The organism is Pantoea sp. Taur, assembly GCF_009830025.1.
Lineage (GTDB): Bacteria > Pseudomonadota > Gammaproteobacteria > Enterobacterales > Enterobacteriaceae > Pantoea > Pantoea communis.
In genome coordinates this window covers 56,504-111,339 of sequence record NZ_SZZZ01000003.1, presented here as the reverse complement: position 1 = coordinate 111,339, position 54,836 = coordinate 56,504, and the positions used below count along the sequence as shown (strand labels likewise).

General features: G+C 51.8%; 63 protein-coding genes and 2 pseudogenes (2 of these 65 running past the window's edge). 35 read left to right on the top strand and 30 right to left on the bottom strand.

The window, feature by feature from the left end; all coding sequences use genetic code 11:
- Together gstA and FD744_RS05145 are read left to right on the top strand one after the other, a co-directional pair.
- Positions 1–446: the 3' portion of a glutathione transferase GstA gene (gene gstA / locus FD744_RS05150; RefSeq protein WP_160867550.1), read on the top strand. 154 nt of this gene lie to the left of the window's left edge; the window shows 446 of its 600 coding nt (coding positions 155–600); the start codon falls outside the window, past its left edge; it ends in the stop codon at positions 444–446.
- Between the two features lie 93 nt (positions 447–539).
- Positions 540–1,442, top strand: coding sequence for an alpha/beta hydrolase (locus FD744_RS05145; RefSeq protein ID WP_160867549.1), 903 nt, complete (start codon positions 540–542; stop codon positions 1,440–1,442).
- On the opposite strand, the gene FD744_RS05140 is transcribed toward FD744_RS05145, so the two are convergent.
- From FD744_RS05140 to FD744_RS05130, 3 genes are read right to left on the bottom strand one after another with little or no spacing between them, the layout of a single operon-like run.
- Entirely contained in the window at positions 1,431–2,138 is a 708-nt protein-coding gene (locus FD744_RS05140; protein WP_160867548.1) for a cysteine hydrolase family protein, read from the bottom strand. The genes FD744_RS05145 and FD744_RS05140 overlap by 12 nt on opposite strands.
- Positions 2,131–3,441, bottom strand: a complete 1,311-nt coding sequence (locus tag FD744_RS05135; protein ID WP_160867547.1) for a cytosine permease — start codon at positions 3,439–3,441, stop codon at positions 2,131–2,133. Before FD744_RS05135 ends, FD744_RS05140 begins: the two co-directional genes overlap by 8 nt.
- Positions 3,434–4,882 (bottom strand): amidase, encoded by a 1,449-nt coding sequence (locus FD744_RS05130; RefSeq protein ID WP_160867546.1) that lies wholly within the window; start codon positions 4,880–4,882, stop codon positions 3,434–3,436. The genes FD744_RS05135 and FD744_RS05130 overlap by 8 nt, the downstream gene beginning before the upstream one ends.
- A 438-nt stretch (positions 4,883–5,320) precedes the next feature.
- Here FD744_RS05130 and FD744_RS05125 point away from each other — a divergent pair, with 438 nt between their 5' ends.
- Positions 5,321–6,157 (top strand): undecaprenyl-diphosphate phosphatase, encoded by an 837-nt coding sequence (locus FD744_RS05125; RefSeq protein ID WP_373424360.1) that lies wholly within the window; start codon positions 5,321–5,323, stop codon positions 6,155–6,157.
- A gap of 85 nt (positions 6,158–6,242) precedes the next feature.
- Here FD744_RS05125 and leuE read toward each other — a convergent pair whose 3' ends face one another.
- Positions 6,243–6,881, bottom strand: coding sequence for a leucine efflux protein LeuE (leuE, locus tag FD744_RS05120; RefSeq protein ID WP_058961387.1), 639 nt, complete (start codon positions 6,879–6,881; stop codon positions 6,243–6,245).
- 219 nt (positions 6,882–7,100) lie between these two features.
- Between leuE and FD744_RS05115 the strand changes: the two are divergent.
- Positions 7,101–8,171, top strand: a pseudogene (locus FD744_RS05115) (ABC transporter substrate-binding protein).
- Positions 8,140–8,853: a molybdate ABC transporter substrate-binding protein gene (gene modA, locus FD744_RS05110; protein ID WP_160867544.1), complete on the top strand. Its 714-nt coding sequence runs from the start codon at positions 8,140–8,142 to the stop codon at positions 8,851–8,853. The pseudogene FD744_RS05115 and the gene modA overlap by 32 nt, the downstream one beginning before the upstream one ends.
- 17 nt (positions 8,854–8,870) lie before the next feature.
- Here modA and FD744_RS05105 read toward each other — a convergent pair whose 3' ends face one another.
- Positions 8,871–10,208 (bottom strand): DUF4105 domain-containing protein, encoded by a 1,338-nt coding sequence (locus tag FD744_RS05105; protein ID WP_160867543.1) that lies wholly within the window; start codon positions 10,206–10,208, stop codon positions 8,871–8,873.
- Positions 10,209–10,522: 314 nt separating this feature from the next.
- The gene (locus tag FD744_RS05100; protein ID WP_160867542.1) at positions 10,523–11,410 is read right to left on the bottom strand and encodes a LysR substrate-binding domain-containing protein; all 888 of its coding nucleotides are present in this window, start codon (positions 11,408–11,410) and stop codon (positions 10,523–10,525) included.
- A 91-nt stretch (positions 11,411–11,501) separates the two neighbouring features.
- Here FD744_RS05100 and FD744_RS05095 point away from each other — a divergent pair, with 91 nt between their 5' ends.
- Positions 11,502–12,476, top strand: a complete 975-nt coding sequence (locus FD744_RS05095) for an AEC family transporter (RefSeq protein WP_160867541.1) — start codon at positions 11,502–11,504, stop codon at positions 12,474–12,476.
- Between the two features lie 193 nt (positions 12,477–12,669).
- Here FD744_RS05095 and FD744_RS05090 read toward each other — a convergent pair whose 3' ends face one another.
- Together FD744_RS05090 and FD744_RS05085 are read right to left on the bottom strand one after the other, a co-directional pair.
- Positions 12,670–13,353, bottom strand: a complete 684-nt coding sequence (locus FD744_RS05090; RefSeq protein ID WP_160867540.1) for an O-methyltransferase — start codon at positions 13,351–13,353, stop codon at positions 12,670–12,672.
- A 68-nt stretch (positions 13,354–13,421) separates the two neighbouring features.
- A complete protein-coding gene (locus FD744_RS05085; protein WP_160867539.1) occupies positions 13,422–14,300 on the bottom strand; it encodes a LysR family transcriptional regulator in 879 nt (292 codons plus the stop codon).
- Between the two features lie 120 nt (positions 14,301–14,420).
- Here FD744_RS05085 and FD744_RS05080 point away from each other — a divergent pair, with 120 nt between their 5' ends.
- Entirely contained in the window at positions 14,421–15,272 is an 852-nt protein-coding gene (locus FD744_RS05080; RefSeq protein ID WP_160867538.1) for a Vmh family MBL fold metallo-hydrolase, read from the top strand.
- A 47-nt stretch (positions 15,273–15,319) separates the two neighbouring features.
- Here FD744_RS05080 and FD744_RS05075 read toward each other — a convergent pair whose 3' ends face one another.
- Positions 15,320–16,639 (bottom strand): FAD-binding oxidoreductase, encoded by a 1,320-nt coding sequence (locus tag FD744_RS05075; protein ID WP_160867537.1) that lies wholly within the window; start codon positions 16,637–16,639, stop codon positions 15,320–15,322.
- 355 nt (positions 16,640–16,994) lie between these two features.
- On the bottom strand, positions 16,995–17,516 hold the full coding sequence (locus FD744_RS05070) for a MarR family winged helix-turn-helix transcriptional regulator (protein WP_160867536.1): 522 nt from the start codon (positions 17,514–17,516) through the stop codon (positions 16,995–16,997).
- A 68-nt stretch (positions 17,517–17,584) separates the two neighbouring features.
- On the opposite strand from FD744_RS05070, the gene FD744_RS05065 reads away from it, so the two are divergent.
- Complete coding sequence (locus FD744_RS05065) at positions 17,585–18,457, top strand: EamA family transporter (protein ID WP_160867535.1); 873 nt, start codon at positions 17,585–17,587, stop codon at positions 18,455–18,457.
- A gap of 100 nt (positions 18,458–18,557) precedes the next feature.
- The gene (locus tag FD744_RS05060) at positions 18,558–19,178 is read left to right on the top strand and encodes a TetR/AcrR family transcriptional regulator (RefSeq protein WP_160867534.1); all 621 of its coding nucleotides are present in this window, start codon (positions 18,558–18,560) and stop codon (positions 19,176–19,178) included.
- Here the strand turns inward: FD744_RS05060 and FD744_RS05055 are convergent.
- Positions 19,166–19,387 carry a hypothetical protein gene (locus FD744_RS05055; protein ID WP_160867533.1) on the bottom strand — a complete coding sequence of 74 codons (222 nt, stop codon included), beginning with the start codon at positions 19,385–19,387 and terminating at the stop codon, positions 19,166–19,168. The two genes, FD744_RS05060 and FD744_RS05055, sit on opposite strands and share 13 nt — an antisense overlap.
- 172 nt (positions 19,388–19,559) lie before the next feature.
- On the opposite strand from FD744_RS05055, the gene FD744_RS05050 reads away from it, so the two are divergent.
- The gene (locus FD744_RS05050; protein ID WP_160867532.1) at positions 19,560–20,231 is read left to right on the top strand and encodes a DUF3313 domain-containing protein; all 672 of its coding nucleotides are present in this window, start codon (positions 19,560–19,562) and stop codon (positions 20,229–20,231) included.
- Positions 20,232–20,294: 63 nt separating this feature from the next.
- On the opposite strand, the gene yajD is transcribed toward FD744_RS05050, so the two are convergent.
- Positions 20,295–20,642: an HNH nuclease YajD gene (gene yajD, locus FD744_RS05045; protein ID WP_034824111.1), complete on the bottom strand. Its 348-nt coding sequence runs from the start codon at positions 20,640–20,642 to the stop codon at positions 20,295–20,297.
- Positions 20,643–21,023: 381 nt separating this feature from the next.
- Here yajD and FD744_RS05040 point away from each other — a divergent pair, with 381 nt between their 5' ends.
- The 4 genes from FD744_RS05040 (at position 21,024) to FD744_RS05025 (ending at position 22,828) form a co-directional block, all read left to right on the top strand.
- Positions 21,024–21,449: a GNAT family N-acetyltransferase gene (locus tag FD744_RS05040; RefSeq protein WP_160867531.1), complete on the top strand. Its 426-nt coding sequence runs from the start codon at positions 21,024–21,026 to the stop codon at positions 21,447–21,449.
- A gap of 64 nt (positions 21,450–21,513) precedes the next feature.
- Entirely contained in the window at positions 21,514–21,783 is a 270-nt protein-coding gene (locus FD744_RS05035) for a hypothetical protein (RefSeq protein WP_160867530.1), read from the top strand.
- Between the two features lie 60 nt (positions 21,784–21,843).
- Positions 21,844–22,194, top strand: coding sequence for a DUF1304 domain-containing protein (locus FD744_RS05030; protein ID WP_160867529.1), 351 nt, complete (start codon positions 21,844–21,846; stop codon positions 22,192–22,194).
- Between the two features lie 94 nt (positions 22,195–22,288).
- Positions 22,289–22,828: a DUF2058 domain-containing protein gene (locus FD744_RS05025; RefSeq protein WP_160867528.1), complete on the top strand. Its 540-nt coding sequence runs from the start codon at positions 22,289–22,291 to the stop codon at positions 22,826–22,828.
- Between the two features lie 15 nt (positions 22,829–22,843).
- On the opposite strand, the gene FD744_RS05020 is transcribed toward FD744_RS05025, so the two are convergent.
- Positions 22,844–23,542, bottom strand: a complete 699-nt coding sequence (locus FD744_RS05020) for an RluA family pseudouridine synthase (protein WP_160867527.1) — start codon at positions 23,540–23,542, stop codon at positions 22,844–22,846.
- A gap of 202 nt (positions 23,543–23,744) precedes the next feature.
- Between FD744_RS05020 and FD744_RS05015 the strand changes: the two genes are divergently transcribed.
- Together FD744_RS05015 and FD744_RS05010 are read left to right on the top strand one after the other, a co-directional pair.
- Entirely contained in the window at positions 23,745–24,227 is a 483-nt protein-coding gene (locus FD744_RS05015; RefSeq protein WP_064511353.1) for a cold-shock protein, read from the top strand.
- A gap of 13 nt (positions 24,228–24,240) precedes the next feature.
- Positions 24,241–24,486 (top strand): DUF2543 family protein, encoded by a 246-nt coding sequence (locus FD744_RS05010; protein WP_160867526.1) that lies wholly within the window; start codon positions 24,241–24,243, stop codon positions 24,484–24,486.
- Between the two features lie 81 nt (positions 24,487–24,567).
- Here the strand turns inward: FD744_RS05010 and FD744_RS05005 are convergent, their stop codons facing one another.
- The 3 genes from FD744_RS05005 to FD744_RS04995 form a co-directional block, all read right to left on the bottom strand.
- Positions 24,568–25,290, bottom strand: a complete 723-nt coding sequence (locus FD744_RS05005; RefSeq protein WP_182057531.1) for a GntR family transcriptional regulator — start codon at positions 25,288–25,290, stop codon at positions 24,568–24,570.
- Positions 25,291–25,493: 203 nt separating this feature from the next.
- Positions 25,494–26,990: an aldehyde dehydrogenase gene (locus FD744_RS05000; RefSeq protein ID WP_160867525.1), complete on the bottom strand. Its 1,497-nt coding sequence runs from the start codon at positions 26,988–26,990 to the stop codon at positions 25,494–25,496.
- 9 nt (positions 26,991–26,999) lie between these two features.
- Positions 27,000–27,899 carry a dihydrodipicolinate synthase family protein gene (locus FD744_RS04995; RefSeq protein ID WP_160867794.1) on the bottom strand — a complete coding sequence of 300 codons (900 nt, stop codon included), beginning with the start codon at positions 27,897–27,899 and terminating at the stop codon, positions 27,000–27,002.
- 383 nt (positions 27,900–28,282) lie between these two features.
- Here FD744_RS04995 and yddG point away from each other — a divergent pair, with 383 nt between their 5' ends.
- The gene (yddG, locus tag FD744_RS04990; RefSeq protein WP_160834227.1) at positions 28,283–29,197 is read left to right on the top strand and encodes an aromatic amino acid DMT transporter YddG; all 915 of its coding nucleotides are present in this window, start codon (positions 28,283–28,285) and stop codon (positions 29,195–29,197) included.
- A gap of 294 nt (positions 29,198–29,491) precedes the next feature.
- Positions 29,492–30,868, top strand: coding sequence for an MFS transporter (locus tag FD744_RS04985; protein ID WP_160867524.1), 1,377 nt, complete (start codon positions 29,492–29,494; stop codon positions 30,866–30,868).
- A gap of 22 nt (positions 30,869–30,890) precedes the next feature.
- On the opposite strand, the gene FD744_RS04980 is transcribed toward FD744_RS04985, so the two are convergent.
- Both FD744_RS04980 and FD744_RS04975 read right to left on the bottom strand, forming a co-directional pair.
- Positions 30,891–31,919: a GlxA family transcriptional regulator gene (locus tag FD744_RS04980; protein ID WP_160867523.1), complete on the bottom strand. Its 1,029-nt coding sequence runs from the start codon at positions 31,917–31,919 to the stop codon at positions 30,891–30,893.
- A 1-nt stretch (position 31,920) separates the two neighbouring features.
- Complete coding sequence (locus FD744_RS04975; RefSeq protein ID WP_255478943.1) at positions 31,921–32,268, bottom strand: MarR family winged helix-turn-helix transcriptional regulator; 348 nt, start codon at positions 32,266–32,268, stop codon at positions 31,921–31,923.
- A 203-nt stretch (positions 32,269–32,471) separates the two neighbouring features.
- Between FD744_RS04975 and FD744_RS04970 the strand changes: the two genes are divergently transcribed.
- Both FD744_RS04970 and FD744_RS04965 read left to right on the top strand, forming a co-directional pair.
- On the top strand, positions 32,472–33,044 hold the full coding sequence (locus FD744_RS04970) for a non-oxidative hydroxyarylic acid decarboxylases subunit B (protein WP_160867521.1): 573 nt from the start codon (positions 32,472–32,474) through the stop codon (positions 33,042–33,044).
- A 10-nt stretch (positions 33,045–33,054) separates the two neighbouring features.
- Entirely contained in the window at positions 33,055–34,515 is a 1,461-nt protein-coding gene (locus tag FD744_RS04965; protein ID WP_160867520.1) for a UbiD family decarboxylase, read from the top strand.
- Between the two features lie 179 nt (positions 34,516–34,694).
- Here the strand turns inward: FD744_RS04965 and FD744_RS04960 are convergent, their stop codons facing one another.
- On the bottom strand, positions 34,695–35,648 hold the full coding sequence (locus FD744_RS04960) for a GlxA family transcriptional regulator (protein WP_160867519.1): 954 nt from the start codon (positions 35,646–35,648) through the stop codon (positions 34,695–34,697).
- A gap of 114 nt (positions 35,649–35,762) precedes the next feature.
- On the opposite strand from FD744_RS04960, the gene FD744_RS04955 reads away from it, so the two are divergent.
- From FD744_RS04955 to FD744_RS04940, 4 genes are all read left to right on the top strand, one after another.
- Positions 35,763–36,404, top strand: coding sequence for an HD domain-containing protein (locus FD744_RS04955; protein ID WP_160867518.1), 642 nt, complete (start codon positions 35,763–35,765; stop codon positions 36,402–36,404).
- 107 nt (positions 36,405–36,511) lie between these two features.
- A complete protein-coding gene (locus FD744_RS04950) occupies positions 36,512–36,829 on the top strand; it encodes an antibiotic biosynthesis monooxygenase (RefSeq protein WP_160834233.1) in 318 nt (105 codons plus the stop codon).
- The gene (locus FD744_RS04945; RefSeq protein ID WP_160867517.1) at positions 36,822–37,217 is read left to right on the top strand and encodes an amino acid-binding protein; all 396 of its coding nucleotides are present in this window, start codon (positions 36,822–36,824) and stop codon (positions 37,215–37,217) included. Before FD744_RS04950 ends, FD744_RS04945 begins: the two co-directional genes overlap by 8 nt.
- Positions 37,193–37,906 carry a helix-turn-helix transcriptional regulator gene (locus FD744_RS04940; protein WP_237449338.1) on the top strand — a complete coding sequence of 238 codons (714 nt, stop codon included), beginning with the start codon at positions 37,193–37,195 and terminating at the stop codon, positions 37,904–37,906. Before FD744_RS04945 ends, FD744_RS04940 begins: the two co-directional genes overlap by 25 nt.
- 225 nt (positions 37,907–38,131) lie before the next feature.
- On the opposite strand, the gene FD744_RS04935 is transcribed toward FD744_RS04940, so the two are convergent.
- The gene (locus FD744_RS04935) at positions 38,132–38,674 is read right to left on the bottom strand and encodes a DUF924 family protein (protein ID WP_160867516.1); all 543 of its coding nucleotides are present in this window, start codon (positions 38,672–38,674) and stop codon (positions 38,132–38,134) included.
- A 116-nt stretch (positions 38,675–38,790) separates the two neighbouring features.
- Between FD744_RS04935 and FD744_RS04930 the strand changes: the two genes are divergently transcribed.
- Positions 38,791–39,252, top strand: coding sequence for a YlaC family protein (locus FD744_RS04930; protein ID WP_160834236.1), 462 nt, complete (start codon positions 38,791–38,793; stop codon positions 39,250–39,252).
- Between the two features lie 39 nt (positions 39,253–39,291).
- Here FD744_RS04930 and FD744_RS04925 read toward each other — a convergent pair whose 3' ends face one another.
- From FD744_RS04925 to FD744_RS04915, 3 genes are all read right to left on the bottom strand, one after another.
- Positions 39,292–40,488, bottom strand: a complete 1,197-nt coding sequence (locus tag FD744_RS04925) for a cupin domain-containing protein (protein ID WP_160867792.1) — start codon at positions 40,486–40,488, stop codon at positions 39,292–39,294.
- Between the two features lie 460 nt (positions 40,489–40,948).
- A complete protein-coding gene (locus tag FD744_RS04920) occupies positions 40,949–42,145 on the bottom strand; it encodes an FAD-dependent oxidoreductase (RefSeq protein WP_160867515.1) in 1,197 nt (398 codons plus the stop codon).
- Between the two features lie 123 nt (positions 42,146–42,268).
- Positions 42,269–43,303 carry an aldehyde reductase gene (locus FD744_RS04915; RefSeq protein WP_160867514.1) on the bottom strand — a complete coding sequence of 345 codons (1,035 nt, stop codon included), beginning with the start codon at positions 43,301–43,303 and terminating at the stop codon, positions 42,269–42,271.
- Between the two features lie 97 nt (positions 43,304–43,400).
- Here FD744_RS04915 and FD744_RS04910 point away from each other — a divergent pair, with 97 nt between their 5' ends.
- Positions 43,401–44,324, top strand: a complete 924-nt coding sequence (locus tag FD744_RS04910) for an AraC family transcriptional regulator (RefSeq protein WP_237449337.1) — start codon at positions 43,401–43,403, stop codon at positions 44,322–44,324.
- Positions 44,325–44,426: 102 nt separating this feature from the next.
- Here the strand turns inward: FD744_RS04910 and FD744_RS04905 are convergent, their stop codons facing one another.
- Positions 44,427–44,933, bottom strand: coding sequence for a GNAT family N-acetyltransferase (locus FD744_RS04905; RefSeq protein WP_160867512.1), 507 nt, complete (start codon positions 44,931–44,933; stop codon positions 44,427–44,429).
- Between the two features lie 55 nt (positions 44,934–44,988).
- Between FD744_RS04905 and FD744_RS04900 the strand changes: the two genes are divergently transcribed.
- Entirely contained in the window at positions 44,989–45,570 is a 582-nt protein-coding gene (locus FD744_RS04900; RefSeq protein ID WP_058960949.1) for an XRE family transcriptional regulator, read from the top strand.
- Between the two features lie 3 nt (positions 45,571–45,573).
- On the opposite strand, the gene FD744_RS04895 is transcribed toward FD744_RS04900, so the two are convergent.
- Positions 45,574–46,512, bottom strand: coding sequence for an AraC family transcriptional regulator N-terminal domain-containing protein (locus FD744_RS04895; RefSeq protein WP_373424359.1), 939 nt, complete (start codon positions 46,510–46,512; stop codon positions 45,574–45,576).
- A 108-nt stretch (positions 46,513–46,620) separates the two neighbouring features.
- Here FD744_RS04895 and FD744_RS04890 point away from each other — a divergent pair, with 108 nt between their 5' ends.
- The 5 genes and pseudogenes from FD744_RS04890 (at position 46,621) to FD744_RS04870 (ending at position 50,094) form a co-directional block, all read left to right on the top strand.
- Positions 46,621–47,457: an oxidoreductase gene (locus FD744_RS04890; protein WP_160867510.1), complete on the top strand. Its 837-nt coding sequence runs from the start codon at positions 46,621–46,623 to the stop codon at positions 47,455–47,457.
- Between the two features lie 400 nt (positions 47,458–47,857).
- A pseudogene (locus tag FD744_RS04885) lies at positions 47,858–48,866 on the top strand (hypothetical protein).
- The gene (locus FD744_RS04880; protein ID WP_160867509.1) at positions 48,856–49,245 is read left to right on the top strand and encodes a hypothetical protein; all 390 of its coding nucleotides are present in this window, start codon (positions 48,856–48,858) and stop codon (positions 49,243–49,245) included. Before FD744_RS04885 ends, FD744_RS04880 begins: the two are co-directional and overlap by 11 nt.
- A 188-nt stretch (positions 49,246–49,433) precedes the next feature.
- Positions 49,434–49,679, top strand: coding sequence for a regulatory protein YcgZ (gene ycgZ, locus FD744_RS04875; RefSeq protein ID WP_058960954.1), 246 nt, complete (start codon positions 49,434–49,436; stop codon positions 49,677–49,679).
- A gap of 124 nt (positions 49,680–49,803) precedes the next feature.
- Positions 49,804–50,094 carry a hypothetical protein gene (locus FD744_RS04870; protein WP_058960955.1) on the top strand — a complete coding sequence of 97 codons (291 nt, stop codon included), beginning with the start codon at positions 49,804–49,806 and terminating at the stop codon, positions 50,092–50,094.
- Between the two features lie 94 nt (positions 50,095–50,188).
- Here the strand turns inward: FD744_RS04870 and FD744_RS04865 are convergent, their stop codons facing one another.
- The 3 genes from FD744_RS04865 to FD744_RS04855 form a co-directional block, all read right to left on the bottom strand.
- Entirely contained in the window at positions 50,189–50,476 is a 288-nt protein-coding gene (locus FD744_RS04865) for a chorismate mutase (protein ID WP_160867508.1), read from the bottom strand.
- 24 nt (positions 50,477–50,500) lie between these two features.
- On the bottom strand, positions 50,501–51,079 hold the full coding sequence (locus FD744_RS04860; protein ID WP_373424369.1) for a LysE family translocator: 579 nt from the start codon (positions 51,077–51,079) through the stop codon (positions 50,501–50,503).
- Positions 51,080–51,192: 113 nt separating this feature from the next.
- Entirely contained in the window at positions 51,193–51,957 is a 765-nt protein-coding gene (locus FD744_RS04855) for an AraC family transcriptional regulator (protein WP_160867506.1), read from the bottom strand.
- A 333-nt stretch (positions 51,958–52,290) separates the two neighbouring features.
- Between FD744_RS04855 and FD744_RS04850 the strand changes: the two genes are divergently transcribed.
- Positions 52,291–52,827, top strand: a complete 537-nt coding sequence (locus tag FD744_RS04850; protein ID WP_160867505.1) for a cysteine hydrolase family protein — start codon at positions 52,291–52,293, stop codon at positions 52,825–52,827.
- 172 nt (positions 52,828–52,999) lie between these two features.
- Here FD744_RS04850 and FD744_RS04845 read toward each other — a convergent pair whose 3' ends face one another.
- Both FD744_RS04845 and FD744_RS04840 read right to left on the bottom strand, forming a co-directional pair.
- Positions 53,000–53,350 carry a DUF3147 family protein gene (locus FD744_RS04845; RefSeq protein ID WP_034824206.1) on the bottom strand — a complete coding sequence of 117 codons (351 nt, stop codon included), beginning with the start codon at positions 53,348–53,350 and terminating at the stop codon, positions 53,000–53,002.
- A 9-nt stretch (positions 53,351–53,359) separates the two neighbouring features.
- Positions 53,360–53,635, bottom strand: a complete 276-nt coding sequence (locus FD744_RS04840) for a metal/formaldehyde-sensitive transcriptional repressor (RefSeq protein ID WP_034824208.1) — start codon at positions 53,633–53,635, stop codon at positions 53,360–53,362.
- A 115-nt stretch (positions 53,636–53,750) separates the two neighbouring features.
- Between FD744_RS04840 and FD744_RS04835 the strand changes: the two genes are divergently transcribed.
- Together FD744_RS04835 and FD744_RS04830 are read left to right on the top strand one after the other, a co-directional pair.
- A complete protein-coding gene (locus FD744_RS04835) occupies positions 53,751–54,734 on the top strand; it encodes a nickel/cobalt efflux protein RcnA (protein ID WP_160867504.1) in 984 nt (327 codons plus the stop codon).
- A gap of 12 nt (positions 54,735–54,746) precedes the next feature.
- A protein-coding gene (locus FD744_RS04830) for a DUF1289 domain-containing protein (RefSeq protein ID WP_034829866.1) crosses the window boundary here: on the top strand, positions 54,747–54,836 show its 5' portion. The gene runs 87 nt beyond the window's last position; the window shows 90 of its 177 coding nt (coding positions 1–90); its start codon is at positions 54,747–54,749; the stop codon falls past the right edge of the window.

Sequence of the window (54,836 nt, the reverse complement as noted above, 5' to 3'; positions counted from 1 at the left end):
TCGCTGCGCTGGAGATGGATGAGGGTTCGATCCTGACGGAAGGCCCGGCGATTTTGTTATACCTCGCCAGTTTACAACCCTCCGCACCGCTATGCGTGGCGCCCGGCGGAATGGATTACATCAGGCTGCTGGAGTGGCTCAATTTTCTTGCCACTGAACTGCATGCGGGTATGGCGCCGCTGTTTAATCGCGCATTACCCCAGCAGGTACGTGAGGGATTTGAACAGCGCCTTTTCCAACGTTTTGCATATTTAGAACATGCGTTAAGGCCTGGGCTGTTTTTGCAGGGCGAAACGATCGGTTTGGCCGATATTTATCTGTACGTTCTCTGTGGATGGTGCAAATTTTTCGCGATTGATTTAACACAATGGCCGACCCTGCAAGCGCATTTTCAGCGTATTCATGCGCGACCAGCCGTGCAAGCGGCCCTTTTGGCGGAGCAATAATTGATGCGTTTCTACATATAATCCAACATCTTCTTCATACTCTCTGCCGATTCTTCTGATTCAATACCTTTTTGCATTCAGTCTGGATCGGCCATGCTCCGTCGCCACTTTCTTACCGGTTTACTGCTCTCCCCCTTTGCTGCGCGCAGCGGCTTTAGCCTGGCCGCTTCCGCGGCAAAACCCGCACAGGTATTGCCCTTGTGGCCAAAACAACCGCCTGGTGGCGGTGGACCTTTAGGGGCGATGACGTTTAGTGCCAAAGGTGCGCAGCGGAATATTGCCATGCCGACGCTCACCGTCTTCAAGCCTGTTCAGCCGAAGGGACGCGCCGTACTGATTGCGGCTGGCGGCGGCTATACGCGTATCGAAATGGGCAAAGAAGCCTGGCCCGCTGCCGCGTGGCTGGCGGCTCAAGGCTACACAGCGTATGTGCTGAGTTATCGCCTGCCGCAGGAAGGCTGGAAAGATGGCGCGTTAGTGTCACTTCAGGATGCACAGCGCGCACTGCGTATCGTGCGCCACCGTGAGAACAATGTCAGCGTATTGGGCTTTTCGGCTGGCGGGCACCTGCTGGGAATGGCGGCGAACCGCGCGGATTTTCACGCTTATCAGGCCAGTGATGCAATGGACAATCTCCCCGCAACGGCCGATCGTGCCGCGCTGATCTATCCCATCATTACGCTTGAGCCACCTTATGAGCACACCTCCACGCATAAAGTGTTGGTCGGGAAAGACGCATCACTCAGCGCGGATACCGCCTGGTCGGTTCAATCCTATGTTAATCCGCAATCACCGCCGTTTTTCCTGGTGCAGGCCGAAGACGATCCTGTTTCCGATCCACACAACACCTTGATCATGGCTGCCGCGTGCAAGCAGCAGCATGTGCCGGTTGAGATGCATCGCTATCCCATCGGGGGGCATGGTTTTGGATTGGGTAAGCCCGGCACACAAACGATTGAGTGGCCGGGACATTATCTGCAATGGTTAAACGCTTAACGCGGCGGAAGGTTGAGCCAGGCCCGCCAGCAACGTCTCCGAACTGGCCACCGCACCAAAAATACCGCCCTGCATGTGAATCATGCTCAGTGCCGCTTCGTGGTGTTTTAGCTCAGTCGCGGCGCAGCAGTCGGACAGCACCATGCACTCAAATCCGCGATCGTTGGCTTCGCGCAGCGTGGTATGCACACAGACATCGGTGGTGATCCCCGAGATAATCAGATTGCGGATCCCCTGACTGCGCAGGATCAGTTCAAGATCGGTGGCATAAAAAGAGCCTTTGCCTGGCTTATCAATGATGGTTTCACCCGCCAGAGGCGTCAGCTCCGGGATGATTTCCCAGCCCGGCTCACCGCGCACCAGAATGCGACCACAGGGACCGGGCGCACCGATTTCCGCCTGCATCCGCTTTGAACGCCAGCGTTTATTGGCCGGCAAATCACTCAGGTCAGGACGATGGCCTTCACGCGTATGGATGATCGGGAAGCCTAACTCCCGCATGCGTGCCAGCACGCGCTGCAAAGGCGCTATCGGAGCGCGGGTAAGTGCGATGTCATACCCCATGCTATCGACGTAGCCGCCCTTGCCACAAAAATCGGTCTGCATATCGATAATGATCAGTGCGGTATCCGCAGGCGTACACCCCCCATCAAAGGGCCAGGGATAAGGTGTTGAATCAATGGTGAATTCAGGCATTTTTCTGCTCCATCAGGCTCGCTGCGTTTTCACGTTTCAGTTTGACAATCAAAGTGTAACTGGCAGCAGCCGTCACCAGGCCAATCACCGCTTCACCAAACTGCGGGAATTCAATGTGGGCAATCACCGCACACAAGCTGCCAATCGCCCAGGCGGCAAAAGCGCTACCGCGCAGACGACGGGTTTTGCGCTGCTCGCTGATTTTTGCCATGAAGATCAGGTCAACGATCATGACCGCACCAAACGGCGGTACCACGATGCCGAGCAAACTCAGCCACTCGAGGAAGTAAGACCAGACGCCCGCCAGTGCCAGTGCCCCGCCGATGGCGCCGAGAATCAACGTCCAGACACGCATCTTGCTGCTGAACAGATGGCTGAAGCCAACGGCGCCGTTGTACAAACAATGGGTGCAAACAGAGCCGAGGTTAATGAAAACAAACAGGAAAGCGATGATGGAGAGTAACGTGCCATGGTTCATCAGCATTGGCAGGAAATTACCGCCATTATTGACCGGATCAACCGCCGCGCCCACCGCTACAATCACCACACCGAACAGATATGAGATGACGTTCGCCATAGGAAAGGCGGAAAACGCCGCGATAACCGCTGATTTGCCGTCTTTCGACCAGCGGGTAAAATCCGCGGTCATGGTGCCCGAATCGGCGAATCCTGCCACCACCATTGTCACCGCCGTTCCCATGCTCATGGCGCCGACTGCACCAGTACTGCCTTTGAACTGAGTGATGGTGCTGAAATCGTGATCCTGCCCAATCAACCACAGTGCGACCAAACCGAGCACCACAAACAACGGTGCGGCAATCATGCCCAGAATCGACAACGCACGTACGCCGAGGAAGGTGACGCCGGTATACAGCACCATGGCGATAGCGGTCACCGCGAGTGCGTTCCAGCCAAAGGTTTGGTTAATGACTGTACCGGTTAAACCCGTTTGAAACGCATACCAGCCAATCACGACGGTCGAGAGAAAACCGGAAACGAGGATATAGCCTTTAGTGCCAAAGGTACGCTTTGCCTGCAGGGCGAAGTTCATCCCGGTGTTACCTGCAAACCAACTCAGTGCGCCAACATAAGCGAACAGCACCAGATTGCCGAGCAGGATGGCAATCAGCGCGGGCCAGAAACCCAAATGCCAGGTAATAATGCCACCAAACAACGCGTTGGTAAGGATCATCGGGAAACCGAACCAGACAGCTGATACCGACCGCGTCGAGTGACGGTGACTTAAAGGAACCGGCTCGTGTTCAAATTCCTGCTCCAGCGCAGGGGAGGATTTGTTACTCATGGGCAACTCCGATTAAGTCAGGATAAAGGTGATTCCACGGTTGGATGCGCTCGAAAGCGGCACTTGCCGCCAGCACCAGGCCATCGTCCAGATGACGACCCACGATTTGCAGACCAATCGGCAAGCCACTGGCGGTGAAGCCCGCAGGGATTGAGGCCGCCGGTTGGCCAGTGAAATTGAAGGGATAACAGAACGACAACCAATGGTCGCTGCGCACCATGCGCCCATCGATGATTTCCGGTCCCTGCATATTGAGCGGGAACGGCGGTACTGCCAGCGTTGGCGTCAACAGCAAGTCGTAACGCTGCATAAATCGCCACAGCTGATTGCAGATCTTCTTGCGTGCGGTATTGGCGTCGGTAAAGTTTTCAGCGCGCCATTCGCGTTGCAGCATGGCGCTCAGATGAGGTGACATGCGTGAGCCCAGTTCGCTTTGCATCTGACGCATGCCTGTGAGATCGCTTTCAAACGCCACCAGCGCGGCAAAGGTGGCGCCTTCATCGGCAATATCTGGATCAACCTCTTCTAATTCTGCTCCCAGTTCACTGGCGAAATGTCGAGCGGTATTAGTGACAACGTCACGCACCTCTTTATCGACGGCGACATAGCCAAAATCGGCACTAAACGCAATGCGCAGCCCGTTTAAGGGTTTTTCCAGAGAGGAAATCCAGTTCACGTCGCTGCAGGGAATGGAGTGACGATCGCGCATATCCGGGCCTGCCATCACTGACATCATCAGTGCGCTGTCACGCACCGTGCGTGTCATGGGGCCAATATGCTCCAGTGATTCCCAGCTAGAGACGCCGGGAAAGCGTTCATCGCGGCAGCCGGGCCATAACGGCACCCGCCCCATCGAGGCCTTGAATCCATAAACGCCGCAGTGCGCCGCTGGAATACGTACCGATCCGCCGCCGTCACTGCCTAATGCCATCGGGCAAAGGCGAGCGGCGAGCGCCGCGCCGGATCCGGCACTGGAACCGCCGGGCGTTTTGCTCAAATCCCAGGGATTGCGCGGTGAAGGAAACAGCGGATTGTGCCCAACGCCGCTATAACCAAACTCGGGCGCAGTGGTTTTCCCCAGCAGCACAGCATCAGCAGCCAGCAGGCGCTCGACCGTGATGTCGTCATCTTCAGGAATGAAATCGGCATAGGCTGCCGAACCGGAGGTGGTTTTCACACCCGCCGTGCAAATGAGATCCTTTACCGCCAATGGCACACCCGCAAAAGCCCCCAGCGCTTCACCGCGTGCACGCTTCGCATCCACCACTGATGCCTGCTGTAACGCCAATTCGGGTGATGCCGTACAAAAAGCCCGAATCAGTGGTTCGCGTTTTTCCATACGATCCAACGCGGCTTGCGTTAATTCGCGGGCAGACACCTCGCCATTGCGGATCAACGCTGCCAATGTAGTAGCATCCTCATCCAGTAAAGCCTCAAACATGATTCATCTCCCGATTTGGTCACTTAACGGGATTAATGCAGTTTGCGTGCCACAAGGCGTTAAAAAATGGCTGCCTGGCGGTAATCCCTGAAGGGATACGGGCTTGGATACAAGATCGAATACTTATGTTTCGTTTTAATGCATTCGGTTTAACCGGAAGCACAAAAATAGCGCAGCGATGCGCCATTTTGGTCATCACCGATGCAGGCTGCTTTCAGCGTTGCTAAATGTCACTGGCTGGATAAAACATCATCGGAAAATACAGCGCCACGTCATGCAGTTGTAACCTGCGTATTATTCGATTTTTAATTCAGTAAACATTTCATAAACGATATCACGAATAGGATAATACTTATCACGGCTAAAATGAGAAATGTGTCAGGGTGTGCGAGGTTAAGTCAGGTCTCATTTCCCATTATTTTATCTGAGGGCGAACGGGTGAATTATTTCGATGTATCCATTCTGGCCGTAATACAGGGGCTGGCAGAGTTACTGCCGGTTTCCAGCTCTGCACACGTCATTATGACGGAGAAACTCCTGGGGCTGGACCCTGCGGCCCCCGATATGACACTGTTGCTGGTGATGCTGCATACCGGCACGATGTTCGCGGTGATTGTTTACTTCTGGAATAACTGGCGGGAGACCTATTTCAGTTCGGGCCGTGCATTTAAGAAGAATGTATTTTTAATTATTCTCGCCACCGCAGTGACCGGCGTAGTAGGTTTGACGCTGATGAAGCTGATTAAATATTTCTTCGCCGCAAACGCCGACACGTTTGAAATAGAGTCGTTGTTTAGTAATAGTAAAATAATCGCCAGTGGTCTCGCTGCCGCAGGCTTATTAATTATCCTCTCTTCACGCCTGAAAGAAAAAGATCGCGGCGAACTTTCGCCCTTAAGCGCTGCAGGTATCGGTTTCGTTCAGGGTTTATGCCTGCCATTTCGCGGTTTTTCTCGTTCTGGCGCCACGATTTCTACCGGTCTTTCATTGGGTGTGGCCCGTAAACGTGCGGAAGAATTTAGTTTTGCGTTAGCCGTGGTGCTGACACCGGCGGTGATCGTTAAAGAGGGCCTGCGTGCTTTCAGTTCAGGTTCTGCTGGTACGGTCGCAGTGAGCAGCGGCGTGCTTCTGCCCAGCCTGGTGGGCATGATACTGAGTTTTGTCGCCGGACTTCTGGCGCTACGCTGGCTTTCCCGCTGGCTGGAGCATGATCGCTGGCATCTGTTCGGTGGCTATTGCTTGTGCGCTGCGGCACTGATTGGTTGGTTGGGCTGAGATATCATGGCTGTCTAAATGCTACCTGAAAAGGGAAACAGCAGGTATTCCTGCTGTTTCCTGGATATTAGCGCTGGGGATAAAATTAACTTTGTGCACTCATTAAGCGCACAGCAAAACCAAAGAACAACATGCCCGTGAGCATATTCCCCAGTTTTACCAGACGAGTGCGGTTTTTCAGAAAGCGAACCATCACGTTGCCCGCCATCAGCAAAATCAGGTAATAGCTCAGGCTGATCAGTTGAATCATCGAGCCCAGCACTGCAAAGGCAGGCGCAGTGTGAGTGACTGCTGGATCAATAAACTGGATGAAAAAGGAGACGTAGAACAGAATGGCTTTCGGGTTGGTCACGCCCAGCAGCAGTGCGCGCAGGAAATAATTTTCTATTTTAACGGCTTCAGCGGGCTGGTTACCTTCGCGCTTGCGCAATGCACCCAGAATGATTTTTACGCCTAAGTAGAGCAGGAACATCGCGCCCAGATACTTCACCACCATAAAAATGTGCGGACTGGTGCGAATCAGCGTCGCAACACCGGCCCAGGCAAGGAAGATCAGAATCAGATCACCCATCATCACCCCTGCTATCGCCTTAGACGCCGCTTTAGCACCGCGGCTCATCCCTGTACGCAGCACGTATAAACTGTTTGGGCCGGGCAGCAGAATAATCACCAGCGCACCCGCCAGAAACGTCCAGACATTAATAATTCCTACATCGTGCAACATAACAACCACTACTCCACCGCCATGCAGGTTGATTCGCCCGATGGCTTTTGTTTTGATTTGACAGGTGAAAATTGACAGCGGATCGCGCTGCAATTGGGCCGATATAGTAGCAGATGACGCTGTGCCATGTCGTCCGACGACTGCGTATCACTGAAAGAGTCATAGGCGCCTGCCAATTAGCGCTATATAATCCATTGCATTACGCTGCAGGGATAACTCATGAACACAACGCTTAACCGCCTGATTCTGGCGGGCTTACTCACCTTCACCTCTTTGAACACCTTCGCCAGCCGTGTGGTGACCGACCAAATTGGTCGTCAGGTGACGATCCCCGATCAGGTCGATCGCGTGGTGGTGCTACAGCACCAAACGCTGAACCTGCTGGTGCAACTCAACGCGACCGATAAGATCGTCGGCATCCTCGCGAACTGGAAGCAACAGTTGGGTGATGGCTACGCGCAGCTGGTGCCTGAACTGACACAGAAAGCCATGCTGGGCGATCTTACCCATGTGGATTTAGAAAAATTGGTGGCGCTGCATCCGCAGGTGGTTTTTGTCACTAACTACGCGCCAAAAGAGATGATTGACCAGATTTCGGCGCTGGGCATTCCGGTATTGGCTATTTCCTTACGCCATGACGATGCAGGGGAACAAGGCAAGATTAACCCCAGCATGCAAAATGAGAATCAAGCTTACGATCTCGGCATCAAAGAAGGGATTACCTTGATTGGTGAGGTGGTGAATAAGCAGCAACAGGCCAAAGAGCTGATTGCCGCGGCGTTTGCCGGACGTAAACTGGTGAGCGATCGTCTGCAAGGTTTAACTGAGCAACAGCGTGTTCGTGCTTACATGGCCAATCCGGACCTCACCACTTATGGTTCTGGCAAATACACCGGTTTGATGATGTCGCACGCGGGTGCCTACAACGTTGCGGCATCAACCGTTCAGGGTTTCAAGCAAGTCAGCATGGAGCAAGTTGTGGCATGGAATCCTCAGGTGATTTTTGTCTAGGATCGCTATCCTCAAGTGGTGGATGAGATCCAACAAGATCCACGCTGGCGCACCATTGACGCGGTGAAGCATCATCAGGTCTGGCTGATGCCGGAATATGCCAAAGCCTGGGGATATCCAATGCCAGAAGCTATCGGCTTAGGTGAGCTCTGGATGGCGAAGAAACTCTATCCGGAAAAATTCCGCGATATTGATATGCAACAGCAGGCTGATCGCTGGTATCAGCATTTTTATCGGACCGCCTATCATGACAACGCTGCACATTCTGGCAGCCGGTAGTCTGCGCGGTGTCTGGCCGGATCTGATGACAGCCTTTCATCATCAGTCTGGCCTGACGACCGACACCCACTTCGGCCCTGCTGGCTTACTTCGGCTGAGGATTGAACAAGGTGCACAATGCGATTTGTTTGCCTCCGCCAATCTTAAGCACCCGGCCACGCTGTTACAGCGCGGTCTGGCAATGCACACCGGCAAATTTGCCGCTAACAGCTTATGTTTGACCGCCAGACGTGACGTTGTCACCGAAAACGACACCTGGCTTTCACTTTTACAACGTGACGACCTGCGGCTGGCAACATCGACGCCGTTAAGCGACCCTTCCGGCGATTACACCTGGCAGCTGTTTGACAATATCGGACAGGTTTATCCAGGCTGCGGTGAAAGGTTGAAACAGCGCGCGCGTCAGCTGGTGGGTGGCATCGATAGCCTGGCTGTCCCCACGGGCGAACTGGCAGCACAATGGTTAATCGACCAACAGCACGCAGATCTCTTCATTGGCTACGCCAGCTATGCTCCACATCTAATCAATCATCCGCATTTGCTGGTATTGAGCATCCCGGAACCGTTCAACATTCAGGCGGAATATGGATGGGCGACTTTCACCCACTCTGCTAATCCCCTTGCCGCCTTTCTCAGTACAACAGCGGCCAGAGCCATTCTGCAACAGTATGGTTTTGCCTGAATGCTGTTCAAAAACGGTCAACGTAACAAACTGCGCACGACCATGCGTGCGCCGAGCAGTTCGACTCTTAAACGATGAATGATTTTGCGATAGCGGCTGGTTCGCTGTTGAGTTTCCAGCACCCGGCGCAGCAAAATGCAGTAATCCATCACCAGTCCTGGCGTCCACGTCATGCCTTCTGCGCGGCTGCGTACCAGACTCAACAACCAAAAATCGGGGTTGAGGATGACCCAAAGCCCTTTCAAGCCGTGTTGACCTAACAAGCCTTCAGTCGCAACGTCCAGCGCCTGCATCACGCTGGTCGAACAGTTACGTGATGTGAGGTTATAGCGGGTATCCGTTGCATTCGCGCGCCAGTAATTGCGTAATGCTGCCTGATTGTAGTGCGTGAGAACCAGACGTTTATCAGGGCGGCACCATCTTTTGATTTCACTTTCCAGCGATGGCAGTAAACAACCCTCAACGTCGAACTCCTCTTTTGCGCGCAGCGTTTGCAGGAAACCGCGCAAGCTGCGTGAAACGTCATCAACCGGGTAGAGGCTGATATAGAGTTCATCACCCATCTCTAGCGATGTATGGCCGGTAGACACTTCACCGCGATGGTCAATCGCTGCGACCCAACGGTCAAACCATGGACGTCGTCCCGCAACATCACCGGATCCCAGAGGGGTCCAGATGTAGATATTTAGCGGCACGCTGGCATGCCCGGCCTGCAGCGGCGGATGTTCATAATTCAGCCCATGCGGCGCACGTAAACCTTTACGGGTGAAGAGAGGAAGTGCGGCCACACTGGTGTTCTCTGGCAACGCGTGAATTTGCGCTCCCATGAACAAGAGATTGATGCCCCATCCCGCCAGCAAAAGTGCAAAACACAGCGGCACGATCACATGCGGAGCCAGCGGCCAATGGATGGCAATCAGGACACTAAACAGGATTTCCGCGCATCCGAGGCTGAATTTCCGCGTCCATCGCCGACAGCGCATCAGACTGCATGAAATGACACGGAACCCGCCATCCAGCAGAAAAATAAAGGCAAAACCCAGCGAGAAGCAGAGGCTGCTGTCATGCGGTGCAATGAACACCAACAGGCCAAACAGCATCAGCCCTGCAGATTTCATCAAAGGTGGCCAGGCAATGCCGGCAGGCGAATAGATTTCACTCATCGCTTCCGCCAGCCCTTCAACCGCAAGGAATACCCCTAACACATGCAAGGGGAACGATAAACTTCCATGTTGCAACAGATCCATCAGGATCCCGGCACTCGCACCAGCACACAGCAGGCCCAGCCCGGTCAGATAAGGCCAACCCGCTCTTAGCGCCGGTCCACCCATCAACAGAAATAATAGTCGCAGCAAAGGTACTCTCCAGCGGATAACACAGCTCAGCACGGTCTATAGACGCGGGCAACTAACAGGAGTTCTGTTACGCCTCGGCAATTCTGACTTCGTTTACTGATGGTTGTGACTGTGAGGGCACTCTACGTGGCGAAGATTAAAATTGGCTTAACGATAAAGTAAATATTGGCTTATTTTTTGAACAACACAATGCTGAATTTGTGGCGATTTCAGGCTGAAACCGCCACTGACTCGCGGGGCCCACCCACCTTAACTGATTGATTTAATTCATTGTAGTTATCGCGCAGCAGATGAATATGCGGCTGGCGTAGGTTTCACACTGCTGCGTGTCGTTGAATCAGCAGCTTTATAAAACTGTTGAGGCAGGGATTGCGGTTATCGCTGCTCCAGGCAACGGCAAGATTAACCTGCGGCGCATCCGCCAGCGGTTTGAAGACGATGCCATCCATTTTGAGTTGTTGAACAGATGAAGGCACCAATGCCACATAGCTAGCGTCATTGACCAGGCTAAGCATGGTGTGTTGCAGACGAACCTGCAGACTGACCATCGGTTCAAAACCATGAGCCCGGCAATAATCCATAATTACCGCGGTTAATCGGCTCCCGGCGCTGGCGGAGGTCATCACAAAAGGATCGTCGCGCAGATCTTCGATCTGCAATTTCCGACTTCTCGCTTTAGGATGTGTGCGCGACATGGCCACACACAAAGGCTCGGTTAACACGGTTAAGGTTTGCATGCCCACGCGCGCGCTTCCTTCCACCAGTACCGCTAAATCGACTTCACCCGCCAGTACTTTATCTGGCAAATCTTCGGTAACCGCTTCTTCCAGCTCCAGAGCAATATTGGGGAAGTGATGGCGAATCAATCGCACATACTCCGGGATCACGCTGTGTGCAGAGTACATAGTGAAACCCACGCGCAATAAACCCGATTTGCCCGCGGCGGTGTCACGCGCTAGTTGTTGCGCCTGCTGGAGTGATTCGAGGATCTTACGTGCATCCTGGTAGAAGCTCTCACCGGCGGGCGTCAGCATTAGCTGGCGCGTATTGCGTTCCACCAGCTGTGTACCCACCGCTTTTTCCAGTGCAGCTATGTGACGACTTAGGGACGGCTGTGACAGATGCAGACGCTCCGCGGCACGGTGGAAATTTTTCACTTCTGCCAGCGCGATAAAGTACCGCAGAGGCTTCATATCAAGCATGATTCATTTTCCGTATCAATCCCGGCCAAATTTGCTATTGGATCTGCATCACTAAAGGCACTAGAGTCCTTCAGCTTACTGGGAGGACACAATGATAGCTACGTTTCTGATTCTTTTGCCGGTTTTCGGCTTAATTGTGGCGGGTTACGCTTGCCGCATGCTGGGCGTGTTGGGGCCGACCTCAGCGACGGAATTGAATAAATTTGTGGTTTGGCTGGCGCTGCCCGCGCTGCTGTTTGACATCATGGCACACACGCCGTGGCACACCATTTATCAACCGGGATTCTTCTGGGCGTTTGCCCTCTCCTGCGCCGCCTCATTTGTTATCGTGTTTGCCTGTCAAAAATTCAAAGGCAAATCCACTGCCGATGCCAGCGTCGATGGCGTTGCCGCCGCCTATCCCAACACCGGTTATCTGGGCTTCCCGTTGTTGTTACTGGTTTTTGGTAAAAGCAGCCTGATCCCCACCACCACGGCGACTATTGTGGTGGCGTGTATCCTGTTCGCGATTGCCATCGCGATGATCGAGATTGGTTTGCAGAGTGAACGTGAATTTCATCGACTGGCGATTAAAGTACTGCGCGCCATTTTAAAGAACCCGCTGATTATCTCACCGCTGTTGGGGGCAGCTTGCTCCAGCGCGGGTTTGACCATGCCCGGCAGCGTTGAAACCTTCCTAAAACTGCTCGGCGGTGCGGCCAGCCCTTGCGCGCTGGTGTGTTTAGGGGTGTTTCTAGCCAGCCGACAAAAAGCCAAAGCCAGCGAATTGCCCACCGCGGCGAAAATGAGTTTCACCACGGTGGGCCTGGTCGTGGTGGCCAAGCTGGTGATGCAGCCGCTGCTGACCTGGATTTTAGCCGTCTGGCTGTTTCACCTGCCGCAGGATCTCACCAACATGGCGATTCTGCTGGCGGCACTGCCCACCGGCACCGGGCCCTTTATGCTGGCTGAGTATTATCGGCGTGATGCGCAAATCACTTCTGGCGCGATCCTCATCTCCACGGTGCTGTCGATTGTCACATTGGTGGCAATCATGCACTTTATGCAGGTGACGCCTGTCGCTTAGCGCGTTAGTTCGCCGCTGAGCGTTGATCTCCAGCGGCGTAAATTGTGCACGCAGCCTCTCCCTTCTCACGATAATGTTCGCAATTTGCCACAGCTTCATGGTTCGCATCCTGCTGGGTGCGAGCCCAGTGCGCGCGGCCCCGCTATTTTCGATCGATAGTATTGGTTGAAAGACATGATGAGCATTTACACGCTTATAAGCTTTTCACCACCGCCATGATCAGTCCATCCCAGCCTTTTTCGCCAACCGTCTGCAGTGCCGTGGCTTCCAATCGATTATCCTGGTTGATCATATCGACGAACTCACGCAGGCCGTTGACATTACGATCCTCACTGTCAGCAACGACTACTGCCCCTCCACGTACCACGTTGTCTGCAATGATCACGGTCCCAACACGAGCAAGTTTCAATGCCCAGTGAAGATAGTGAGGATTATTGACTTTATCGGCATCAATGAAGACCAGGTCAAACGGCGCAGTCAGCATCGGCAAGCTATCCAATGCAGCGCCAACGATCACTTCTGCACGATCGTGTACACGTGCCAATGCCAGGTTGTGACGGGCCACTTCAGCGTGATGGGGATTGAATTCGAGCGTGATAATTTGGCCGTTTTCCGGCAGCGCCCGAGCCATCCAGATTGTGCTGTATCCACCTAATGTGCCAATTTCCAGTACGCGTTTTGCACCTGTTATCGTCACCATCAATGCCAGCCATTTGCCCTGTAATGCCGAAACATCGTGCACCGGTAAGCCCTGAGCAGCGTTATGCGCTAATGCAGCTTTCAGCGCCACATCCTCGGCTGCCAATGAGTTTGCAAAGTAATTATCGACTTGTGCCCACAGTTCATTATGTTGCGAGGGGTAGTCGGGTATGCGCATCTTGAGTTCTCCTTGCGTGTGAGATTCTCAAGACATAGCACAACTGTATGACGTTATGCGTAATGTATTTATGAAGCCAGCTGTTGCTGCACCGCATCAAGAAACAGCCGCAGCGCGGCGGGTTGGCGTTCGCGCGACATATACAAACCATAAATGCCAAGGGTTTTCGGCGTAAAGTCCGGCAGTACACATTGCAACTGACCGTTAGCTATCCCGGCGCGCGCCTCCATTTCTGGCACCATGGCCAGCCCACATCCGGCGATGGCGGCATCGCACAATACCGATGAGATGCCAGCACTAAAATTTCCGCTCACGGCTGTGCTCAGGGCATCGCCATTGGCATCGTTGAACTGCCAACTCTGCCCGGCAAAGCGGCTATAGTGCAGGCAATTATGCTGGCTTAAATCCTGCGGCGTTTCAGGATTGCCATGCTTGCGCAAATAATCGGGTGATGCGCACACCACCGAAGCACATTCGCCAAGACGGCGGGCAATCGCGCCCGGTTCCGGATTGTCCGTGATCCTGACTGCTACATCGATGCGCTCTCCCACTAAGCTCACCGGTTGATTGTTGATTTCTAATTCAATCCGCAACAATGGATAGCGCGCCAGAAATGCCGGGATCATCGGCCCCAGAATATGGGTCGCGGTGGAGTGCGCACAGGCGACGCGCAATGTGCCCTGCGGTTCTCCCGGTTCACCCTGTCCGGTTATCTCATCGGCCAGCCGTGCCAGCATGCGGGTTTTTTCCAGCACTTTTTCCCCGGCCGGGGTAATGGTCAAGCGACGTGATGAACGGTGTAGTAAACGTGCGCCTGCCCATTTCTCCATTTCATCCAGATAACGGCTGACCATCGGCCGGGAGATATCCAGCGCCCGCGCTGCGGCGCTCAGGCTGCCTAATTCGCAAATGCGATTAAATACTGAAGCGGCTGTGACTCTGTCCATCTGCTCTCCATCTGATCGTTTTATGAAACTGATCATCTCTATTTGCGGGAATTCTAGCAGACAGCAAAATCCTTACAATGATGTGCTTACCAGCCATGTTGGCACTGAAAGGAAAATGAGATGAAGATGAAGTCACTGACGTTGGTGCTCGCACTGGCAGCCGGCCCGGCGTTTGCTGCCCCATTGCAATTGGCAGTTTACAATCCACAAGAGCAAGGAGTGTTTCCGGTATCCTCAACGTTGATTACCGGGCCACATGAAGCGCTGCTGGTCGATGCACAGTTCAGCCCGAAAGACGGCGAAAAACTGGTGGAGATGATCAAAGCCAGCGGCAAAAAACTCACGCAAATCCTGATTACCTCCGGTGACCCTGACTTCTACTTTGGTCTGGAGCCCATCGTCAAAGCCTTCCCTCAGGTGAAAATTGTCGCAGCACCAACAGTGGTTGAGCATATCGAGGCCACTAAAGCCGCCAAATTAGCGTATTGGGGCCCGAAAATGCCGGATGGTGCGCCTACCCAACTTTATGTACCACAGACCACCCATCAGACTTCGTTTAGCGTGGATGGTGAACGTATTGAACTGCGCCATGCGGGTGATAAATCCGCTTATCTGTGGATCCCAGCGAACAAAGCCGTGCTGGGTGGCACCGCCGTGGCTGCGGGCATCCACGTCTGGACCGCAGACACCCAATCGCCAGCCAGCCGTGAGCAGTGGCGCAGCGTGCTCAAAGAAATTCAGCAGCTTAAACCGAAAGTAGTCATTCCAGGACACTACATCGGCACACGTCCAGCGGGCGATGGCGCGGTGACATTTACCCTTAACTATCTGCAGACTTTTGAAAAAGCACTCCAGCAGCACAAGGGGTCAGCAGAAGTGATTGAAGCGATGAAAAAAGCCTATCCGAATCTGCCGGATGAAAGTTCACTGGAACTGAGTGCGAAAGTGAATACTGGCGAGATGAAGTGGTAAGCAGCCAAGGGTAAAAGCCGCCATTATTGCTGGCGGCAATATCCTTCTTAAACTTCCATGCCTGCGCGGTATTGGCCCCACTTCAGCACTGAGTTCACCCCAATCGAAAGGAAAGGCTCCGCTGGCGTGCGGTTTGGACCCGGTGATTGGGTGAGGAAATCGATCAGTTCGTTTTTCTCACCGGCGATCATATCGGCAATCAATTTGCCGGTTGCCGTGCCGCGCGTTATGCCCAATCCGTTACAGCACAGCGCACCATAAACATTCGGTGCCAGTTTGCCAAAGAAGCCTTCGTGGTTTTCTGACAGGCAGATCGCTCCGCTCCAGGTGTATTCAAAATCCACCTGCGGCAACATTGGGAAACGGCGTTCAAACGATTTGCGATGGTTTTCCAGATACTGCTTAAGGTATTTCTCGCGCGGTCGTCCATCCGGGTGGAAACTAAAACTGTTGCGCACCAGAATACGATTATCCACTGTGCGACGAATGGTGCTGCCAAACGGATGCGCCGGAATCAGCCCCCACACCGCTTTGCCACCCAATCGTGCCTGCTCTTCTTCAGTCAACTGACGTGACAGGCTGCCGTAAAGGAAAGTCGGTAGCAAACGGCGCTGCAGGAAACCAAAGTGCGACGCAAAACCGTTATTAGCCAGGATCAACGTATCAGCGGTGATGCTCCCTTTGTCATGCACCAACGTCACTTTGTCACCGTAGTCAATCGACGTGATGGGTGTGTACTCGTACAGCGTGACGTTCGCGGGCAGATTATCCGCCAGACCTTTTACCAATGCTGAAGGCTGCAACAAGATGGTGCCGGGAATAAACAGCGCCTGCTTGTAATAAGAAGTGCCAATGTGATCCGGCAGATCTTTACCCGAGATCATTTCGGATTCGCGCCCGATCTTTGCCAATCCGCTACGATAGGCTTCGAGAATCGCCGTGCCCTGCTCACCGACTGATGCCTGATATTTACCGGATTCGGTCATCTGACATTCGATGCCGTGTTCCTGCACAATCTGACGCAGATAGTTTTGCCCCAATGTATTCAGCTTGAGGACTTTATTCGCAATGGTGACGTCGCCAATGTAATCCTTCGCGCCGATATCATGGGGTACGTCGATGGCAAAACCGGCGTTACGTCCTGCCGATCCATATCCCACTTCCTGCGCCTCAATCAGCACCACTTCATCATTGGGGAAATTCAGCGCTAATTGTCGCGCAGCTGCCAGACCCGTTAAGCCCGCCCCCACAATCGCGAAGCGTGTTTTTTTCTGACCAATATGCGCCGGGCGTGGCGTACGAGCGGCACTGGTATGAAACCAACCCGGCATCGAATCATCGGCAGGCAGTGAAGTGATCTTTTGCAATTCCGTTACTCCAATACACGTTTTCATTGTTTGTACTGGCGGATTGCCCGTACAACGTAGGTTTTTTTAGCGGTGTAAAGCGTAAGCATTTGGTGCATTTATAAGGTATTTATTATGTATACCTGATGTATAAAGTTTTACTGAATCTCATGAAATGTTGTCAATATGATCACGATACGATTGTGTTATGGATCGCAAAAAATCGGGGGTTCAGGCGCGGGAGTCGGCAAGAAAGTGTTAGAAGAATCCGGTGTGCTCAACTTACGCCACAGCACCGGACCTGAAATAAATTTGGTGTCCTGATAGGGGAATACTCATTACGACGTCACAACGCTGACGCGTGAGAATGGGGCAATTAGCGCTGATGGGATGCTTCAAGCGATCGCAATAAACCCGACAGGTGGCTATCCAGTGCCATCAGCACTTCAGGAGAGAGCCCAGACAAAATCTTTCTTTCGTTATCAACGTGTTTTTCTACCGCACGGTCTATTAACGCCAGTCCGTTCTGACTTAATTGCACCAGCATGCTTCGCGCATCCTCTGCATTTACCTGTCGGGTAATCAGCCCTCTGGATTCAAGGCGTTTTAAGCGATGCGTCATGGTGCCCGAGGTGACCATTAGCGTCGAAAACAACTCGGTAGGACTTAAACTATAAGGTGCTCCGGCACGGCGCAGTGTTGCCAGCATATCAAACTCCCACATGCTCAATTCAAACTCGGCAAAAGCTTCTTCAAGTCGCTGTTCAATCAGCGCCGTGCAACGCTTGAGACGTCCAATCGGCCCCATCGGGCTGCAGTCTAAATCTGGCCGCTCGCGCTGCCACTGCTGAAGGATGAGATCGACGGCATCAGATCGGGTTTCAGATTGATCATTCATTTATCTTGACTTCAAGGTAATTGGTGGACACACTGATTTTATCTTGAATTGAAGATAAAGGCAAAGTGATGCAATCCTCTTTCTCTCTTTCGTACTGGCGTGACGTGATATTGACTGCCCTGGCCCCGGCTATCTGGGGATCGACCTACATCGTCACAACACAATTTCTGCCACCCGATCGCCCTTTTACGGCGGCGCTGATTCGGGTACTTCCGGCAGGGGTATTATTGTTGCTGTTCACTCGTCGCCTGCCCGCCAGCCGTGATATTGGACGGCTCATTATTCTTAGTGCGCTGAATATAGGTGTTTTCCAGGCGCTGTTGTTTGTCGCTGCCTATCGACTGCCTGGCGGGCTTGCTGCCGTATTAGGCGCGATACAACCGCTGCTGGTGATGTTACTGGCATGGGGAGTTGAACATCGGGCGCCAGCAAGAATCACTTTATGGGCCGCGCTGGCCGGGGTTGTCGGTATGGCCTTGCTATTACTCTCTCCGCAAACGGTGTTCGAACCCGTCGGCATTGTGGCAGCGTTGTTGGGCGCGACCTGTATGGCCACAGGCGTATGGCTGACACGCCGCTGGAAAATGGATTTGCCGGTGATGGCCCTCACCGGCTGGCAGCTGATACTGGGTGGAATAATGTTGCTACCCGCAGCGTGGTTGATTGACGCCCCACTGCCCACACTGACGCTGCCGCAGTGGGCGGCTTATGCCTATCTCTCCCTGGCCGGTGCATTCGTGGCATACGGGTTGTGGTTCAGGGGAATTGGCCGCCTGCCCAGCGTTGCGGTGGCATCGCTCGGATTACTCAGCCCGATCACCGCCGTGCTGCTCGGCTGGATAGTGTTATCTCAGGTGATGAACGGTACGGCTTTTGTCGGACTGGTCATCGTTTTAATCAGCGTGTTGCTCGTGCAGCGCACATCCCTTCGTGGCAATTAAGGTTTCACTCGACATTTTCCAGACGTCGAATCCACCATCCTCTCTCCTTTAATGAACCAGCCGGTTTTGTTAATATTTATCGCCGACAGAGGAGAGAGTGATGCGCACGCTAACCGAACAAAAGAGAACTGACATTATCAACGCCGCTTCAGCCGTGTTCCTGGAACAAGGATATGAGCGAGCCTCAATGGATGGCGTAGCAAAGCAGGCCGGTTGCTCGAAGGCGACACTCTATAATTACTTCGCTTCTAAAGAGAGCCTGTTTGAAGCCGTTGTCAGATGTTTTAGTACAAATTTTCTGATGCGTGCGGCTGATGAACTTAACCACCCGGAGACTCAATCCCTGTTGTTAAGTGAGAAGTTACAGCGTTTTGGTGAAGGTATGCTGGGCGCGCTGACATCAGACTGGAAGGCTCTGCAGTTGTACAGAATGGTGGTCGGTGAAGCGGGCCATTCCGATATCGGCGCGCTTTTTCATGAATCAGGTGTACGTGAGAGTATGAACGCCCTGACGGCGGTAATGGAGCATCACATCGCCAACGGGGAATTGATCGGCGGCAGCCCAGCCTTACGCGCCAAACAATTTTCAGCATTAGTAAAAGCTGAAGTCGATGAACTATTCCTGCAGCGAACGTTGCCGAGCTATACCAAAAGTGAGGTGACGATTATGGTGCAAAACGCCGTTTCGTTGTTCCTCAGAGGTGCTGCTCACAACATCTGAATTCTGGCTGACAGAATGCAAATAAGCGCCACCACCACAATGGTGTCGATAACCAGCAGCATCAATAAGGGTTTGCGGCGCGCTCCCCAAACCCTGACGGCATAAAACCCGCCTCGTTTTATACCTAATTGCCAGAGATGAAGTATTTCGCCTAAATTGCGGATGGCGCGGATGAGCAAAAATACTATTGCCGCTAATCCGGCCATCATTCCACCGGGTCTCCGGTAAACCTTTCACTCGACACTAACGAACGTCTTTCATTCACCTCTCTGCCCCCGCATCACGATGTCACACCCTGAAACCTCTTCTTGACATATTAATGCTAACTGATATTAACTAAACCGTACAGTTCATTTATAACTTCTATCGGAGAGTATCAAGATGAGTCGTTTGTTCAGCCCGTTGTGTCGTAGCCTTGTATTAGCGGCCGCTTTTACCGCTGTCGGTTGTTCCTCCACCAGCCCGGTGAAATATGCTGGTATCGCGTCAGCATCACGCATGTCGCCGAATACATCTGACGACAGCGATCGCATTCCCTTCCGTTATGCCGCTCCCGTGGACTGGAGTAAATATCGCAGTATCAGCATTGAACCGGTCGACATTTACAGCGGCAATGATGCGCAATTCAATGACTTGTCTGTGGATGAACGTCGTCAACTGGCTGAATATATGCGTAAGAAATTTGAGGATGTGCTAGCAGAAAAATTCATCACCAATCCCCCTGCCGGGGCGGCTCCTGCGCTCAAATTGAAACTGACGCTGACCGGCGCCGATACCACGCCGCAAGTGATTGGTACATTCACAAAGTTTGATTTAGCCGGCGGCCCTTACAATATCGTTCAGTCGGTACGTGGAGGACGTGGCTTGATGAGTGGCTACGTGAATTTCGCCGTGGAGGTGAAAGATGCGGCATCAAACGAACTCTTACTGGCGTACGTTGCGGAACAATATCCAAATGCGATGAACGTGGGTGCGACTTTTGGTTCACTTAGTGCAGCAGAGACAGGAATTGATAAAGGGGCTGAGCAACTTTTAGAGAAGTTACGCCAGTAAATCAAACGGTAAAGGCTGCCAGCCTCTGTTCGGCATGCTGGCAGCATCAATGATCAGTGCCGATTATTTCTTCTTATTTAACATCGATTTTAAATCAGCAAAGGGATTATAGGTTGCTGCTTCTACATCGTTCTGCGCATCTTCCCCGGCCACCACTCTGGTGCCGTACATGTCAGCTTCGGTGTACTTAGAGTGCTCATGGTCGTGACAAAAAAGACACAACAATTCCCAGTTACTGCCATCTTCCGGGTTGTTAGTATGATCGTGATCGATATGATGCACGGTGAGTTCACGCAGATTGGAGTAAACAAATTCACGTGAGCAGCGTCCACAAACCCATGGATAGATTTTTAATGCTTTCTCACGGTAGCCGCTTTCCAGCCGTGCATAGTTTTTCGGGATCAGAGCCATTGCCAATGTTACCTGTTTCGCAGAGATATTCGGGTGTTAGTGCTGCCAATATAGCGCAAAACCCTCAGCAAGAAGAGTGCGCTGTTTCCGCTGTGTTGAATCAGTGAATCCTGGCGAACCTCGAACAAGCATGACTACAATTGCCGCTGGTGTACTGTAATCCGCTGCGGGCCTGGGAAAGTGGGTTGGGGCCGCATCAGGTATCATCATGGCAAGCGTTGTTCTGGTCCTGGGGTAAAAGGGTTTGGTAAGATAACTGCATTGTGAATAGCTGTATTTTATGACGTAAACGCTAATGCAATGTCCTGGCGATGTTCGTTATTCTAGCCCGGACCTAATCATGAAATTAAAAGGCATTTAAACTGAACTACCAGGTGATTTATGGACAATTTATCTGTTGAAGTATCTGCCGTTATTGAGCCCGAACATTTACAACCCATAGATGCTGGTCTGTCGGCCTTTAATATGGAGATAGCAGGTTACAATGACCATTCCCCTCTGTCTGTGGTTATCAGGTGCAATGACTCACAAAAAGTCCTGGGTGGAATACTTGGTCGCACCTATCTTGGGATGCTGTTCATCGATCTGGTGTATTTGCCCTCAGAACTGAGATCGAAAAGTTTAGGAGAAAAACTTCTTACACATGCTGAAGAAGAAGGCAGAAATCGAGGCTGTATTTCAGCTTTTCTCTATACCATTAGTTTTCAGGCTCCTGAGTTTTATAAAAAACACGGCTGGGAGGAGTTTGGCCGCATTGCCTGCCTACCGGCAGGCGCAAGTCGCATTTTCATGAAAAAAACGCTTTAGAAGCTTGGTACACATTCGCGACTGCTGATAAGTTGCTGTTACCTCTTTTGATAAGGAATATCGAATGCCTGAATATTGTTTTTATAAAAAAGGAAATCAGATTGTGGCGCTGCGAAAGTCAGATAATGTGAGGGCAACTCTGTTAACCCGTCAGGGATTCGAAAAACAGTTTGAAGAAGTCAGCGCGGCCGATGAAAAGGCAGCACTTTCTCGCTTTGATGACATCCGTAAAGAAAAACGCATAGACCAGCACAATTTTCGGGCGGGGGCTATAACGATGCCGTTCATTGGGGTTTTAACCGCCATCACTAGCCTTTTTTTCCGCAAAAAATAACCGGCGCTAATCTGGCTTAAACTTTCTATACATCTAAAGAACACTCAATTAAGGAATTCCGTGTTAGCCAATGTCCTTGTTGCTCTCGTCGCCGTGATTCATATCTACATTCTGGTGCTGGAGATGTTTCTGTGGGAGACGAAAACCGGCCGGAAAGCCTTCAAACTCAGCGTCGACTTTGCGCGCGAAACCCGTGTACTCGCGGCCAATCAGGGCCTTTATAACGGTTTTCTGGCGGCAGGTTTACTCTGGGGGTTATGGCTGGGAGAAAACGGTGTGCCTGTCACTCTGTTTTTCCTCATCTGTGTGTTGATTGCCGGAATCTTCGGCGCGATGACCGCCAGCCGAAAAATTCTTTATGTGCAGGCCCTTCCCGCTCTGATTGCCTTGATCGCAGTACTCCTGCGCTGATATGGCGATTCATCAGGATCTCAAACCTCGCCGTGATCGGCCTTCGCATTACAGGTATAATCCGGCCAGGTTTTAACGGATTTTAGAGACGAAGATGACAAAACTCACCTTACAAGAGCAGATGCTCAAAGCTGGATTAGTTTCCACCAAGAAAATGGCCAAAGTGCAGCGCACTGCCAAGAAGTCTCGTGTGCAGGCACGTGAAGCGCGCGAAGCGGTGGAAGAGAATAAAAAAGCGCAAATTGAGCGTGATAAGCAGCTAAGCGAGCAGCAGAAGCAAGCCACTTTGTCCAAAGAGTACAAAGCGCAGGTTAAGCAACTGATCGAAATGAACGCCATCACCGTGGCCAAAGGGACGATTGATTTCAACTTCACCGATAACAACTTAATCAAAAAAATCGCCGTGGATAAAACCACGCAAACACAGCTAATCAATGGCCGTCTGGCAATTGCGCGCCTGGCTGCGGATAGCAGTGGCGAAAGCAAATACGCGATTATTCCCGCCAGCGTGGCTGATAAAATTGCGCAGCGTGATGCAGATAGCATTGTATTGAACAGTGCATTGAGTCATGAAGAGCAGGATGAAGACGATCCGTATGCAGACTTCAAAGTGCCTGATGATTTGATGTGGTAATAAATGTCGCCCGTGTCAAAACGGGCTGGCATGACGCGCAGTGATGACCTCCCCGCTCACGGGATGGACAAAATGTAATTCACTGGCGTGCAGCATCAGCCGTGGTGTCTTTTCCGTGCCCGGCTGCAGTAACCCGCCATACAGATCACAGCCAAGAATTGGATGGCCCAATTGCTGGCAATGAATACGCAATTGATGGGTGCGCCCTGTCTCCGGCAATAGCTGCACCCGCGTAACCGGCAATAACACGCCATTATCCCCTTCACGAGTTAAGCGTTCTATTACCTGATAGCGCGAATGCGCAGGCTTCCCCGTCTCGGCACAAATCGACATCAACGGAAACAGCGCCGGGTCTTTTGCTATCGCGGCGTCAATCATCCCTTCATCATGGCTGAGATGTCCGCACAATAGCGCCGTGTAAATTTTAGTCACGCTGCGTTGGCTAAACTGTTGGCACAACAAGGCGTTGATCGCTTTGCTGCGCGCCACCACCATTAATCCGGATGTCCCGAAATCGAGGCGATGCACTAAGGTGCAGCCGGGGAACAACTTCACCAACCGGTGATGCACGGAATCCAGATTTTGCGGATTTTTACCTGAAAGGCTGAGCAGCCCCGTGGGTTTATCGATCAATACCAGATGCTCGTCCTGATAGAGAATCGAGATCTCTTCAGAACACGGCGGAGCTATAAAAGTATCGATAATGGTGGACATCGGACTGCCAGGCTGGGAAGTGGGTGCGGATGATAACCAATTTTCAGCGAGCTGACGAATTTTGCCCTCTTCTCACAGGCTCACGCTCGCACAGCAGAAATTTATCGTCCAGACTTACAGCAAAGGCGTAGTCTGCGCAGGCAATGTGCTTTACACTGCGCGCTGCAAAAAACTGATTAGATTAACGATTAAGTAGGCGGTAATGGCGATGAACGGAACGATCACAACCTGGTTTGAAGACAAAGGTTTTGGATTTATCAAAGATGAAAACGGAGACAACCGTTATTTCCATGTGATTAAGGTCGCCAACCCTGATCTGATTAAAAAAGACGCGGCAGTGACGTTCGAACCGACCACCAATAACAAAGGTTTATCGGCCTTTTCGGTGAAAGTGATACCGGACAGCAAATACATCTTTATCGCCGGTGAGCGTCTGAAGCTCACATCGATTAAATCCTTCGTGGTTTACAGTGAAGAAGAGCCGGTTGATACCCGCATTGATAAAGAAAACACTGTACTGTCGGTGGGTCTTCTGATGAACAACATCAAACCCAAGACAGACGTTAAACCTGATGAAATGCGCTCAGTGAAAAAACTGGCGGTGACCACTTTCCAGGGGACGACGCTGATCTTTACTGAAGATGAGATCGACATTGATGCTGCAGTGAAAATGCTCAAAGTTTAAAGGGGAGCTGATAATGAATAAAAATATTCCACTGAAATATTATGACATTGCTGAAGAATACGCGTCGGAATCTGAACACGATGTGAGCGAAGCTGAACTCGATGCACTGGCGCACTACTTCCAGCTGTTACTGACTCGTCTTAGCAAGAACGAAGAGATCAGCGAAGAGTCACAGCAAGAAATGGCCCGTGAGGCGGGTATTCAAGCGCTGCGAATCGATGAGATTGCTAACTTTTTGAATGAGTGGGGCAACGAGTAAGCCCTGTTGTTTAAAAATACTCTGCGCATTTCAAGGCGGCCATAAGGCCGCCTTATCGTATCAAAATCGACAACCCTGAAACTACAGCTTATCCCCTTCCGGTGACTGCACCAGATCGTCCGCTTTTAATCCCTGCGGCGCGATAAAGATTTCCATATTTTCGCGTGACAGTTCCCAATGTTCGAACACCAGATCCACCACCTTCTGCTCATCTCGCGCTTCAATCGCGCTGATAAAGGCATCATGATGCTCGGCGGCTAGCTGCAGGCGGCGTTCCATGTCTTCATTTTGCGGGCGGAAAAAGGTGTGGCCGATGCGGCAATGGTCGATCAGTAAACGGCCAAGGCTGGGCTGTAAATAGGGATTGGCTGCCATCTCGCCCATGATCTCATGGAAACGATTGTTCTCCAGTGCCAGCGCTTCGGCATCACGCGTCTGCACCGCTTTACGGAAGCGCTTTTGCGTCTCTTTCAGCGATTTCAGCTGGGAAGGTTTAAAATTCTGTACCGCCAGGCGACCGGTAGCGGCGTAGATCATCGGTGCGACGAGGAAGAAATTGCGCAATGTGGAATGGCTCATCGGGATGACGCGCACGCCGCGTTTTTCGACGATTTCTAAGTAACCCTCTCCTGCCAGTCGCTGGAAAACTTCACGCACAGGCGTGCGAGATAAACCGTATTGTCCCGTCAGGCTGGCTTCATCCAGCAACTCGTCTGGGTCCAGTTCCATGGTCAAAATTAGGCGTTTTAAATCTTCGTATAACGCTGCTTTTCCCGATCTCAAAGTGACCTCCTGTGATGACATTCCGCATGCGATTCCTGCTTAACCTACAGAAAAAGTGTGTATACAGCAAAAATAATTATGTGATATTTTTTGCATTCTGCGGTGGATCACAGAAAAGGGAATGATGATATTACAAGGAGTTACAGAAGAAAAAAACGAGTCGTCATCTGCAGAGAATTATCCTATTTCCAGGGCATACCCGCCATCCGTGGCGGGCATGAAGCTTACTCAGCAGGCACATCAATCCAGATGGTTTTCAGCTCGGTGTACTGATCAAGTGCGTATACAGATTTATCACGTCCACCAAAACCAGACTGTTTATAACCACCAAATGGCGTGGTTGCATCACCTTCACCGAAACAGTTAACCGTCACCGTTCCCGCACGCACTGCACGTGATACGCGAATAGCTCGGCTTAGTTTGCCAGTGTAAACCGATGCCGCCAGACCGTAATCAGTGTCATTTGCCAGTGCAATGGCTTCGGCTTCCGTTTTAAAGGTGGTGACACACAGCACCGGCCCGAAGATCTCCTCGCGGAACAGTGCGCTTTTCGGCGTCACGCCATCCACAATGGTCGGCTGCACGTAAATACCGCGATCGGTGAATCCGCCCTGAATGATGCGTAATCCTTCTTTGCGCGCGGTTTTCAGATAGTCACTGACTTTGCAGAAATGATCGGTGGTGATCATGGTGCCCAGACGATTCTCTGGATCCAGCGGATTGCCCATGCGCCATTCACCGATCTGCTCCGCGATCTGAGCGAGCAGTTTATCCTTAACCCCTTCCTGCACCAGCAGTCGGGAAGTTGCAGAACAGTTTTCACCCATATTCCAGAATGCGCCGTTTAACACATTGGCGGCAACGCTGGCCAGATCTTCGGCATCATCGAACACCAGCGCCGGGTTTTTCCCGCCGCATTCCAGCACAATCTTCTTCAGATTCGATTCCGCGGAATAGTGCAGGAAACGGCGTCCAGTCGCCGTTGAACCGGTGAAGCTCACCATATCAATATCAGGATGCAGGCCGATGGGTTCCCCCACCTCTTTCCCGGTACCGGTGACGATGTTGAGCACGCCGGCTGGAATACCCGCTTCATGCGCCAGTTCAGCCACGCGCAATGCCGTTAGCGAAGTTTGCTCCGCCGGCTTCACAATCACCGAGCAGCCAGCAGCCAGCGCTGGGCCGATTTTCCACGCCAGCATCAGCAGCGGGAAATTCCATGGCAGCACGCAGCCCACCACACCAATCGGCTCACGAACGATCATCGCCATCGCCCCGTTGCCGGTCGGCGCGGTCTGGTCGTACAGCTTGTCGATGGCTTCCGCATGCCAGCGAATCACGTGAATCGTCTCTGGCACGTCCACTGCCAGGCATTCGCTAACCGGTTTGCCGCTGTCGAGACTTTCCATTACCGCCAGTTGCGTGACTTCGTTTTCCAGCAAGTCAGCCAGCTTGAGTAATACGGCTTTGCGCTCGCCGGGATGAAGCTGGCTCCAGCTGCCTGACTCAAACGCGCTACGTGCTCCCTGTACCGCCAGGTTCACATCCGCGCTTTCACAAGCAGCGATGTGCGTCAGAATCTCACCCGTCGCAGGATTGGTGGTTTCCAGTGTTTTGCCGGAGACCGCCGCAGTAAAACGTCCGTTAATGAACGCCTGATCCGGGAACCGCAGTTCTCGCGCCACGTTCACCACATCGCTCAGCGTTTGTACCTGTTTCATGCGCACTCCTTAAAGCACTGCAACGGCTGCCACATTGCGTTTCACACCGTCGATCACGGCCTGCAACTGCGCTTTCTCTTCTTCTTCCAGTTCCTGCAGCGGTGCGCGCACCGGGCCTGCTTTCAGGCCTGCCAGTTCAGAACCGTATTTAATCGACTGCACAAATTTGCCGCCATCAAGGAAGTTCATCAGTGGCATCATCGCAGCCATGATCTTACGTCCTTTATCGAAATCTTTTTCCACGACGCAGGCGTTGTACAACGCGACGTGCTCACGTGGAATGAAGTTAGAGCCCGCACACACCCAGCTACGCGCGCCCCAGGCGAAGAACTCCAGCGCCTGATCATCCCAACCACAAGAAAGCGCGATGTTCGGGAATTGACAGGCCAGCAGATGCAGATTGTTGAAGTCGCCTGAACTCTCTTTAATCGCCACCACATTTTTCGAACGGCTCACTTCGCGGAAGTAAGTTTCTCCCATGGAGATGCCCATACGGCCCGGATAGTTGTACAGCATGATCGGCAGCTGAGCGGCCTTGTCGACGGTCAGCGCATGGTGGGCGTTTTCCAGTTCGGTTGGCAGCGCATACGGCGGTGACGTCACCAAAATGGCATCGGCTTTATGCTCACGAGCGTGGGTTGCGAAAGCCACCGCGTCTTCAGTGCGAATCGCGCCGGTACCCACAATCAGTGGCAGACGATTGCCAATCACTTTACGTGCATGTTCAACCAGAGACAGACGCTCTTCTGCGCTTTGTGCATAATACTCACCGGTTGATCCACCGATGATAATGCCGTGCACGCGCGCTTCGATCAGCGATTCGAGGACGTTGGCGAACGCCGCGAAATCAATGCTGCCATCTGCTGCGTAAGGGGTAATTGCCGGGGTGTAGATACCTTCAAATGTCATCACGAAATCTCCAGGTGAATTCAGGACCAAATGCAACGCCGTATGGTTGCGTTTGTTAACAATTTGCATATCGCATGGAGAGAGGTCAATCGGGATAAGTTTTTTGTATACGTGAAAAATACAAAGGAAATACTATTAGATGGAACATTCCTACCAGGAATTAACTTATATTCACTATTAATCAACAATTTAAATTATTTTTAGTGGCGTAATAATTTTCTAAATGAATTCCGATAACGATCACATTCCACAACTATCGTCCCCTTTGACGTATTTACACTGTGCGTCAGGCGGCATAGTTTTATGCTGGTTTTAACCTGAATTTAACAGGTAAGCTTGCACCGGCATTTCAGGTGAACATTGTGTAGAAGAGGTAGCGGGTGATGCCCCAAAAGAAAGCGACGCTCATAGGTTTGATTGCCATCCTGTTATGGAGCGCGATTGTTGGATTAATCAAAAGTGTCAGCGAAGGCTTCGGTCCGATCGCTGGAGCGGCGTTGATCTACAGCTGTAGTGCCATATTGCTGCTGTTCAGCGTGGGATTTCCCAACCTGAAAAAATTTCCCCGCCGCTATGTGATTATCGGCAGCGTGCTGTTTGTCTGCTACGAACTTTGCCTTTCGCTTTCACTCGGGTTTACCCATAGCGGACGGCAAGCGATTGAAGTGGGCATGGTGAATTATCTATGGCCAAGTATGACGATTGTGCTGGCGGTGATTGTTAACCGGCAAAAAGTCAGCCCGCTGATTATTCCGGGCGTGATTTTAGCCGTGGCAGGAATATGCCGCGTACTGGGTGGTGATCAAGGGTTTTCGCTCAGTGAGATGACGAACAATATAATGGAAAATCCGTTAAGCTATGGCCTGGCATTTACCGGCGCCATCATTTGGGCCATTTATTGCGTGGTCACCAAACGAATTGCCAACGGTAATAACGGCATTACACTGTTCTTTGTTTTAACAGCATTAACTTTGTGGGTTAAATACCTTATTTCACCGCAACCCGAATTTGCACCCTCTTTTAATACGTGGATTTCACTGGCGCTGGCGGCGATGGCGATGGGATTCGGTTACGCGGCGTGGAACGTCGGCATTTTGCATGGCAATGTAACGGTATTAGCTGCCGCGTCTTACTTTATCCCGATCATTTCGTCGATTTTAGCGGCCTTTATTCTCAGTTCGCACCTTACCCTGTCGTTTTGGCAAGGCACGGCGATGGTCAGTCTTGGGTCATTAGTCTGCTGGTGGTCAACACGTACCGTTGCCACCAAAAGTGTCAGCAGTAAGATTTCTGAATAATGCTTCGGGAGGCATGGTCGCCTCCCGCAAAAAAGCCACATCAAAATGATAAAGCTCTCAGTTGTATTTATCCGACTATCCTGCACCGGAGGAAATGATATATGAAACAATCCCGCTAGCGTTATCGATGCACTTCTTTTTTAATTTCTGTTCTGAATAACATTTTAATCACCGCTACAGGTTTATATTTATCTGGCGTCCTGATGATGTTAAGCACCCATCGCAGATTGTGCTTAATTCAGTCGCATTGGCGTAGTGAAGTTCCCTCACGCCGAAAAGAAACAGGAGTAAAACATGTCAAATAACATGTCTGTTGAAGATGTTCCTATCAGCCGTTTCCACCGCTTATTAACGGTGCGCTCAGGCGGCGGCTCTTTCGTCGATGGCTATGTGCTCAGTATTATTGGTATAGCCATGACGAAAGTGTCGCCGGCCTTGGGTCTCAGCCCATTATGGGAAGGTCTGATTGCGGCTTCCGCCCTAATCGGGATTTTCTTTGGTGGCTTCATGGGTGGCGTACTGACCGATCGCCTGGGTCGCCGCATGATCTACTTCGTTGGCCCAACCCTCTTTATTGTCTGTTCGCTGGCGCAGTTTTGGGTACAAAGCGGGGAAATGCTCTTTGCCTTACGCTTTATGACGGGCGTGGCCGTGGGCATTGAATACCCGGTTGCTACCGCTTTTCTGGTTGAGTTTATGCCGAAGAAGTCACGCGGCCCCTGCCTCGCCACGCTCACCATTCTGTGGTTTGCCGGGGCGGCAACCGCGTATCTGGTGGGTGAAGCTTTGCTGAATTTTGGCGGTGTAGAAGCATGGCGTTATACGTTGGCGAGCACCGCTGTCATCGGCGCGCTGCTCTTCATTGTAAGAATGGGCACACCTGAATCACCGCGCTGGCTGATTAGCAAAGGACGACATCAGGAAGCAGAAGCCGTTATCCGTCGCGTCTATGGCGACAGCTTTAGTCTAAAGAACCTGCCCGCACAACCTGAAAACAATCACCTGTCATTTGGTAGCTTGCTGCATTCTGGCTATGGCAAACGCATGGCGTTTGTGACCATTTTCTGGACCTGCTCGGTTATTCCGGTGTTCGCCGTTTACGCCTTTGCACCCAAAGTTTTGCAGGCGCTACATCTCAGTGGTGACTGGGCATCTTACGGTTCCATCGCCATTACCTTGCTGTTCGTGGTGGGCTGCATTATCGGCACGCGTTTGGTGAACTCACTGGGACGCCGCAAATTGTTGCTGCACAGCTTCTTGTGGTCTGGCCTGGCACTGTTGTTGCTGGGTGCCTTGCGTGATGGCCCTTCGATGATCATCCTGCTGATGTTTGGTGCTTACGCCCTGTTTATCGGCGGCGCTCAGGTGCTGCAGCTGGTCTATCCGAATGAGATCTTCCCGACTGAAATTCGCGCCGGAGCCGTCGGCATAGGCACCTCAATGTCGCGTATTGGCGCGGCGGTTGGGACATATCTGGTACCGATCTCACTGCAAACCATCGGCATTGGTTCCACCATGTACATTGCTGCAGGCATTACGTTTATCGGCCTGATCGTGTCGTGGTTCCTGGCACCAGAAACCGCATCGCGCAATCTGGATGATGCGGCCTCGCTGGAAGAAGAAAGCCCCGCGCCATCCGTTTCTGGCAAACTCTCTAAGCATTCGCACTAACTAAAAGGGGCCATTTCGGCCCCTACTCCTTAACCAATCTCTCCACCACACGCCGCCGTTTACGAAACGAGCTGGGCGTTTCGCCATACTGCTTACGGAACCAGGCAATCAAATGTGAGGCATCGGCAAATCCCGTCGCGGTGGCAATCGCATTGATGCTGTTACTGGAATCCGCCATCAGCTTGCGCGCCTGCTCCAGACGCATACGCCGCCAGTAAACGGCAGCCGAGTGGCCAGTGCATTTAGTGAAAATCAAGTTGAGCTGACGGAAAGTGACACCTGCGAATTCGGCTACATCGGCCAGCGGAACCGGCGAATCGAGGTGATGTTTCATAAACTCGATGACCTTATTCACCAGCTCGTTTTCATACACATCCGGCTCGTTAAGCGTGTTCTTTTGCTGTGTCTTTTTGACCGGTGCAGCGGGCTCTTCCACCAGCAAATACTTTAAGACCTTCTGTGAACGCACCAGCCCACAATGCTGGCGGATCAGATCGGCAGCGAGATCGATCGCCGTGCCGCCGGGGCAGGAAATAATGCCGCCATCCTTGATATAGGTCTTGTCGATGACCGGGATTGCTTTCGGAAATCGCAGGCGAAATTCATCGCGCGTAGTGAAATGAATGGCGCAATGCCGTCCATCCAGCAGGCCTGCGTTGCCAGCGACAAAGGCGCCGCTACACAGCGTGATGATGGGAATATTACGCGCATGTAAGTCGCGAAGTGCCTGTAACAGCCACGGTGGCGACTGGCGTGTTTCTTCCAGTAAGCCTCCCGCCACCACAAAGTAATCCCAGTTCTTGCTGAAATCGAGGTCAGCCGTAGGCGAAACCGGTAGTCCGCAGCTGGCTGTGATCGGCTGGTTATCACAAGTCATCCATTCCCAGCGACAAAAGATCTGGCGACTGGTAAACGATTCGTCTGCCGCAAAACGCAGTGACTCTACCAGCCCCGCGACGGAGGCCAGGGTAAAACTTTTCATCAGCAAAAAGCCGATGGTGAGATCCGGTTTCGGTTCGCCAGGTTGCTCGGCGAAAGCTGTTTGCGGCATGTTATTCAGGTTCCTGCAATCCACCCAGTTTGCTTAATAAGCGCTTCAGATCGGCGATATCCTGGCTGTTGAGGCCGGTGGTGATCATCTTCTCCGCGCTTTTTGCCTGCTCAATCATACGATTCAGCATCACTTCCCCTTCTGCGGTCATCGACACCAGTTTACGACGACGGTTGTTCACATCTGTCACTACATTCAGCAAACCGCTTTTATTCATGCGATCAATAACATAGGTGCCGGTAGCTTTATCAAACCCGGCACGCTGACCCAGCGTTTGCTGATCGCAGGCTGACTCCTCAGCCAATACCACCAGAATCGCGTATTGCACGGCTGACAGGCCGGTATCCACACATTGAGACCAGCAAAAAGTCGAGTGTTGTCCGGCACGCCTTACAAGGTGCATTAACGAACAATCGCCGTGCGGCCACAAGGGGGCGGCAAGAATTAAGTCAGGATTTTGTGACATCGGTGCACTTGACTCCTTAAATCGTCAAACTTATAGTTCGAACACAAACAGTTTGAACTTAAACTATATAATAATTCGGGATACATATGAAGCTAGTTATCGGGATGACTGGCGCAACGGGTGCAGCAATCGGCGTCCGCGTGCTGTCTGCGTTGCGTGAACTTGAAGTCGAAACCCATTTAGTCATCTCCAAATGGGCGCGCGCCACCATCCAAATGGAAACACCTTACAGTGTACAGGAGGTCGCTGCTCTCGCGACCAGGACTTACAGCGAACACGATCAGGCGGCGGCTATCTCCAGCGGATCATTTCGCGTGGATGGCATGATCGTGGTGCCGTGCAGCATGAAAACCTTGGCGGGTATCCGCAGCGGTTATGGCGATGGACTGATTACGCGCGCTGCTGACGTGACGCTCAAGGAGCAACGCAAGCTGGTGCTGGTGCCACGTGAAGCGCCGCTCAACGCCATTCATCTGGAAAACATGCTGGCGCTCACTCGCGCGGGCGCGTTGATGCTGCCGCCAATGCCTGCTTTCTACAACAACCCGCAGTCCGTTGACGACATCATTAACCACACCGTTTCTCGCATTCTTGATCAGTTCGGCCTGGATAACGACATTACCCATCGCTGGACGGGTCCACGTTCTACCCTGGCTTAAGGAGAGCCTGATGAAATATTACGGCGATTTACGCAGCTTTATCACTGCCCTCGATGAAATGGGCGACATCATGCACGTGCAGCGTGAAGTGGATGGTGATTTCGAACCCAGCGCCATCACGCGCCGCAGCTATGAAATCCAGTCACCTGCGCCGCTGTTTCACAAGGTCGCCGGTGTCGCGCCGGGCTTTCGTCTGTTTGGTGCGCCTGCGGCATTATCGTCGCGCAGCGATATGCCCTACGCACGCGTCGCGATGTCACTGGGCTTAGCTCCTGAGTCCAGCGGTCCGGAGATTATCGAAGCTCTGTCCGCTGCCCGCTTTAAACCCGGTATTCCGCCTGTCCGCGTTGAGTCTGCTCAGGCAGAATGCCAGCAGAATATATTACGTGGCGATGCGGCGAATCTTGACCGCTTCCCTATCCCGTTCGCTCATGACAAAGACGGTGGTCGTTACGCCAACACCTGGGGCACGCTGATTGTGAAAAACCCGGATGGAAAATGGGTCAACTGGTCTATTGCCCGCGTGATGAAGGTGGATGGCAAGCGCATGGTTGGTCTGATTGTACCAAGTCAGCATATTGGTCAGATCTGGACGCAGTGGGTAGCTCGCGGTGAGCCGATGCCTTATGCACTCGTGCAAGGTCCTGCGCCGGCGATCTCATGTGTGTCAGGGATTCCGATCCCAGCCAACGCGGATGAAGCCGATTACATTGGTACACTTGCGGGAGAGCCAGTGCCGGTAGTGAAAGCCATTAGTCTCGATCTTGATGTGCCCGCAACGGCTGAAATTGTGATTGAAGGCCATGTCTCGATTGAGCGCGATTGTCAGGAAGGCCCCTACGGCGAGTACGGCGGCTACCTCGGCGAAGGTTCTTCAGCTCAGCCCACGTTCCACGTGGAAACCATTACCCATCGCGACGATCCGATCTGGCCGATGTCGATTACCGGTCGCCCCACCGATGAATCGCACACCTTATGGGCGATGGGCTTAGCGGCGGATGCGCTGACTTATCTGCGTGAAGCGGAACTGCCAATCAAAACAACCTGGATTCCGGAAGATTCCACCGTGCACTGGTTGCTGGTGGTGATGCCAGAAAACTGGCGCGAACTGCTGCCGGGTGTCAGCAGTGAAGAGTTGGCCCAACGCATTGGTGAAGTGCTGTTCAAAACCGATGCGATGGTATTTATCCCGAAAGTATATGTCGTGGATGATGACTTTGATCCCACCAACCTGCGCGAAGTGGTCTGGGCATTGTCAACGCGCGTGCACCCGGTAGGCCGTCGTGCGGTTTTTGAGGATCAACGCGTCATTCGCCTGCCACAATGCTACGACGAGGCAGAATACGTTGCCGGGAAAGGGGCGAAAGTGGTGTTTGATACCTTGCAGACCAAACGTCATCTGCATGCGTCGTTCGCGCAAGGCTACCCGGAAGAAGTGCGTCAGCGCATTCTGGATAACTGGCCGGAATAAATAATACACACCAATCGTAGCGGCCACATTTATTGCGCATCTTCCAGTGCCACCCTGGCTTTGAATACGCGTGATAAATCACGCCGCTACGGTGCTCAACGCCTCTTCTACTCATGAAACGTAGCGACGCAATATATTGCCAGTATTGACGTCTCATGCATGCGCTAAGAGCCGCGCCGCTAGCGCATAAACATCTTGCGATACATCGATGGCGTCATGCCCGTCACCTTAACAAAAGCCCGTCGTAGAACATCGTTACTGCGGTAACCACAGGCGGCCGGAATGGCTTTCAGCGGCATTGATCCTGCTTCCAGCAACTTACGCGCTTGATCAATTCGCGCATTCTCCAGCCAATTGCCCGCCTGTACATCCATATGCTGACGGAAAAGCCTCGCTAAATGCCGTGTGCTAATTTGCATATGTGCGGCAAGATCATCGAGTGAACTCACCTGTGCCAAATTGGCCAAAGCCCATCTCTGCATCTCCTGAAACGCACTGCGCCCACCCAGCGAAAGTGCTTGTTTGCGAACAAAATGCCCTTGATTCACTGGCCGTTGAAAGAACATCACCAAATTGGCAGCGATATCCTGAGCCAATTCGCGCCCCAAATCTTCTTCCACCAACCTCAGGGCAAGATCGAGCCCCGACGTGACGCCAGCGGCGGTACGCAATCGTCCATCTGCGATATAAAGCGCATCGGCCTCCACCTGCGCATCCGGTACCTGTTCCATCAGTGCGTCAGCGCAGGCCCAATGGGTCGTCACTTTTTTACCACTCAGCAACCCGGTTTGTGCCAGCAGCAGCGCACCGGTACAAATCGAGCCAAAGCGCTGGCTGTGATGGCATAGCTCAATCAGACGAGCGGTTTGCTGCGCGGTTAGCTGCATATCCCGCGCCTCAGGTGCCCCCGCGATCAGAAACGTGTCAGTTTGCTGGATATCGTGCAGTGTGATATCCGCCATCAGGCGCACGCCCGAGGAACAACGAATATGTTCCCCTTCCAGTGACATGACTTGCAGCTGGTAAACGGCACGATTGAGCAGTCGGTTAGCTTCGGCAAACACATCCAACGGTCCAGAGACATCGAGCAATTGCGCCCCCGGCACCGCTAAAATCGCAAGATGGTGATTCATGCGCTATTCCCGTCTGTAAAAGTCTTAATGTCTTAAAAGGTCGCCAAAAGCTTATTTAAGACATTCTGCCTCGGCATTAAGCTGGTTGCAACTTAACCGAGCGGAGAACCTCCCATGAAATTTTCCATTAACGGCATCACTATTCCCGATACTGCAATGACCCGTGACGCGACGACGTTCGTCCGTGATACCGAATCCGATTTGCTGTTTCACCACTCCAGCCGCGTCTATTACTGGGGCGCACTCGCAGGACGCCGCTTAGATCTTAAGGTGGATGCTGAGCTGCTTTATGTCGGCTGTATGTTCCATGATGTTGGCCTGACGCACGAACACTGCAGCTGCGACAAACGCTTTGAGGTGGATGGCGCCAATGCGGCGCGCGATTTCTTGCAACAGTATGGTGTAGAGCAGGCCGATATCGATAAAGTCTGGACCGCGATTGCGCTGCATACCACCCCGGGCATTCCGCAATTTATGGCCCCGGAAATTGCGTTAGTCACCGCTGGCGTGGAAATGGATGTATTGGGCATCAACTATGATCACTTCAGCGATGCGGAGCGTGAAGCCGTGGTAGAACAGCATCCACGCCCAGCCCAATTTAAGGAGGAGATTATTCAGGCTTTCTACGATGGGATTAAAAACAAGCCTGATACCACCTTCGGCAATGTCAAAGCCGATGTCATTGCCGATAAGCAGCCTGGTTTTTCACCAATGAACTTTTGTCGCGTCATCCGTCAGTCAAGCTGGGTGGGATGAGTGGGCTGGCGCAGCGAACTCGCGCTGCGCCATACTTCGTTGTTCGCCGAAGCATCTTCATCTCCACTCGCTACACTGCTGCCATCACTGACTGATGGAGCTGAACCATGATTGCTGTCCTGTTTGAAGCACGCACCCAACCTGAGCACCAAGCCCGCTATCTTGAACTCGCCGCACAACTGAAATCTCAACTCACCCGTTTGCCTGGGTTTATTTCAGTAGAGCGATTTTCAAGCCTCAACGATCCTGGAAAGATCCTGTCCCTCTCTTACTGGGAAAACGAAGAGGCCGTGCTGGCATGGAAGAGAAATATCTCGCACCAAAAGGCTCAACAGGAAGGTCGAAACAGCTTGTTTTCTTTCTACCACATTCGTATCGCTGCTGTACTGCGGGAATATGCGCACGAGGCAAGCCAACATGTTTGATATTCACGTGATGCTCGATAATGTCCCAGGCGAGTTAGCCGCATTAGGTTTAACCCTTGGCAAGCATGGTGTAGGACTTGAAGGAGGCGGCGTGTTCACGGTGGGTGAACAAAGTCACGCGCATTTTTTAGTTGTGCAAGGGGAGCAAGCCAGACAAGTGCTACTGGCGGCCGGTTTTCAGGTGGTTTCAGTACAACAGCCGCTGATCCGCAAGCTGAAACAGGATCGACCAGGACAGCTTGGCGAAATTGCTGACGTGCTAGCACGCAATGGCGTTAACATTCAGCTTCAATACAGTGACCACAACAACCAGTTGATCCTGATTACCGATAATCCTGAACGTGCAGCAGAGGTAACCACCGCATGGCAAGCCGTAGCAGCCCCATAATCACCAATGAGACGGCGGAACAAGGCTTGCAGCAGGCGATGTCTGCTGTGGCTGCCGCTCTGGCCGACCCTTCGCGTGTCAGCATTTTGTGCGCGCTGATGGATGGCCGTGCCTGGACAGCCACAGAATTAAGCGGCGTCGCCGATATCGCCGCTTCCACCACCAGCGGACATCTGGGCAAACTACTGGATGCCCGCCTTGTCACGTGTTTATCTCAGGGCCGCCATCGCTATTTCCGTTTGGCGGGCAGCGATATTGCGCACCTGCTTGAAACCCTTATGGGGGTATCGATGCAGCCACAGCGAGCACTGGTTTCCGCTACACCCAGCCATCTGCGCCATGCCCGCACCTGTTATGATCATTTGGCAGGTGAACTGGCGGTTGAGATATACAGTTTTATGCAAGAAAACGAGTGGGTTGTTGCCGACGGTAGTGCTCTTACCCCCTTAGGCCGGCAGCAGTTAGAGAGCATCGGCATGCAGCGAAATCTTCGTAGTAAACGTAAACCTTGTTGTGCCTGCCTCGACTGGAGTGAACGCCGCATGCATCTCGGTGGCGCAGCGGGAGCCGCGCTTCTTAGTCTGCTAATTGATAAACAATGGCTAAGCCGCACGGCAGGCTATCGAGAGATAAATGTCACACCAGCCGGAAAAAAGGCGCTCCAGCGCCTATTTTGCGTGCAGTTGTAAACATCAAAATAACACTCTCGTCACAAATATAACCTTTATCAAATCAGCAAAATTTAATCATCGATCATTTTATGTACTGGTCACTTATCGTTGCTAATATAGTGACGCAACACACAGCAATGCGTTGCCTACGAGAATTTTTCCTTGGTTTAATTACCCCGCCCGCTTAGCGGGCTTTTTTTTGTCCATGTATGCCCCATCCCAATAGCAGAGGCAAATGTTGAGTCAATAAAATGAGCGTTTCCTCTCATTAAGAAACGCTTGCTCTGCCGGCGTTGATGGGCGATTTAGGCGCTGATTACGATGTGGATAGCGACCAAACACTTCAATAATCTGCCGATGCTCTAACTCACTCTGATAGTAAGACGATCCTTTCAGCGCATCGAACAACACTTCGGCTTGTTGATGGATAACACGAGACTCGGCATGCATCCAGGGCATCAAGAGAAAGCCTTTTTCATCCAGGTTCAGTGACGCATAGCCCGGAATTTTCACCGCTTCCTGCGCGAGCAATAGCGCCATGCCATCCTGCTGCCAGGCGAGAGCACTGTCCCGGTGAAGATTGCGGGAGAATTGATCCAGCACGATGATTTCTGCCAATCGTCCCCGAATGTCTTTCCGCCAGGCCGATAGCTCACCGCGACGAGCCGCTTCCCAGCTATCATAAAAACCATCTCGTATCGCTTCATCAAACCCGTCATTCTGTTTGAACCAATAGCTTTCATGGTGCGCGTTAAACCAGAATGCCAATACGGTTTCATACTCCATTCTCTTCCCCACAGATAATTCCCCTAATCACCATCAAGGTTAGGCTAAAATCGTGGTGGTTATCTGTTAGACTCGCGCGGGCGCAGTATGGATAAGGAAACCACTGAGGTGAATGCATGAGTAATCAACTGGATGAGCGACTACAAACCGAGCTGGATAGAATCAACGTAGAAGAGCAGCGTAATGACCGCCCCTACTTTGATATCTCCTTTATCAAAAATTATCCCGGTTTATTCAGCCTGATGTGGATACTGTTTGTTCTTACCATGGCGCTGCTGTTGTACTCCGACTCTTTCGGCACCATCGAATATGTGGTCTGCATCCTGATTTTTGCGGTGTGTAATTTTTTCTTCTTCTTCCATGTCAATCCGTCGTACAAAGCGAAGGATATCGATAAAGGTGCCTGGAAGAATTGTTACACCGGTGACTGGTATATGGAAGTCCATGTCCGGGACGCTTTTGTCGATGAACTGCTGGGCAGCGCCATTCTGACCGAGAGTGAAAAAACACGGCTAAACGAGATGCGCGCCAGGAAAGGTTATCTGTACTTTGCTGATATCTATCGTTTAAGGCATTAAACCCTTATTGCGCGCCGCTCCCGCGACGCGCTTTCAATGCTATTTCACCACCGGATGCTTAGTAAACTGCAGCGCCTGCATAAATTTGTCATCCAGATGCAGATGCTGCCGCACTAAATCTGCTGGCGTACTGGCCAACCATTGATTCAATGAAATATCCGCGTAGTAATCGCTTTTAAATAATTCTAAAAACCGCAGCGGCTTATCACCGATATTTTCAATGTAATGCCCCATGGCGAAAGGAACATAGCCAACATCGCCCGCGCGGAAATCGAAGGTCCGAGCCTGCCCCGATGAGGCAAACACGCCCATGCGCCCTTCACCTTCCAGATAGTATTGCCACTCATCGTTGTTTGGATGCCAATGCAATTCCCGCATAGCGCCGGGCTCAAGTTCCACCAATGCAGCGGCGACGGTTTTTGATATGGGGAAATTACTGGTGTCGGTAATGCGTACAGTGCCACCCGGCAGGGTAATCGGTTTTTGCGCCAGCATTTTATGCGAGAAATTCAGCACAGATTTCACGCCACCTTTCACAGCTGCAGAAGCCTCGCCCTCTGGCGCTTTCCCGGCAAAAATATACTCGTCGGCCGGTGATGGCAGCGTGTTGAAAACGTCCGCTGATACGCCAAAATTTTTGGCGAGCACTTCAGGCGGAATGTGTTTAAACCAGTCGCTAAGCAGGAAAGTACTGTCCTCATCAAAGTTACCGTTATCAAAGGCCAGTAAAAACTCGCAGCCGTCCGGACCGAGCCCCTGGATAGAGTGCGGCACACCGGGCGGGAAATACCACAAGTCACCCACGCCAACATCATCCACAAACCATCCACCTTGGGTGTCCAGTGCAGTGATACGTGCATTGCCATAGAGCATGTACGCCCACTCGCCCTCTTTATGCCAGTGCAGTTCACGAATGCCGCCATTATCAAGCCGCATATCTACACCAGCGATGGTAGTGGAAATCCCTAATTCGCGTTGTGTCACCTGCCGCGTCCAACCTCCGCTGCCTTTGCGTACATGCGCATCGCTAAAAGAGAAGCGCAGATTCGGTAATGTACCGCTGTCTGTTGCGGGTGGATCGACAATATCGGGATTGAGCCCCTCACGGATAGGATCGTGTGGACCGGGGTCGCGGGGATGGCGGGGATCGTTTGCTGGGTAAGTGGCCACTGTTGCCTCGTGGGCATGAACTTTACCCGCTGCCAGCGCCACGGTGCCACCCGCTGCAAATGCCATGAAGGTTCGACGAGATAAGTTTTCTAATTTCATACCTGCTGTTTCCTCAGTTTCTTATGGTCTTAAAAGAGCTCATTAACCATAGTGAAACTGTGGCATTGCGATGTAACAGCGTGCTGGTCGTTTCAAATCAAGGATTTAATCGAGGACAGAAACTAATCTCATCAACAGGTTAAAATAAACAAATTGTTGATTAAACATTGAGGTTCTGGCGCGCATCCAAATGAATAAAAGGCACGAAGAGGTTAATTCAGCCAAAAAACCATTAAAAAAAATTATCAAAAAACCATCATGAAGTTAATGAAATGTTACAAATGACAAGCAAATCGCTTATACCCACCTGCAATTTGATGAGGGTTAGCAGACAAACCACTGTTGTCTGCTCTGTGAATCTATTGTTGCCGCTGGAGGCATCGGGATAAATGGAAGCAGGGTTTTAGGATTGGAAAGCCAAACTTACTCATTGAGTATGTTCTGGTTTTTCAGTTCTAAAACCTAAACCAATTAAACGACCGAACAGATGGCGCAAGAACGGAAAACGGCTGATCATCTGCGGCACTTTACTCGGCGTAGTGCGCTTACGTTTATTACTGCTCATTTTAATTTGCAGGAATTGCGTGGCAACGGTGGGAAACTGTCGGCGCTGTTGCACTTTCTGCAGGTCACGTAGTGTGACATGACCTTTTTTCAGTGGAAGAGTCAGGCAATTGGCCGCTGCCACCGCATCCTGAATCGCCAGATTGACGCCAACGCCGCCAATCGGCGACATCGCATGGGCTGCATCACCAATGCACAGTAGGCCGGGCTTCATCCACTGATCCAGCCGGTCAATGCGAATCGACAACAGCTTCAATTTGTCCCAACCGTCGAGGTCCGCCATACGCTCAGGGCTGAAGGGCGCCACTTCAGCCATAGCCTGCTTTAGCGTCTCCAGACCGGCAAGCTTTAATGCGTCAAACTCTCCTTTTTGGATGGTGTAGCCGCACTGCCAGTAGTCACCGCGATCAATCACAATGAAATTCTGCTTTGGCCCTTTGTGGCCCATACCCCATTCGGGATCGCTTCCCTGTTTGCGCAACCGGAACCACAGCACATCACGGGATGAGCCAAAGCTTTTGCTCTGCAATCCGGCTTTGGCACGTACCTCCGAGTTACGCCCATCCGCGCCTATCACCAACGAGGTATGAATGATGCGCGTATCGTTACCCTGTAACGTTTTAACACCCGATACCATACCCTCTGCATAGATCAAATCATCAAAAGCGGTGGATTGTAAAAGCGTGAAGCCGGGAAAAGCGGCCGCTTTACTCGCGAGAAAATTGAGGAAATCCCATTGCGGCATAAAGGCAATAAAGCGGCACTGCACCGGCAAGCGCGAGAAATCAGCCATCGTGATCTCCTGACCAGCCACTTCTGCCTGTAATTTTTCGGCTCTCTGATGCGGTAAGGTCAGTAGCTCATCCAGCAGCCCGAGATGGCGCATGATCTCCAGCGTCGAGGGATGGATGGTATCGCCACGAAAATCGCGCAGGAAGTCGGGATGTTTTTCAATCACCACGACGCATAATCCTGATCTCGCCAGTAAATAACCCAGCATTAATCCTGCTGGTCCGCCGCCGACGATACAACAGTCGGCGGTGAGTTCTGTTGGTTGCATCCTGACCTCAGCACAAAGCAATTGATGATAATCGTTATCATTTATATAGCATCGTGTTGAGGTTTAGGTGGGAATAAATGCCACAGTATCTGTCAGTACATAACTGCATGCTGCCCGCAGACGCTAGTTGTGTGAGACCAAACCCAGCTCAATCAAGCTCTGGGCCGTCGCGATAATTGCCTGTTGGGGTGTGCGCGGCTGCCAGCCCAACACAGACATCGCTTTCTCTGCCGTGACGTTCATATCTACCCCCAACAATTTCACCATCCCTATCATCACTGGATTCTTATCTGCAGCAGCCCGCACACTCTCATCCGTGAGTTCGATCGTTGATACGCAGCGGGCGGCGTCACCCAGTGACGTTTTCAAGGTATGGGCTACCTCCACCAGACGCAAACTATGGCCCGAACTGGCAAGGAATCGCTCCCCCCTGGCTGCTGGGTGCTTCATAGCGATGACGTGTAAATCGGCGACATCCCGCACATCCACAAAACAGCTGTTGATATCAGGACAACCCGGCTGCCCTTCTAACATCTCTTTGATAATCCGGGTTGAGTGTGAGTAGTCTGCGCCCAGCACAGGTCCGAGTACAGCCACGGGATTGATAGCTGACAGCTCTAAACCCCGCCCCTCCTTCTCAATAAATGCCCAGGCTGCCCGTTCCGATAAGGTTTTGGAACGTTGATACGGCCATAAATCGCTGTCCAGGTTCGTCCAGTCCGTCTCCTTAAATGGGCGCGGGTAGTCCGCCGCGTGACCGACTCCGACCGCACCAAATGCCGACGTTAACACCACGCGTTTAACGCCTGCATCCCTCGCCGCCCGCAGAACGCGCAAATTTCCCTCAATCGCGGGGTTGATCCAATCGGCCTCGGTGACCTGCTCACCGGATGGTGTAGGTGATGCGCCGTGCAGCACATATGTACAGCCTTGAGTGGCCGCATCCCAACCCTGATCGGCCATTAAATCAGCCACGACAAATGTCAGGTTTTCGCCTGGCTCTACACCTCCTTGCTGCAGATGTTGTCGCACTTCGTTCTCTCGCTGGGCTAAACGCACCGTCGTGCGCACTCTGTATCCCTGTTTAAGCAGGGAAATAATGCAATGTTGCGCGATAAAACCGGTACCCCCCGTCACCAAAACGGTTTCTTTAGTCATGAAAAATGCCTCGCTGTTGTGATACTGAGCAGAGTAAACAGCCATGACCGGACTGTGAATGCTTGATAGTGCGTGTATGTTGCGTGATAGTACGGAAATGCAAAACGACCCTTTTTCCGACATCCTGAAATTCGTCCACGCGGAATCCCTGGTGACAGGAGGCTTTAACGCGGGCGGCCGCTGGGCGTTACGTTTCCCTGCGCCCGAGAAGATTAAGTTTTTCGCCGTCCTGAAAGGACAATGCTGGGTTCAGTTTGACGACGACGCCAGGCCGATTCTGTTCTCAACCGGCGATGTTGGTTTACTGAGTGCAAAACGCGCCTTTGTGCTGTCCAGCGAACCGGGCGAAGAGCCGGTTGATGCCATGAGTGTGTTTTTCGGTGCCGGAAAACCTCATGCCCCCATTGGTGAAGGGGATGATTTTGCGCATATCGGTGGGCATGTCCTGCTGAATCCCACCAGTGGCCGTTTATTGACGCACGTTTTGCCGCCATGGATTCATGTCCCTGCCGCCTCACCGCAAGCGGCCTCATTCCGTTGGTTACTGGACCAGTTAGTACAAGAGCGTCGTACCACACAGCCGGGTTCGCAACTGGCCTCCTCACAGTTGGCGCAACTGCTGTTTATTCAGATTTTGCGTGCTCATCTGCTAACCTGTGATGCACTCCCCGCCAGTTGGCTGCGAGCCCTTGGCGATGCGCGTCTTGCGCCTGCGCTGCAACTTATGCATGGCGATCCGGCAAGAAATTGGCATCTGGAAGAGTTGGCAAAAGCCTGCGCCATGTCACGTACCACCTTTGCTCAGCAGTTTCGAACTGTGGCGGGTGTGACACCGGTTGCCTATCTGACACAATGGCGCATGCGATTAGCCGAACGCGCCTTACGTGAGGAGTCCGATCAGGTGGCCGTGGTGGCGCAGTCGCTGGGTTACACTTCAGAAAGCGCCTTCAGCCATACGTTTAAACGCGAGACGGGAATGTCGCCAAAAGCGTGGCGACTGGCTGAACGTTCGATGGGATAAAAGGCGCCGCCTTAGCACGTAATCGCATGCGCAAGCATGTATCGCGGATCATGCAGGATATCGACAGCTTACCCAGTGAATACGTTTTGCAGAAACACTAAGTTAAGGCTGCGGCCTTGCATCAAGCTGAAGCTGCAAAAAGGTCAGATCGAGCCATCGGCCAAATTTGCAGCCTACCTGATTTAATCTCCCCCCATCACTGAAACCCAGTTTCTTGTGCAGCGCGATTGAAGCGCCGTTCTCTGACTCAATCCCGGCAATCATCATATGTTTGCCCTGCTCGCGCGCCCGCTCAATCAAGGCGGTCATCAGCATGCCGCCCACCCCTTGGCCGCGCCCGTTTTTATGGACATAGACTGAATGTTCAACGGTATGTCGGTAGCCGTCCCAGGGACGCCAGTCGCCATAGGAGGCGTAGCCAATGACGACTTGCTCCTGAATCGCCACCAATACCGGAAACCCTGCGGCCTGGCGTGCAGCCATCCACTGGATGCGGTTAGCAATATCCACGGTATTCACATTCCAAATCGCGGTGGTGTTGAGTACTGCGTCGTTGTAGATGTCCGCAATCGCCCCGGCATCGCCCTCTTCTGCTGCTCGTATTTGCATGATTTCCGCCTCGTCACTATAGTGGATGTTTCGTTTACTATTGTAGTTATCCATTATGTTAGATGAATTGTCCAGTAAAGAAGATGACATCAATGCGCGCATTGGTCAGAATATTAAAATCGAACGTGAGAAGCGCGGCTGGTCTTTAACCGACCTGGCAGAACAGTCCGGTGTTTCACGGGCGATGATCCATAAAATAGAACGGGGTGAGAGCAGCCCAACTGCGACGTCTCTCGCTCGCCTCGCCGGCTCGTTTGCTATGAGCATGTCGCAGCTCATCGCCCTCACGGAAGTTCAACCCGGGACGTTGCTGCGCCATGCACAACAACCCGTGTGGCAGGATCCGGAAACGGGCTACATTCGCCGCCATATTTCACCTGGCGATATCCCGTTGGATGTCGTGAGTGTAGAGCTCCCTCCGCACACTGACGTGCCAATGCCAGCGATTTCCTACCTTTCACGTCGTCAGTTGATCTGGGTGCTGGAAGGCACTTTGCGCTTTCAGGAGGGCGACAATCTGTTTGAAATGAACGTCGGTGATTGCCTGGAATTGGGCGATCCAACGGATTGCGTGTTTACCAATGCGACTGATGACATTTGTTGTTATGCGGTAATGGTGCTTAAAACCACTGTATGAGCCCTAATGCGAAGAGACAAATGCAGAAGCCTGCTGTGCAGGTGGCACAGCAAAATTGCGCTGCATGCGCTTGATCTCCTCCGCCGGTGGCAGCCCGAACAGACGTTTGAATTCCCGGTTAAATTGGGATGCGCTTTCATAACCCACCGCAAGGCTCGCCGAGGCCGCCGTCATCTCCTGACGCACCATCAGCATTCGCGCCTGATGTAAGCGTACCGATTTCACGTATTGCATCGGTGGCTGCTGGGTGATGGTTTTAAAATGCGCGCTGAAGGTCGGCACGCTCATGCCTGCTTCACCCGCCAACTGCGCCAGATTGAGCGTCTGGGCATAGCAGGCATGAATATGGCGCAGCGCTTTACCCACCTTGCCGAATTGCCCCTGCAACGTCAGCGCGGCACGCAGTGCCTGACCTTGTGCACCCGTCAACACACGATAATAGAGTTCACGCACCAGTGCGGGGCCGAGGATCTGTGCATCCAAAGGATGACTCAGGGCCGTCAGGAAACGTAGCACTGAATCACGGAGCGGCTGATCCATGGGACTCGACATCATGCTCTGCGCCGCTTTCGCCGTGAAAGGCACTTGCTGTTGCTCTAGTTCCAGCAACAATGCTGTCGCCACACTGAAATCAAGATGCATGTAGATCGCCAGCAACGGGTGTTCTGCGCTCGCTGCGGTTTCCATGGTAAAGGGAACCGGCACAGAAACCGCCAGATAATGTTGCTCATCGTAGAGGTAGATTTGATCGCCAAAGAAACCACGCTTAGTGCCCTGGCAGACAATCACAATACCGGGATCGTAAAGCACCGGCGTGCGTGCTAGTGGGCGATCTGAACGCAAAATACGCACATCAGAAAGTGCCGTCAGGTTGTAGCCCTCATGCGGCGCGAGCGATTTAAGCAATTCCACCGTACGTTGTTGTACCTCTGAATCTACCACCACTCCTCCTCACTCATAAGATTAGGCAATAAAAGCAGAAGATACGGCCTTATAGCGCTGACCTCCAGAGAATATTATGCATGCATCATTCATGTAGGGAGAAAAACGATGTCTACCTCTAAAACACTTTTGATTACTGGTGTAAGCAGCGGTTTCGGTCGTGCGCTGGCGCTGGAGGCCTTAGCCAAAGGTTATCGCGTGATCGGGACGGTGCGAAATGTAGAAGCCAAATTGGCATTTGAACAACTCCATCCGCAAAATGCGCTGGCGTTTGAACTCGATGTCACTCATTTCGCTTTTATTGATGACCTTATAGCCGACATTGAAGCTGATCAGGGTCCAATTGATGTTTTGGTCAATAACGCGGGTTATGGACACGAAGGGATTATGGAGGAGTCCTCGCTGGAGGAGATGCGCCACCAATTTGACGTTAATGTATTTGGTGCCGTGGCGATGATCAAAGCCGTATTGCCCTTCATGCGCCAACGGCGTCGCGGACATATTCTTAACATTACGTCGATGGGCGGATTTATCACTATGCCAGGCATTAGTTATTACTGCGGCAGTAAGTTTGCGCTGGAAGGTATTTCAGAAACCCTCAGTAAAGAACTTGCGCCCTTCAATATTCACGTCACCGCTGTTGCTCCCGGCTCATTCCGTACTGATTGGGCTGGCCGCTCCATGGTGCGCAGCGCGCGCAGCATCAGTGATTATGACGCGCTCTTCGATCCTATTCGACAGGCACGAGAGGAGAAAAGTGGTAAGCAGCTTGGTGACCCACAGAAAGCCGCCCGCGCGATGCTGGCTATTATTGAAAGCGATATCCCACCTGCGCATTTGCTGCTTGGAAGCGATGCATTGAAGCTGGTCCAGGATAAACTTGCGACGATGCGTGCAGAAATTGAAGCGTGGGAAGCGCTGACACGTTCAACAGATGGTGATTAGTGACCTTTGCAGGAATGTAATAGCAATTAAAATATTGGCGGGATCACTCCACATTGACCTAATGGAGCAAAACAAAAGCCCCTTTGGTTAAGAAGGGGCTTCCGGCCTGATATGCCAGATGAATGATTGGACTAGCGAATGAAACATTTCTGGCGATTTATTTGTTACAAAATCAGTTTTTTCCTGTCAAAAGTCTAAGCGCCATAATGCTGGTGAAGCTTAGGGTGCTTTAATTAGTCACAGCGTATGCAACTGAATCTTGATGATAAGTCGTACTGCGCAGTGACCACTTTTAGCAGAGTGACAACCGTTTTTGCGTAACACAGTAGAATTATTTATATTGACCGCAGCTTTTTTTGCTACCTGCAGGTGGTGGCACCAATTGATGGAGAAAGGACTCATGGCTCGTAACCTGGCCCCCGGATATTGTATTGTTAAGCGCCCTGGCTCGCTGGATTATCAGGCAAGAGAACTTTTCAGGGACATTCGCAGCCCTGCAGCTAATATGTTTATGCAACATAATGCTGATACCCCCTGGTTAAGGCCTGGGCAGATACTCATCGTAGCTGATCCCGATACACCAGCCCCTCTGACCATGCATGCGCTTAAAACCCTAAAGAAGGCTAAATCAAAGACAGAAAGCGCACTAATTGGTGTGAATGTCGAAGAAGCCAGTTTTATGCAAAAGCACTACGGCACTATTGCGGCGCTGACAAGTGTCGGAGATAAAATCTTTGGAACCGCCGGTGATGCAGGTGAAAAATACTTCAACGCCATTGAGCAGACCCTGAAGAAAATTGAAGAAAGTTATCAGAATCAGTTTCGCACTCAGGGAACACTGATTGGTCAGCAGTTTTTTGTCGAGCGAAATCAGTTGCTAAATCAGTTAAAAGAACTGGTAAATAAGCCCCTACTTAAAAATCTGGCCCGATATACCATTAGGTTCCAGCAGTATGAAAGTATGAAGCGCGCTGAACCTGTCCAGTCGTTCAATAGTCCACGAATGGTCCACGGTGGGTATAGGCGCAATACCCGGATATTCCTATTATATAGGCAATGCAGCTAAGGCCGCCAGATTCCTTAAAATGGGAGGTTATATTGGCATTGGATTTTCCTTTGCCGGCACCACGAATGATGTGGTAGATGCTTGTAGTAAAGGCCGGGAAGGTGAATGTGGGAAAATTGCGGTTAAAGACTATTCGAAATTTGCGCTTACAACAGGGGGTGGCATGCTGGGTGGCGTATGGGGTAGTTCCGCCGCATTAGCTGGTTGTGCTGCTATAGGAATTGTGACAGCGGGTGCTGGTGGGGTTGCATGCGCAGTGGTTGGTTCTGTTGCCGGTGGATATGCCGGAAGCACAGGAGCTGAGACAATACTCAACAAAGTATTAGAACATTATGATAACTAATAAATTATTGGCAAATACTTCATTGTTTTTTGGGGCGCTTGGCTGTGCCCTCCTGATCCTATCTCTAGTTGTTTACATTGTAAAAAGAGAGGAATACACCAATTTAGTATCCTCTTACCGAGAAAGATATAAATTACCCGCACCGTGTGCCTTCTTTTATATGACTGGATTTTTTGGGTCATTTCCCGTCATCAGGTTTTTTATAAAACTGAGTCAGAGAAAAAAAATAAACTATATTGATATAAATGATCCCGGTTATGATTTTTTTGATGATGGTGGGATGAAATTACATATGTGGATGAGGCTTTATTCTATCCTCTGGCTCACTGCTAGCGCATGTTATGTGTTATTTGCTATTTTAGGCCTGCTTTTGCCATGATTATTGGCTCAGGCATCAACTTTGAGTGCTCTAAGAAAAGGGTTTTACATAAGCTTTTGTAATTAATAGACTAGCACTTTTTGCAAAAACAGCTCCCCTGATGGATAACCTTATTCCTGTACAACTGGCTTTTCTTTGTATAACTTTAGTGGGCCTGGTGCTCATTAGTTAACCTGGAGGATGGAACCATGCGTCAGGGTAGAAACCTGCTATCAACGTCGGATGCGATTACGCGTTATTTTAATGAGGCTTCCCTGCCTTCTCAGCAGGAAATCCTGGGTAAAATTGTTGGAGAAATACTGCGTTCAGGCCGTTCACTGAGTCGCAAAACGATCTGCACCAAGCTGATTTGCCGACTGGAACAGGCCAACAGCCCGGAAGAAGAGTTGCACTACCAACAGTTAATTGGCCTGATGTTTACCTCCGAGCGATGATCCTGAGAACTTGCGCACCGACCTGACATCGGACAAAGTGGCTTCCGCCTCATAGGTTATTTCACGTTAGACTGAATCCACTTTGTTACCTGTCGCAGGTCTTTGCGGTAACCAGAGAACGTGTATGAACAGAAGTAAAGATGAACGATTAACTGATATCGTCATGGGCGATGCCGTACTGCAGCTGCTGAAAAAAAAGGGGCCGGTGACGAACAGCGCCCTGCTCGATAAGCTTCGTTTGATGGCGTCCATTGAGCCCGATTCTGGCCGCCAAAAAGCACTAAGCCGAGCGATGGCAGAAGTCCTGAACAACATGCAATCCGCTACTCAGCAAAGCATGGCACTCAAAGATACCAACAACGTCACACACATTTTTCGCAACCGCGATAATACTGGCAAAGACACACAGCATTGAAATCGGGGCCTCAAGGCACCCTCTTGTTAATGAAATTTTCATAACTTAAGGCTGCAATTTTAACCCATTGCAGCTTTTTTTGTCGGGCGCTTCACTACGCTTTCAATTCACCATGCTGCTGCAGCTCATAATCGATAAAGGCCGTAATCATCGCACGGTAAACCTGCTCAATAATTTCCTCAGATAACCCCTGCGCTTTTGCCTGAGCTCTCACTTTATCAATCACCTGTTGTACACGATCGGGAGCGCGTACCGCTGCGCGGTCTTGTTTAAACTGTGCAGCGGCCTTAACACACTCTCCACGCCGGGCAATCAGTGCCACCAGTTGTTGATCCACTTGATCAATTTCTTCCCTGACTGCATCAATAGAGTCAAATTCCATTAAGATTTCTCCTTTATAAATGGGTTATCGCGAACTGATGAGCAATTTGATGCCCAGGCAAACAAAGCTCAACGCAAAGATTCGGTTCATAAAGCGCATCACGCGCGGTTTTTCGAGCACCCGACGCCTCATCAGCGCGGCAAAAGCGCCATACAACATAAAGATGAAAAGCGTCAGCAACATAAAAATGGCACTCAGTACTAACATATCTTGTGTCGGCGTCGAACTCTCTGAAGCGATGAATTGCGGTAAAAAAGCCAGAAAAAACAGCGATAAATTAGGGTTAAAGAGATTGAGTAACAGAGCATGGTTAATAATACGCAATGCGGATTTTTTACTCTCCACCTCAGTGGTCAGTGACGTCCGCTCACGTAGCGCCATCCACGCCATGTTGAGCAAGTAGCCAACGCCGATTAGCTTCAACATGTTGAATGCGTAGTCACTGGTATGAAAAATAACGGCTAATCCCAGCAATGCAGCGAGAAGATGCGGCACAATACCGAGCGTGCACCCTAAAGCCGTAATAAAACTGACACGCATTCCTCGATTCAGACCGCTGGCGATAGTTAACATAGCCCCAGGGCCCGGTGACATCACCACCACCAAAGTAGTGACATAAAACTCTATTCCAGCGTGCATTTTTAATCCCTCAGTCGAATGTATCGCCTGAGTATCAATTCACGAAAGGCCAGCGTCTTGAATAAAATTGCAGAGGATTACAGCAGAATGGCTTTTTGATAGCGTGACGGCGTGATACCCATTTGGCGCGAGAATGCACGCGTGAGGTGGCTTTGATCGGCAAAACCACTCATAACAGCGGCATCAGCCACACTATTCCCTTTTGCCAGCCATTGTCTTGCATTACGGACGCGCAACTGCATGAGATAGGCATGGGGCGTCATTCCAACTTCACGAGCAAAACTGCGCAAAAGTTGGAATCGACTTAGCCCACACAACGTTGCCAATTCACTCAGGCTCGTCTGACGTGATGGAGCATCATCTAAATATTGCTTTGCCCATTGTATCGTGGGCGTCATGTTGGGCGGGAAAGCCAGGGTCAGAAGGTGGTGATGACAGAGGTGCATTAAGCATTGTAATAACGTCTCTTCGAGAAAACCCGGTTCAACCTTGGTCTGATTTAGGGCGAAAAATAACTGAAACAGACGATGGCTCAGAGAGTTGTCTCTGACTAACGGCTTCAGCACTGCATCGGCATCACTCCTCTCCATCCCTAACTCCTGCCACAACAGTTCAGGTTCCAGATAGATTATCTGCCAGCTACGCGCGCCCTGAAGCGGCATACCATCGTGCACTTCTCCCGGATTGACAATAATCACATCTCCAGGACCGGCCTCTATCTGCCCCAGCAGGCTCCATGAGCGCTGTGCACCTTGCGAGATGACACCAATCCCGAAGTGATCATGGGAATGGCGCGGAAAGGTATGTTCGCTCTGCAGCGCCATGGCCTCTGTACCCGCCATGGGGCTATGCAGAACGCGTGACAAGTGGACGGGCTTTACCAACGTCGTTTCTCCGCAGATACACACTCACTGCTACTTTAGCGCCTTTTCCTCTCAGCAGAAAAAAAACGCAGGGATTTTGTACGATGTTGTGCTAACGTCAGATTTATTCCCCAATCTGCCGCGAGCCGATGATGTCTTGGTTCATTACGTTGACCACAGTGACAACCACCACCGCATTCGTCGGCGGCGTGAGTGTATCTGTAGCAAAAACGTAAGCGTACAGAATCCTCACCCCGTCAGCCAATGGACGGGGATTGTCTCCGTTCATCACCCAGTGAAAGGAGACACACCATGCCATCCTCAAGTAAAAAAGCGCTATTGATTGTCGATATGCAGCACGGCTTGTTTTTTGCGCCGCAGCAGCCATTTGCCGCAGAAACTCTGCTGAACAATATCAACACGTTGATTGCCCGGGCACGCGACGCAAAAGCTCCGATCTTTGCTGCTCGCCATACCGGGCCTGAGGGAACACCTCTTGCCGAAAGCAGTCCGCTCACGCAGCTTATTCCACAGTTGGCGATAGATGCCGAGTTGGATGGTGTGTTTGTAAAACGCTACCCCAACTGTTTCCGTGGCACGACGCTCCTGGCTTCGCTACAACTCGCCGGAATTGAAGAGTTGGTGATTTGTGGTATGAAAACAGAATATTGCGTGGATACGACTTGCCGGGCAGCGGCAGACTTAGGCTTTCGCGTGGTATTAATCAGCGATGCACATAGCACGACAGACAACGGGCAGATGAGTGCATCCCAGATCATTGCCCATCATAACCAAACGCTATCGGGTCCGTTTGCCCAACTGGCGGCAACGGCTGACGCGCTCATTTGAATGTTTGGGCGCGCTCAATATCGCGCCCTGACCTCAGTACCGCGCGCGCCCGCTGAATCCCGCACCCAGTAAAATACTTTGATAAACCTGTGTGCTGGATTCTCCCTCCTCATTCATCAAGCGCGAGATAAAAAAGGAGTAAAGAAAACGGGTGCAGGCATAAAATATCAGACTACATCAATTGTATGCCAAAGCGCTTTAGCAACGTTGCCCACAGGACAAAAAGCACGATAGTTAACAGGCAACTCGCCACCAGCGTGGGCCAAAATCCCCAGCGCTGATAGAGAAATGGAAAGGCGACAAACATCGGCAGGGTTGGCACCACGTACCAGAAGGTATACCAGGCGTGGCTGGCGATCTTTGCCTGGCTCTGACCTTCCAGCTTCATCCAGATCAGCACCAATATCGTCACTAATGGCAGCGCCGCAATCAACCCTCCGAGACGGTCACTGCGTTTCGCCACTTCAGAAATCAGCACCACCATGCCCGCCGTGATGGCGTATTTTACGATGAGCCACAGCATGGTTTGCTCCTACTTCAGATATGAACGAATAACGCTGACAATCTCTTCCAAATCCTGAGTGCGCTCCGCTTCGGTGGCAGATTCATTCATCAGGTGCTCTTTGATATGCCCCTCCAGCAGTTCTGCCATTAGACCATTAACTGCCCCGCGTACCGCTGCTACCTGCTGCAACACTTTTAGGCACTCCTCACCCGATTCCAATGCGGTCTCGAGCGAAGCTGCCTGCCCTTTAATACGACGTACGCGGGTTAACAGGCTTTTCTGATGCTTGAGTGTATGGCCCATTGTCGGCTCCTGTTGATCTTAATGTATACTGGGGTATAGTATATTTTCTTTGAATTTTTTGATTTTACGGCACTGCAATGCCGCTTTCAACTTATCACGACACGAGATGCACACCATGAATGATTTCGCTGCCCTGCTGAGCCAGGGCACGTCTAGCGCGTTGCTGTTTATCCCCAGCGCCATCTTGCTTGGGGCGTTGCACGGCCTGGAGCCGGGTCACTCTAAGACGATGATGGCGGCATTTATCGTCGCCATCCGTGGCAGTGTTCGCCAGGCGGTGATGCTGGGTCTGGCAGCCACTTTTTCCCACACTGCGGTGGTATGGCTGATTGCGATGGGCGGAATGTATATCAGTCGGCAGTTTACTGCCGAAGCTGCCGAACCCTGGCTGCAGCTGATTTCAGGCCTCATTATCATTGCAACAGCTGCCTGGATGTTCTGGCGTACCTGGTCTGAAGCACAAGCGTGGCATCAGCACCACGATCATGAACATACGCAGGATCATCATCATGAACATGGGAATCATCATGAGCACGGGCATCATCATGGGCACGGGCATCATCATGAGCATCATCATGAGCATGGGCATCATCATGAACATGAGCATCATCATGAGCATGAGCATCATCATGAGCATGAGCATCATCATGGGCACGGGCATCATCATGAACAAGGACATCATGGCGAATTGGCCAGGTTCGCGGAAGGTTCTCAGGAATATCAGGATGCTCACGAGCGCGCGCACGCGGAAGACATACGCCGACGCTTTGATGGCCGTGAAATCAGCAATCTGCAAATTCTTCTCTTCGGCCTGACGGGGGGATTAATTCCCTGCCCCGCAGCGATCACGGTCCTCCTCCTCTGCCTGCAGGTGAAGCAGTTTAGTCTTGGTGCGGCGCTGGTGGTCTGCTTCAGCATCGGCCTGGCGCTTACGCTGGTGACCGTCGGCGTAGGTGCGGCGCTAAGTGTTCGGCATGTATCCCGTCGATGGAAAGGTTTCGCCGATATTGCACGCCGCGCACCTTACTTCTCTAGTGCCCTGATTGCCATCGTGGGCGTCTATATGATGTTCCATGGCTACAGTGGCCTCACCCAATAAGGAATTATTTCCATGTCTGTAAAATCGCCTTGTACTGATGTCTGTATTTTTGAGGGAAAAAATGGCTGGTGTCGTGCCTGTGGCCGTACGCGTAAAGAGGCA

What these genes read in the sequence shown, in the direction of transcription:
- FD744_RS04835 (WP_160867504.1), top strand. Translation starts at nt 53,751, where the DNA reads ATGAATGATTTCGCTGCCCTGCTGAGCCAGGGCACGTCTAGCGCGTTG.
- FD744_RS05015 (WP_064511353.1), top strand. Translation starts at nt 23,745, where the DNA reads ATGGCGATGAACGGAACGATCACAACCTGGTTTGAAGACAAAGGTTTT.
- FD744_RS05100 (WP_160867542.1), bottom strand. Translation starts at nt 11,410, where the DNA reads ATGCTTGATATGAAGCCTCTGCGGTACTTTATCGCGCTGGCAGAAGTG.
- FD744_RS05055 (WP_160867533.1), bottom strand. Translation starts at nt 19,387, where the DNA reads ATGATGGCCGGATTAGCGGCAATAGTATTTTTGCTCATCCGCGCCATC.
- FD744_RS05005 (WP_182057531.1), bottom strand. Translation starts at nt 25,290, where the DNA reads ATGTCATCACAGGAGGTCACTTTGAGATCGGGAAAAGCAGCGTTATAC.
- FD744_RS05000 (WP_160867525.1), bottom strand. Translation starts at nt 26,990, where the DNA reads ATGAAACAGGTACAAACGCTGAGCGATGTGGTGAACGTGGCGCGAGAA.
- FD744_RS04870 (WP_058960955.1), top strand. Translation starts at nt 49,804, where the DNA reads ATGAACAGAAGTAAAGATGAACGATTAACTGATATCGTCATGGGCGAT.
- FD744_RS05020 (WP_160867527.1), bottom strand. Translation starts at nt 23,542, where the DNA reads ATGTCCACCATTATCGATACTTTTATAGCTCCGCCGTGTTCTGAAGAG.
- FD744_RS04900 (WP_058960949.1), top strand. Translation starts at nt 44,989, where the DNA reads ATGTTAGATGAATTGTCCAGTAAAGAAGATGACATCAATGCGCGCATT.
- FD744_RS05080 (WP_160867538.1), top strand. Translation starts at nt 14,421, where the DNA reads ATGAAGATGAAGTCACTGACGTTGGTGCTCGCACTGGCAGCCGGCCCG.
- FD744_RS04910 (WP_237449337.1), top strand. Translation starts at nt 43,401, where the DNA reads ATGCAAAACGACCCTTTTTCCGACATCCTGAAATTCGTCCACGCGGAA.
- FD744_RS04980 (WP_160867523.1), bottom strand. Translation starts at nt 31,919, where the DNA reads ATGCCGCAAACAGCTTTCGCCGAGCAACCTGGCGAACCGAAACCGGAT.
- FD744_RS05130 (WP_160867546.1), bottom strand. Translation starts at nt 4,882, where the DNA reads ATGTTTGAGGCTTTACTGGATGAGGATGCTACTACATTGGCAGCGTTG.
- FD744_RS04985 (WP_160867524.1), top strand. Translation starts at nt 29,492, where the DNA reads ATGTCAAATAACATGTCTGTTGAAGATGTTCCTATCAGCCGTTTCCAC.
- FD744_RS04925 (WP_160867792.1), bottom strand. Translation starts at nt 40,488, where the DNA reads ATGGCATTTGCAGCGGGTGGCACCGTGGCGCTGGCAGCGGGTAAAGTT.
- FD744_RS04970 (WP_160867521.1), top strand. Translation starts at nt 32,472, where the DNA reads ATGAAGCTAGTTATCGGGATGACTGGCGCAACGGGTGCAGCAATCGGC.
- FD744_RS04965 (WP_160867520.1), top strand. Translation starts at nt 33,055, where the DNA reads ATGAAATATTACGGCGATTTACGCAGCTTTATCACTGCCCTCGATGAA.
- FD744_RS04935 (WP_160867516.1), bottom strand. Translation starts at nt 38,674, where the DNA reads ATGGAGTATGAAACCGTATTGGCATTCTGGTTTAACGCGCACCATGAA.
- yajD (WP_034824111.1), bottom strand. Translation starts at nt 20,642, where the DNA reads ATGGCTCTGATCCCGAAAAACTATGCACGGCTGGAAAGCGGCTACCGT.
- FD744_RS04840 (WP_034824208.1), bottom strand. Translation starts at nt 53,635, where the DNA reads ATGGGCCATACACTCAAGCATCAGAAAAGCCTGTTAACCCGCGTACGT.
- FD744_RS04930 (WP_160834236.1), top strand. Translation starts at nt 38,791, where the DNA reads ATGAGTAATCAACTGGATGAGCGACTACAAACCGAGCTGGATAGAATC.
- FD744_RS05070 (WP_160867536.1), bottom strand. Translation starts at nt 17,516, where the DNA reads ATGAATGATCAATCTGAAACCCGATCTGATGCCGTCGATCTCATCCTT.
- FD744_RS04995 (WP_160867794.1), bottom strand. Translation starts at nt 27,899, where the DNA reads ATGACATTTGAAGGTATCTACACCCCGGCAATTACCCCTTACGCAGCA.
- FD744_RS05140 (WP_160867548.1), bottom strand. Translation starts at nt 2,138, where the DNA reads ATGCCTGAATTCACCATTGATTCAACACCTTATCCCTGGCCCTTTGAT.
- FD744_RS05095 (WP_160867541.1), top strand. Translation starts at nt 11,502, where the DNA reads ATGATAGCTACGTTTCTGATTCTTTTGCCGGTTTTCGGCTTAATTGTG.
- FD744_RS05025 (WP_160867528.1), top strand. Translation starts at nt 22,289, where the DNA reads ATGACAAAACTCACCTTACAAGAGCAGATGCTCAAAGCTGGATTAGTT.
- FD744_RS04855 (WP_160867506.1), bottom strand. Translation starts at nt 51,957, where the DNA reads ATGGCGGGTACAGAGGCCATGGCGCTGCAGAGCGAACATACCTTTCCG.
- yddG (WP_160834227.1), top strand. Translation starts at nt 28,283, where the DNA reads ATGCCCCAAAAGAAAGCGACGCTCATAGGTTTGATTGCCATCCTGTTA.
- FD744_RS05065 (WP_160867535.1), top strand. Translation starts at nt 17,585, where the DNA reads ATGCAATCCTCTTTCTCTCTTTCGTACTGGCGTGACGTGATATTGACT.
- FD744_RS05060 (WP_160867534.1), top strand. Translation starts at nt 18,558, where the DNA reads ATGCGCACGCTAACCGAACAAAAGAGAACTGACATTATCAACGCCGCT.
- FD744_RS04905 (WP_160867512.1), bottom strand. Translation starts at nt 44,933, where the DNA reads ATGCAAATACGAGCAGCAGAAGAGGGCGATGCCGGGGCGATTGCGGAC.
- FD744_RS04960 (WP_160867519.1), bottom strand. Translation starts at nt 35,648, where the DNA reads ATGAATCACCATCTTGCGATTTTAGCGGTGCCGGGGGCGCAATTGCTC.
- FD744_RS04850 (WP_160867505.1), top strand. Translation starts at nt 52,291, where the DNA reads ATGCCATCCTCAAGTAAAAAAGCGCTATTGATTGTCGATATGCAGCAC.
- leuE (WP_058961387.1), bottom strand. Translation starts at nt 6,881, where the DNA reads ATGTTGCACGATGTAGGAATTATTAATGTCTGGACGTTTCTGGCGGGT.
- FD744_RS05145 (WP_160867549.1), top strand. Translation starts at nt 540, where the DNA reads ATGCTCCGTCGCCACTTTCTTACCGGTTTACTGCTCTCCCCCTTTGCT.
- FD744_RS05040 (WP_160867531.1), top strand. Translation starts at nt 21,024, where the DNA reads ATGGACAATTTATCTGTTGAAGTATCTGCCGTTATTGAGCCCGAACAT.
- FD744_RS04845 (WP_034824206.1), bottom strand. Translation starts at nt 53,350, where the DNA reads ATGCTGTGGCTCATCGTAAAATACGCCATCACGGCGGGCATGGTGGTG.
- FD744_RS04865 (WP_160867508.1), bottom strand. Translation starts at nt 50,476, where the DNA reads ATGGAATTTGACTCTATTGATGCAGTCAGGGAAGAAATTGATCAAGTG.
- FD744_RS04890 (WP_160867510.1), top strand. Translation starts at nt 46,621, where the DNA reads ATGTCTACCTCTAAAACACTTTTGATTACTGGTGTAAGCAGCGGTTTC.
- FD744_RS05050 (WP_160867532.1), top strand. Translation starts at nt 19,560, where the DNA reads ATGAGTCGTTTGTTCAGCCCGTTGTGTCGTAGCCTTGTATTAGCGGCC.
- FD744_RS04920 (WP_160867515.1), bottom strand. Translation starts at nt 42,145, where the DNA reads ATGCAACCAACAGAACTCACCGCCGACTGTTGTATCGTCGGCGGCGGA.
- ycgZ (WP_058960954.1), top strand. Translation starts at nt 49,434, where the DNA reads ATGCGTCAGGGTAGAAACCTGCTATCAACGTCGGATGCGATTACGCGT.
- FD744_RS04915 (WP_160867514.1), bottom strand. Translation starts at nt 43,303, where the DNA reads ATGACTAAAGAAACCGTTTTGGTGACGGGGGGTACCGGTTTTATCGCG.
- FD744_RS04880 (WP_160867509.1), top strand. Translation starts at nt 48,856, where the DNA reads ATGATAACTAATAAATTATTGGCAAATACTTCATTGTTTTTTGGGGCG.
- FD744_RS05090 (WP_160867540.1), bottom strand. Translation starts at nt 13,353, where the DNA reads ATGCGCATACCCGACTACCCCTCGCAACATAATGAACTGTGGGCACAA.
- FD744_RS05035 (WP_160867530.1), top strand. Translation starts at nt 21,514, where the DNA reads ATGCCTGAATATTGTTTTTATAAAAAAGGAAATCAGATTGTGGCGCTG.
- FD744_RS04940 (WP_237449338.1), top strand. Translation starts at nt 37,193, where the DNA reads ATGGCAAGCCGTAGCAGCCCCATAATCACCAATGAGACGGCGGAACAA.
- FD744_RS04950 (WP_160834233.1), top strand. Translation starts at nt 36,512, where the DNA reads ATGATTGCTGTCCTGTTTGAAGCACGCACCCAACCTGAGCACCAAGCC.
- modA (WP_160867544.1), top strand. Translation starts at nt 8,140, where the DNA reads ATGACAACGCTGCACATTCTGGCAGCCGGTAGTCTGCGCGGTGTCTGG.
- FD744_RS05085 (WP_160867539.1), bottom strand. Translation starts at nt 14,300, where the DNA reads ATGGACAGAGTCACAGCCGCTTCAGTATTTAATCGCATTTGCGAATTA.
- FD744_RS05010 (WP_160867526.1), top strand. Translation starts at nt 24,241, where the DNA reads ATGAATAAAAATATTCCACTGAAATATTATGACATTGCTGAAGAATAC.
- FD744_RS04955 (WP_160867518.1), top strand. Translation starts at nt 35,763, where the DNA reads ATGAAATTTTCCATTAACGGCATCACTATTCCCGATACTGCAATGACC.
- FD744_RS04945 (WP_160867517.1), top strand. Translation starts at nt 36,822, where the DNA reads ATGTTTGATATTCACGTGATGCTCGATAATGTCCCAGGCGAGTTAGCC.
- FD744_RS05135 (WP_160867547.1), bottom strand. Translation starts at nt 3,441, where the DNA reads ATGAGTAACAAATCCTCCCCTGCGCTGGAGCAGGAATTTGAACACGAG.